Raw genomic sequence first — 56828 nt, forward strand, 5'->3', positions numbered from 1 at the left:
ATGGGGCCTTCGGCGGCGTCCACGAGGACCAGGGCGCCGTCGACCATGCCGAGGACGCGTTCGACTTCCCCGCCGAAGTCGGCGTGGCCGGGGGTGTCGACGATGTTGATCTTGACGCCCTTGTACTCGACGGCAGTGTTCTTCGCGAGGATGGTGATGCCACGCTCTTTTTCAAGGTCGTTGCTGTCCATGGCGCGTTCCACGATTTCCTCACCGTGGCCGAGTTTCAGGGTCTGGCGCAGCAGCGCGTCCACGAGGGTGGTCTTACCGTGGTCGACGTGTGCAATGATCGCGATGTTTCTGTATTCCATAACTGTCCGTCCTTTGTCCGCCCGGCCACGCCGTCCGGCCTGTGCGGGCCTGGGCGCGAGGGGCGGCAGTGTCCCTGCAGTGACGCATGAACCGCGTGGTGCATAAGCGCGTTGCATAAAACGCCCGCCGCACTGTCATCGTGGGCGGGACACCCAAAACAGGATTTTACCATAACTGGAGGGTGTTGTTCTCATGTCAGCTGCGGGGCCGGTTGGGGCGCGGCGGGCTGTCAGGGTCGGTCGGTGGGGGGCGGCGCGTCGAGCGCCTCCTCGAGGTTCAGTTCGCCCTGTTCGAGCTGGCGCTCCAGCTCGGCTTCCTGCACCTCGGCGCGGGCCCTGCGGACGGCCTCGCGGGCTTCCTCCTCACGTTCGAGCTGTTCCTCGACAACGCCGCTGATCAGGGCCATGGCGACCGCGTCGGGAATGTCCGGGGCCTCCCGCAGGTAGAAGTGCTGGTAGACCGCCTTGATGACGATCAGGAACGGAACGGTCAGGAACGCGCCCACCAGTCCGAACACCCCTCCGAACAGCACGACGCCCACGATGACGCTCAGGGGGTGCAGGTTCCCGGCGCCGCCCACCAGCAGGGGGCTGAGGGCGAAGCCGCTGACCTGCTGGAACACCAGCACGAATGCGGCGACCCACACAGCCTTCTGCGGATCGTCGGCCAGGGTGAACAGGATGGGCGGAACGGTCGCCACGATCGGGCCGATGGTGGGGACCAGTTCACCCAGCGCGGCCAGCAGTCCGAACACCAGCCAGTTCTGCACGCCCAGCAGGTAGAAGCCCAGCGCGGTGCAGCTGCCCGTGACGAGCATCACCAGCAGGGTGGCGCGGCCCCACGCGCCGGTCTGCTTGAGGATCTGCGCCAGGGCGTAGGTGGCGGCCAGCCGGTGCTGGGGTGGCACGGCGCCCAGCACGCCGTTCACGAGTGGGACGGGATTTCCCAGGACGTACACCACCATGACCAGTGTGACCAGGCCGGTGAACACGCCGCCCAGGATCAGGCTCAGGAGGCTGGGCAGCTGTTCGGCGGCGCGGCTGCTCAGGATGCCCAGCTGCTTTTGCACCCGGTCGAAGAGATCGTCGGGCAGCATGGCGTCCATCTGCGGGTGGGCGCGCAGCCAGGCGTTCAGTTTCGGTTCGATGCGGCTGAGGTCGAAGGTGCTGCCGCCGATGCTGCCCAGCTGCGCCGCGATGGGCGGCACGGCCAGGAACAGGGCCACCCCGATCACGGCGACCACCAGCAGCACGGTCAGGGTGCCTGCCGCGGCGCGGGGCATCCACTGTTCCAGGCGACGCGCGACCGGGTTCAGGGCGGTGGCGACGATGATGGCCAGCGTGATGGCCAGCAGGCTGGGCGCGACCTTGCTGAAAAACGACAGGGACAGCAGGATCAGGATGACGGCCGTCGCGACCGGCAGGAGGTTCAGCACGAAGATGCTGCTGGGAGGGCGGGCGTCGGGGGCGGTCACGGGCGTCCCCGGCAGTGCGCTGAGCGTGGCATGAGAAACGCAGTGTAGAAGCCCGGCAGTCCCGGCTGTAAGCCGCCCGCGCTCCTGGCGCTTGAGCGTCCCTTCACCCTTGCCCGGACGCCGCGCCCGCCGGCGTGCAGGGCCTCATACGGATTCCGATTGAATGAGTTGCCAACACCGTTCCATCCGAGCGAGGCGGCCCGGAGCAGATGGGGCAGCCGGGCGTGGGCGGGCAACCCGGTGCGTTGGCGGGTGGAGGGCGACACAGACGGCAGTCCGTATCACGGCAGCGGAATCCACCACCAGCCGCCCACGTCTTGCCGTCCGGCGCGCCGCGCGGCCTCCCGTGCGCCCTGGTTACGGCCGTGAACGGTGCCGCTGAGGACCTGGGCCGGGTCGGGCAGGTGGCGGGCGAGCAGGGTGCTCAGGGCCGCGCCCAGGCCATGGCCGCGTGCGTGCGGGGCCAGCAGGAGTTCCTGCACGACCTGCGCGTCCAGGCCCAGCTGCGGGTACGCGAGGGTTCCGGCGTACCCGGCCCACCCGCCGCGCCAGTGCACGTCGAACATGGTGCTGGCATCGATGCACTCCTGAAGGTCGTCGGCGCTCAGCAGGCGGGCCTCCTGCGGGTGGTGGGGGTGGGCGGCGTCCACGGCGTCGTAGGCGGCCTGCGCGTCGGCGTACCGGCCGGTGTCGGGGGTGGGGGTGAGGGTCAGGCCGTCCGGGACGGGGTGCCCGCGCAGGTCCCCCACGGGAGCGGCCAGCACGCGCCGGTCCGGGTTGAGGTCCGCCCAGTCGGTCATGGGGGCGGCACTCCAGAAACGCAGGCGGGGCGGGTGGAACGCGGCGTACACGCGGGCCGCGGCCGCCAGCGCAGGCAGGTCGGCGCGCGTGACGGGGCGGCTGGTGACGCTGACGTCCACGAAGGGTTTCGTGACGTCCAGGCCCTCGAAGCGGATGCTCAGCATGGCGTGCAGGTCGCCGCCCGCCGGCACCCAGCGGTTCAGGTAGGCGGGCGCGGCAGGTCCGGCATTCAGGAAGCCGGCCCGCTGCGCGGCGAGGTCGAGGTCGGTGGCGAGTTGCAGGTCGAACCCGTGTTCATCGGCCAGGGTGCCCAGGCGGGCAGCCGGGTCGGTCCACCCGTGCGTGGCGGGGTGCTGGGCGGCGAGGGTGAAGGCGGCCAGTTCGGTGGCGCCGGGCAGGTCGGCAGTGCCGGGCAGGGGGTCGGTGGTCGTCACTGCCGGACACGGTAGCGCCGGGCGGGCGGGCACGGTGCCGCATGTGGGCCGGCCGGGCGGCCGCCTGCTATCCTGGGCGCAACCTAACGAGCGTTTGTTCCAGCCTCTCCCCCGCCCCCCGGAGGTCCCACCATGAAAAGCAAGAACGAGTGGATGCAGAGCGTCTACGCCCCCGCCACGCAGAAATTCCCGGAACGCAAGTACAACTTCAAGAACCTCTCGGACATGGAACCCGAGCCGATCTACACCGCCGACGACCTGAAAGACTGGGACGCCGAACGGGACCTGGGCTACCCCGGCGAGTACCCGTACACGCGCGGCGTGCAGCCCAGCGTGTACCGCGGCAAACTCTGGACCATGCGCATGTTCGCGGGCTTCGGCAGCGCCGAGCAGACCAACGAACGCTTCCACGCGCTGCTGCGCGCCGGGCAGACCGGCCTGTCCACGGCCTTCGACCTGCCCACCCTGATGGGCTACGACAGCGACCACCCCTTCAGCAAGGGTGAGGTCGGCAAGTGCGGCGTGGCGGTCAGCAGCCTCGCGGACATGGAGATCCTGTTCCGCGGCATCGACCCCACGCAGGTCACGACGTCCATGACCATCAACTCCCCCGCGAACGCCATCTGGGCCATGTACATCGCCAACGCGCAGAAGCAGGGCAAGGACCTCGGGCAGGTGGGCGGCACCATCCAGAACGACATCCTGAAGGAATTCATCGCGCAGAAGGAATTCATCTACCCGCCCGCCCCCAGCGTGAAACTGGTCATCGACACCTTCGAGTGGGGCCCGCGGGTCGTCCCGAAATGGAACTTCATCAGCGTGTCCGGCTACCACATCCGCGAGGCCGGCGCGACCGGCGTGCAGGAACTCGCCTTCACCCTCGCCGACGGCTTCCACTACGTGGAGAAGGCACTGGAGCGCGGCCTGGACATCGATGAATTCGCGCCGCGCATCAGCTTCTTCTGGGACATCCACAACGACTTCTTCGAGGAGATCGCCAAACTCCGCGCCGCCCGGCGCATCTGGGCGCGGCAGATGCGTCACCACTACGGCGCTAAGAACCCCCGCTCCTGGATGCTGCGCACCCACTCCCAGACCGCCGGGGTGTCGCTGCCCGCGCAGCAGCCGCTGAACAACATCGCCCGCGTCGCCATTCAGGCGCTGGCCGCGGTGCTGGGCGGCACGCAGAGCCTCCACACCGACGCCTTCGACGAGGCGCTGGCGCTGCCCACCGAGGAAGCCGCGACCATCGCCCTGCGCACCCAGCAGATCATCGCGTACGAGACCGGCGTGGCCGGCGTGGTGGATCCCCTGGCCGGCAGCTACTACGTCGAGAAACTCACGAACGACATCGAGGCCGCCGCGATGGGCTACATCGAGCAGATCCGCGCCATGGGAGGCGTGGAGGCCGGCATCGACAGCGGCTTCTTCCAGCTGGAGATGGCCGAGGCCGCCTACCGCTACCAGCGCGAGGTCGAGAGCAAGGACCGCATCGTGGTCGGCGTGAACGACTTCGTGCAGGACGCCGTCGAGGTGCCCATCCAGCTGATCGACCCGCAGGTCGAGCGCGTTCAGGAAGCGCGGCTGGCGCAAGTGCGCCGCGAGCGCGACCCACAACGCGTCCAGGCGGCCATCGAAGCGCTGCGCGACACGGCCGTGACCGGCGCGAACTCCATGCCGGCCTTCCTGGAATGCGCGCACGCCTACGTCACGCTGGGCGAACAGATGGACGTCCTGAAGACCGTGTACGGCGAGTACGTGGAACCCGCCGTCGTCTGATACGGACTCGGATTGAATGGGCTGCTGAGCCCGTTCAATCCGAGCGGATGCGAGAAGGAAAAAAACGGGTTCCGGACGTGGAGTTGACAGATCGGTGGTGTTCCGATCTGTGAACGAAACAATCGGAGTCCGTCTGCTACGGCCTGCCGGGCGGGGCCGCCCCGCGAGTCGCCCCCGCTCAGATCCAGGGGCTTTGCGAGCCATTCCACCGGAGTCCGCATCAGACACGCTCGATTCAGCGGGATTGACCCTGCGCTCAGTGGTCCGGTCCGACCGGGCCACTGAGCGGGAACACGCTCAGGCTGTCCAGCCGGTCGAGGAGGCTGGCCCCGACGGTCAGTGCGCGGCTGTCGGCGGCCCAGGCGAGGAAGCTGGGCGGATCGGCCAGCGGCGGCGTGCGGGTTTCGAGCTGGCCGGTCGCGGCGTTCACGAGGTCCACGCGCCATCCGCGTTCATCGCGGGCCGGGAGGGCCAGCAGGGTGCTGTCGGGGCTGAACCGGGGCCCGCTGAGGGTCTCCCGGGGCGCGGCGGCCCGCAGCGTCGCGAAGGGGACCCGCACGCCGGGCCGGTACAGGTCGGTGGTGCCGTCGGCGGCAGTGACGGCCAGGACGCCCCGGCCGCTGATCTGCACGTCGCCGGCGCGCCGGCCGGGCGCCACGGGCAGCGGGAAGCGTTTGCCGCTGCCCAGCAGGGTCACGAAGGCGTCCCCCTGGGCGGGCACGACGAACGCGCGGGTCGCGTCGGGTGAGACGGTCACGCGCGCTCCGGCCAGCAGCCGGGGCGCATCGACCGTCCCGAGCCGCTGGCCGGCCGGGCCGATCACGGTCAGGCGGTCGTCGTTCCAGATGCCGGCCGCGTTGCCCCAGTGGTTGACGCTGAGGTGCGTGGCGGTCCCGGCCGGGGCGACGGTCCGCACGGCGCCGCCCGAGAACTGCCCGAGGTTCAGGCGGCCGCGGCTGTCGGCGCTGAGCGTCCAGGTGGCGCGGTTCATGGTCTGCACGGCCCGTACCTGCGGCGCGGTCGTCGGCCCGGCGAGCAGCGTGCCGTTCCCGAGCAGCGCGGCGGCGCGGCCCGTGACGGGATCCAGGCCGCCGCCGACCGGCCGTGCCGGCAGGGGCAGGCGGCGCGTGGCCGGCTGCTCGGCCGGGCCGATGGTCAGGCTGTCGGGCGCGATCCCCAGGACCTGCTGGTCGGCCGTCACCTGCACCGGCCGGATCGCCCCGCCGGGCACGCTGAGGGTCTTCTCGCGGCGGCCGGTCAGCAGGTCGCGGCGTTGCAGTTCGCCGTTGCCGGGAACGCCGTCCAGGGTGAGGACCGTGCCGTCCCGCAGGGGGAGTCCGGCGACGTGCGGGGTGTCGCGGGTGACGACGCTGCTGGGGTAGTTCTCGCGCAGCGCGATCAGTTGCCGTCCGGCCTGCACGGCGGCGCTGCGGCTGTCGGCACCGAAGCCCACCGTGCCGACCGGGCAGGCTTCGTCGCAGAGGTATCCGGACAGGACGGCGGCGCTGCGCGTGTCGAGCAGCTGCACGCGCCGGTCGCGGCCCACGACGGCGCGCGATCCGTCCGGGGAGGTCGTCAGGAACGTCACGCCGGGCTGCGTCAGTGGCGGCCGGGGGCTGCCGGTCAGGCTGAACTGCTCGGTGACGCGTGCGCTGCCGATCAGGACGGTATCGGGGCCGTTGAAGCCCGCGCCGGTCAGGTCCGCGACGGTCCACTGGGCGGCGCGCTGGCCGTCCGCGAGCCGCCAGACGCTGACGACGCCCGTTCCGTTCCCGGCTGCCGTGGTCGTGAGTGCCAGCTGGCCGTCCGGACTGACGGCGAGGCCCGCGCATTCGGCGCCCGTGGAAACGCTGCGTGACGCGGCACCGGTGGCGTCCAGAACGACCAGGCGGGCGCCCAGGCAGGTGGCGACGCGGTCGCCGGGCAGCAGGCGGGCGCCCGTCACGGTTACCGGGCCGTTCAGGAACACGCCGGCCGGGGCACCCAGGCCCAGGCCGGCGGCGGGCGCACCGAGCAGAAGGGAGATCAGGCCGGCGGCAGGAATGCGGAATTTCACACCGGGAAGTCTACCGCGCCCCCCGGCGGGGTCCGGGTCCGGTCAGAAGGTGTAGCCCTTGGGCACCACGACCACACCGTTTTCCGTGACGGTGAAGCCGCGCGCACGGTCCTCCTCCGGGTCGAGGCCGATCTTCGTGCCGGGCGGGATGATGACGTTCTTGTCCACGATGCAGCGGCGCAGGTGCGCGTGCCGGCCCACCTCGACATCGTCGAACAGCACGCAGCTCTCCACCAGGGAGTACGAGTGGGTGCGGACGCCGCGCGCCAGGATCGAGTCGCGGACGGTCCCGCCGCTGATGATCGCGCCCCCGGCCATGATGGTGTTGAACGCCTGCCCCTTGCGGCCGTCGCTCTCGTGCACGAACTTGGCGGGCGGGGAGAACTCGCTGCTGGTGCGCAGGGTCCATTCCGGGTTGTAGATGTCGAATTCCGGGTTGATGCTGACGAGGTCCATGTTCGCCTCGTAGTAGGCGTCCAGGGTGCCCACGTCACGCCAGTAGGTGTTCGGGCCGGCCTGACCGGGGATGGGGTTGCGGTGGAAGTCGTACGCCATGACGTTGTACCCGTCACTCAGGGCGCGCGGGATGACGTCCCCACCGAAATCGAAACCGCTCTCGCCGCCGCCCATGTTCGTCTCGAGCAGTTCTTCCAGCGCGCGGCGCGAGAAGATGTAGTTGCCCATGCTGGTCAGGCTGGTGCCGGGCTGGCCGGGAATGCTGGGCGGGTCCTTGGGTTTTTCCAGGAAGTCCGTGACGCGCCAGTTCGCGTCGACGTGCATCACGCCGAACTGGTGCGCCTGCTCCTGCGGCATGGGGTACGCGGCGATGCTGACGTCCGCGCGGGTCTCGATGTGTTTCTGCAGCATGTGTTCCACGTTCATCTTGTAGATGTGGTCACCGCTGAAGATCGCGACGTAATCCGCGTCGTAGTTGTCGATCAGGTGCATGTTCTGGTACACGGCGTCGGCGGTCCCGCGGTACCAGACCGGCCCGAGTTCCTCGATGCGGTACATCTGCGCGGGCACCAGCGTGATGAAGTAGTCGCTGAGGAACGTCCCGAAGCGCCAGCCGCGCTGGATGTGCTCGGTGAGGCTCTGCGCCTTGTACTGCGTGAGGACGTACACGGAGAACACGCCGGAGTTGATGAAGTTGTTGATGGCGAAATCGATGATGCGGTACTTGCTGCCGAAGGGAACGGCGGGCTTGCTGCGCTTCTGCGTCAGTGGCGCCAGACGGGACCCCTGCCCGCCCGCGAGAATCATGCCGAGAACCCGTGGTTTCATGCGATACCCCCTTCAATGGACCGGCGGTCAGGCAGTTGAACGTGACCGCTGAACCGCCGATCAGACCGGTAAACCGTGAGTCCCTGTGCTGTGCCGATACTGTAACGCGAAACGGCGCGCCGGCAGGCGGACCGATCTGCTCAGGGACAAGGTCCGGAGCGCCCGGGTCCGGAGCGCTCCGTTCCGGACGGTCCGGCGCCTTCAGACCGCGCCCACCTTAGCGGGACAGCAGGGTCCGCACGTGCCGCGCCGCTTCACCTGCACTTAATACCGGGCTTCCCAGCTGCGTGCGCGTGAACGTCAGCTGCCGCCGGGCGTACTGCCGGGTGGCGAGCGTGACCTGCGCCGCCGCCGCGTCCGGACTGAGGTGGCCGCGCGCCACGGCCAGCGCCTCGCGGTACCCGAGCGCCTGCCAGACGGTCGGTCGCGGCTCGGTGTCCGGCGCGACCCGCTGCGCGAGCCAGGCGGCCTCGTCGGCCCATCCGGCGCGGAACATGTCCTGCACCCGTGCCAGCATCCGGGCTTCCAGATCCGCCGGATCGCGCGTGAAGGCCGTCACGTCATAGCGGTAACGGGGCGGTCGGCGCCCGAACTCGCCGGGGAACCGTCCGGTCTGCCGGTACACTTCCAGCGCCCGGACAACCCGGCGCGGGTTACGTTCCAGCCGCGCCGCTTCCGCCGGGTTGATGGCCTGCACGTCGGCCAGCAGGGCGTCCAGGCCCCGAACGGCCAGTTCCGCCTCGACGTCGGCGCGCAGGGCCGCGTCGCTGGGCGGCGTGAGCGGCAGCCCGCGCGTCAGGGCCGCAAGGTAGAACCCGGTCCCTCCCACCACCAGCGGCACCTGTCCCCGCGCGAGAATGCCGGCGATGGCCGCCTCGGCCAGTTCCACGAAGCGGGCCACGTCGAACGGCTCGGTCACGTCCACCACGTCGAGCAGGTGATGGGGCGCGGCCGCGCGGTCCGGCGCGGCCGGTTTGGCCGTGCCGATATCCAGACCGCGGTACACGGTGAACGCGTCGGCCGAAACGATCTCCAGCGGGTACTCCCGCGCCAGCGCCAGTGCCAGCGCGGATTTACCGGCCGCGGTGGGCGCCGTCAGGATCGGAATGGAACTCAGCACGCGAGGGATTGTACGTGATGGCACGCGCCTCCCATGCCCCGCGGCGGACGGGTCCACAGTCACGCCGGACAGGCCAGTGATAGCGTATGAACATGAACGAGCCCGTGCTGGCGCGACTGCAACACCTGATGACCCTCCGCGAAGAGGTGGAAAGCCTGACCGGAACCGGCCCCTGGCTTCCGAGTGCCGACTGGGCCGATGCCGACAGTCACCTGATCCTGTACCTCGACGTGCCCGGCGTGAACCCCGATACCCTGGAACTGCTCGAGGAGGACGGTACGGTCACGGTTGCCGGTCAGCGCGACGAGACCCACCGGCTGCTGCGCGGCGAACGGCCTGCCGGCACCTTCCGCCGCACCCTGACCTTTCCCGAGGACGTCCTCCCGCAGACCGGCGAGGCCAGTCTCGCGAACGGCGTGCTGTGCGTCCGGTTCGAGAAGAAGCACCCGACCATCAACGTGCAGTCCAGCGAAACGCCCCTCTGACCGCCGGCCCCGGCGGGAACTGTTCAGTGCCCGTCGTGGTGCCCGTCGGTTGCCGCGCCGTGACCGTCTGCCGCGTGGTCAGCCGCAGGTGCGGCGGGAGCCGCTGCCGTTGCTGGGGCCGTTGCGGGGACCGTTGCGGGGGCCGTTGCTGGGGCCGTTGCTGGGGCCGTTGCTGGGGCCGCCGGGATGGGGTCCGCCGCCTGGACCGCCGGCACCGGACCATGCGCGTGCCCATCATGTCCCGGCACCGTGATGGACCGGGCCACCGTGAACAGGCCGCCGAACAGCAGCGCCGCCACCACCACGGTCCCGCCCAGCAGGACCGGGAGTTTGGGGCCCAGCTGCACCCCCTCGCGTGCCAGGAACGCCCCGAGCGACAGGATCAGACCGACAGGAATCAGCAGCGAAGAGTACGCGGGATTGTCCGGGAAGTGCTGAACGCCGCCGGTGATCATGCCGATCCCCACCGAGAGGACGAACGACACGAGCAGAAACCCCAGCAGGTTGTCGGGTCGCGCCCGGCGCCGCACCACGAATTCCTGCAGGTAATGACCCGCCGTGAAGCACACCACCCCCAGGGCGGCCAGCCCCAGGTAGTAGACCGTGTGCTCACCGAGTCCCAGGTGAACAATGCCCCCCGCAATGAAACTGGTGGACGCCAGCAGCAGGAAGTACGCCAGGAAAGGAAGCAGCAGCTGACGGCGGACGGACGGCCCGTCATGGGGCGCAGACTGTAAACGGTTCACAGGCAGCAACAGTACAGCCACACTGTCAAGCTCGTGTTAAGGTCCGCTCAAGACGGCACGGCCCGTCCCACCGCGCACCTCGCACCACGCCGCCAGGGCCAGTCGGGTTCCCGGCGCGCAGCTGGCCATCCGGTCCGATGCCAGCTGGTCGGCAAAGCAGCCACCGCGCCTGTCCTCGAGCAGCCAGGGGCGGCACCGGAGGGCCCGCACCAGCCTCTGCGCACCACATGAAACGGACGCCGGGCGAAGCGATCCGACGAGCCGCTCCGCAGGGTGGGAATAAAGAGGACCGCCGGGCGTGGAATCGGCAACCCGGTACGGTGGCGGAGTCCGTCTGAACGAAACAGACCGCAGTCCGTATGACCACCCCACGGCAAGACGAGAGAACCCCGTTTCGCACGGGGTTCTCTCTCCTGCTGGTGCCGGTGAGGGGACTCGAACCCCTACGGTTTCCCGCTCGATTTTGAGTCGAGTGCGTCTACCATTCCGCCACACCGGCGGCGTGGGGAATGGTAGCGCGTGGGGGGGCGGGGGTCAATGTCATACGGATTCCGTTTATTTCGTTGACAGATCGGAACACCACCGATCTGCCAACTCCACGTCCGGAATCCGTTTCTCTCCTACTCGCACCCGCTCGGATTGAATGGTCTTTGCAGCCCATTCAATCGGAGTCCGTATCAGGTGGGGTCGGGGTGCGCGCCGATGCGGCGGCCGATGTCGCGCCTCAGTTGCGCGCCGGGGAAGTCCGTCTGGTCGGCAAGGGCATACGCGCGGCCCAGGGCGGCGTTCAGGGTGGGGGCGGTGGCGGTGATGGCCAGGACACGGCCGCCGCTGCTGAGGAGTCGCCCGCCTTCGGTGCGGGTGCCGGCGTGGTGGATGATGCCGTGCGGGCCGGGGTCGGGGAGGGTGATGGGAATGTCTTTGTGGGGTTCGGCGGGGTAGCCGGGCGCGGCGAGGATGATGGTGGCGCTGGCGGCGTCGCTGAAGGTGACCTGTGCGGGGTCGAGCTGGCCGCGCGTGGCGTCCAGGGCGTGCTGGGCGAGGTCGCTGGTAAGAAGGGGGAGGACGGTTTCGGCTTCGGGGTCGCCGAAGCGGGCGTTGAATTCCACGACCTTGGGGCCGGTGGGGGTGAGCATCAGGCCGGCGTACAGGACGCCGGTGTAGGGCAGGCCCTCTGCGGTCATGCCGCGCAGGGTGGGTTCGATGATGTCGCGGCGGATCTCGCCCAGCACGCCGGGTTCGAGGGGGAAGGGGCAGATGACGCCCATGCCGCCGGTCATGGGGCCGGTGTCGCCCTCGAAGATGGTCTTGTGGTCCTGGCTGGGGGGGGTCAGGGCGTACTGGGTGCCGCTGCACAGGGCGAGGATGGTGACTTCCTGGCCGGTCATGAATTCCTCGGTGACGGCCTGCGCGCCGGGCTGGGTGAAGATGTCGCGCAGGGCGGCCTGGGCCTGCTCGGGGGTGTGGGCGATGGTGACGCCCTTCCCGGCTTTCAGGCCGGCGTCCTTCACGACGATGGGGGGCGTGAGGGTCGCGGCGTGGTCGAGGGCGGTCTGGAGGTCGCTGAAGGCGTGGTGGGCGGCGGTGGGGATGCCGTGGCGCTCCATGAAGGCCTTGCTCCAGGCCTTGTCACCTTCGAGGCGGCTGGCGGCGCGGGTGGGGCCGAAGGCGGGGATGCCCAGCGCGGCGCACTCGTCGACCAGTCCGGCGGCCAGGTACGCCTCGGGGCCGACGATGACGAGGTCGGCGCCTTCCTGCTGCGCGAGGCGGGCGAGGGTGGGGGCGTCCTGGGGGCTGTCGATGATACGGGCGTGCGCGGCGATGCCGGGGTTGCCGGGGGTGCACAGGACCTCGTGGCCGTGGCGGGCGCAGGCGTGCGCGATGGCGTGTTCGCGGCCGCCGCCGCCGATGACGAGCACGCGCATCAGCGGTCGCCTCCGGAGCGGGCGGCGCGGCGCTGCCAGTAGCGCACCAGACCCTGCACGCTCATCCAGGGGGGGCAGGCGAAGTCGAAGCGGGCGGGCAGGCCGGGGTGTTCGCGGCTCAGGTCGTTCATGAGGTCCCCTGTGAAGGTGTGGGTGATGGTGTCCAGGTCGTGCCCGGCCTGCAGTCCGGCGGCGACGCGCTGCGCGTCGGTGTCCATGTTGCGCAGCAGGTCGTCCCAGTGGGCGGGGGTGTTCGGGTGGCTGCCGTAGTGCGCGAGGTGCAGGGTGCGGGCGTCCAGGGTGCGTAGCGTCTGCACGGAGTCCCGCCACGCCTCGAGGTTGATGTCCGGGGGCGGGGTGGGCGCGCGGGGCGTCTGGGCGGCGTCGAGGCGGATGCCGCCCACGTCACCCACGAACAGGTGTTCGCCCGCATGGAAGCTCAGGTGGTGGACGGCGTGGCCGGGCGTATCGAGCGCCTGCACGTCCAGGCTGCCCAGGCGCAGGCGTTCGCCGCCCTGCAGGACAGTCAGGCGCGCGGGGTCGATGGGTTGCATCTCGCCCCACAGGCGCTCCATGTGATCCCCGTAGATCTGGGTGGCGCTGGCCACCAGCCGTTCCGGGTGGGACAGGTGCGCCGCGCCGCGTGCGTGGACGTAGGCGCGGGCCTGAGGGACGAGGTTCAGGACCGTGCCGGCCGCCCCGGCGTGATCGAAGTGAATGTGGGTCAGCAGGACGTGCCGCACGTCCGAGAGGGTCGCGCCGAGGCCGGTCAGGCCGCCGCGCAGCGCGCCGAGGGTGCTGGTCGGGCCGGTATCCACGACCGCGAGGCCGTCCCCGGTGTCGAACACGAACGCGGCGATGACGCCCGGCGTGTCCTGGAAGTTCAGGTCCAGCGCGTGGACGTGGGGCGTCATGCCTTCCCGCTGAGGCGCACGCCGAGCAGCAGCAGCGCGCAGGCGTACTGCACGTACGCGATGATGCGGATGGTCCGCACGTTCGTGGCCGCGCGCAGGGGGCCGAAGGTCAGGGCGAGAATGCCGGTGGCGCTGAGCAGAATCACGCCGAACAAAAGCCAGAGTGCCATGAGACGCAGAATACCCGCTGCCCCCGGGGGCCGGGCGGCCGTGGACTGGGCAGCGGGTCCGGGTCAGACGGGATTAAAGTGACTCCACGTCATTCTGATACGGACTCCGATTGAATGGGCTGCAAAGCCCATTCAATCCGAGCGAAGCGAGTGGGAGCAAAGCGGGTGCCGGACGTGGAGTCGGCAATCCGGTGAAGTGCCGGATTGTCGGCGAAACAAACGGAATCCGTATCAGAAGCACTCCGATTGAATGGCGGGCCGCCGGGTCCGAGCGGACGCGACTCGCAGAGCTGGCTCCGCAGCGGAGGAGCGAAACGGACGGAGTCCGGCTCAGTTCTCGCTGACCAGCGCTTCGAGGAGGCGCACGGCTTCCTCCAGGCGGTGGGCCTGCACGCGGGCGGCGGTGCGCACCTGCCGCCACTCGAGGCGGACGCGGGCGAGGCTCAGGGGGTCGCCGCCGAGTTGCGTGAGTTGCAGGGCGCGGCGTTCGAGCGTCTCGACCTGCGCGGCCAGCTGGCGCAGGCTGGCCTGGTGGGTGCGGGCGGCGTTCAGGGTGGCGTCCAGTTGCGCCTGCGCCTCGGCCTGCGCGAGGTGCAGGTTGTGGTGGGCCTGCATGACCTGCGGGCTGGCCTCGCCGGCCTCGCCGGCCTGCCACTGCGCGTAGTTCAGGGCGTGGCGGGCGCGCAGGACGTTGGGGTGTAGCGGCACGCCCAGCGAGAAGCGGGCGTTGCTCAGGTCGAGTTCCAGCATGGTCAGGGGCGTGTCGGCGTCCTCGAGTTCGATCAGCGGCGTGAATGCCTCCAGGAACGCGCGGGTCTGCGTGACCATCAGGCGCGAGTGCGCCAGTTGCGGACTGACGACCTGCCCGCTGCGGCTGGCTTCCTCGAGTTCCTGGACGGTCAGGCGCAGCAGGTCGCCCTGCGCGACGGCCGCCGCGACCTGGTCGGCCACCTCGATGCGGGCGTGGTCGGCGCGGAGTTTGCTGAGCATCTCCTCGGTCTCCCAGCGCCGCACCTCGGCCTGCGTGGCCTGCACGTCCCATTCGGCGGCGCGTTCCAGGCTCAGCAGGTCCGGGTTGCTGCGGATGGCGCCCAGGCTGCGGCTGGCGATCTCGGCGTGCGAGCGGGCCAGCAGCAGCGGCAGGTCGTGCGCGCGGCGTCCCCACTTGACCGGCGACGGGGCCGGGGCGATCGGGCCGGGCGCGGCCGGCTGGGCGGGGACCGGGACGGACTCGGCGAACTTGGCGAGGTCCAGGGTGGTGCCCTCGAGCCACTTGTCGGCGCGGGCGTCCCCGAAGTTCTCGCGCATCTGCGAGTACACGTCCTGCAGCACGGCGACCACGTCGCGCGGGCCGAGGGCGCGCACGGCGGTCCAGCCGCGGCGCTGCACCGCGCCCTGGATGGCGAGGTCTGCCTCGCGCACGCCCAGTTCGGCGCTGAGGCGCTGGCGCAGCCACTCGCGGTACGGGTCGGCCGAGACCGGGGTCACGCGCGGCTCCCGGTGCGGCGCTGGCGGGCGCATTCGAACAGCACCAGGGCGGCGGCGGTGGCGACGTTCAGGCTGTCCGCGCCGCGCGCGGCGTTCATGGGAATGCTGACCGAGTGGTCGGTGTCCCGCCAGTGGGCGGGCAGGCCCTCGTGCTCGGTGCCGAGCAGCAGCGCGACCCGGCCGGTCAGGGGAGCGTCCCAGTAGGTGCGGGGCGCGTCGGGGGTGCAGGCGACGGTGGTGAAGGCGCGGGCGGCCAGCCAGTCCTGCGCGGCCTGTTCGTCCATGACCGCGACCGGCAGGCTGAACACGCTGCCCTGGGACGCGCGGATCACGTTCGGGCCGTAGGGGTCCGCGCCGCGCCCGAGGACGATCACGGCGTCCGCGCCGGCGGCGTCGGCGGTGCGGAGGATCGCGCCGACGTTGCCGGGTTTCTCCAGGCCGTGCAGCACGACCGTCACGGCGTCCGGGCCGGGTTCGGGCAGCGCGGCGCGGGGGGTGGGGGCCAGGCCCAGCAGGCCGTCGGGGTTCTCGCGGCCGCTGACCTTCTCGAAGGCCGCGCGGGAGAGTTCCAGGACCGTGAGGTGCGGGTGGGTCAGTTCGGGGGCCAGCGCGTGCGCCTCGGGGCTGAACAGGGCCGGGCAGGTGTACAGGGTGTCCAGGTTCACGCCGGACGCGGCGGCGCGGTGCAGTTCGCGGGCGCCCTCGATCAGGATGACGCCTTCCTGTTCGCGTTCACGGCGGGTGCGGAGTCTCACGAGCCGTTTCACGTGGCTGTTCTGGAGGGAGGTGATCGGGGCGGGCGTGGTCATCGCCGGCCATTATGCCGCGCCGCGCCTGCCGGAACCGGTCGGCGGGAGGCGGGTGCGGCCGGCCGGCGTTCGCGCTAGCCTGTGCGCATGGCGCTCGCCTATCCTCCCTTCAAATCCTGCCCGTGCGGGTCCGGCCGCAGTTACGGGCACTGCTGCGGGCCGCTGCATGCCGGTGCGCCCGCCACGACGCCCGAGGCGCTGATGCGGTCGCGTTACGCCGCGTACGCGCTGGGAAACGCGGCGTACGTCCTGCAGACCTGGCATCCGGACACCCGGCCGGGCACGCTGGACCTGCGGGACGGCACCCGGTACCTGGGGTTGCGGGTGCGCCGCGCCGAGGGCCGCCGCGTGGAGTTCGCCGCGCAGTTGCGCCTGCCTGACGGTGAGCGGTACACGCTGCGGGAGAACAGCGAGTTCGTGCAGGTGGATGGCCGCTGGCTGTACCTGGATGGGCAGTCGCCGGCCGGCGGCGACAGCGACCCCGTCTGAAGCGGGGTGCGGCGGGAACGTCTGCCGGTCCGGCCGCGTATCATGAGACATGACTGAGCCAACAGTGAACGGCAGCCAGACCCGCAGCAGGCCCACGGTGCAGGTGCGCCCACCGGGCCGGCCGGCCGCGCTGCTGATCGGCGGTCTGCTGGCCGCGGCCGTGCTGGTCAGCCAGAGCGTGAAGGTCATTCCGGCCGGGTACGTGGGGGTGGTGTTCAGTTCCTTCAGTGGCGTGAAGGCGCAGCCGCTTCAGGAAGGCATTCATTTTCTGGTGCCGTTCGTGGACCGCGTGAACCTGTACGACGCCCGCCTTCAGGAGGTCACGCTGGCGCACACCACCCAGGACGGGGACGAGGGCGCCATCCGGGCGCGCAGCAAGGAAGGCCTGGACATCACGGCGGACGTGACCGTGCAGTTCCGGGTGGACCGCGCCAAGGCCGCGACGCTGCACAAGGAACTCGGGCGGGACTACGTGCGGACCGTGATCCGGCCGCAGGTGCGCAGCAAGGTCCGCGACGCCATCGGGCAGTTCGGCGCGGCCGACATCATCTCCTCGAAACGGCAGGAGGTCGAGGCGAGCATCACGGCGGAACTCCGCAAGATCTTCGAGCGGAACAATCTGGTTCTGGACAGCGTGCTGCTGCGTGAACTGCGCATTCCGGACAGCATTGCCAAGGCCATCGAGCAGAAGCAGGCGGCCGAGCAGCAGGTGGCGGTGGAACGCAACCGCCTGCAGCAGTCGACGATCAGCGCCCAGCGGGCCGTGGTCGAGGCGGAAGGGGCCGCCAAGGCGTCGGTGGCGCGGGCGCGCGGGGAGGCCGAGGCGCTGTCGCTGCGCGGACGGGCGCTGCGGGAGAACCCGCAACTGATCCAGCTGACGGTCGCCGAGAAACTCTCGCCCGGCATTCAGACCGTCATGCTGCCCAGCACCGGGAACTTCCTGCTGGACGTGGGCACACTCACGCAGCCCGCGAAGACGGCCGCGAAACCATGAGCGCCCGTGCGATAGCCTGCGCATGATGGTCGTTCTGATGCTGATGCTGATCTTCGCGGGGGTCGCGGCGGTCATGTACGTGGACAACACCACACGCGCCGGGCGCCGCGCCCTGAAGTCTGCCGAGGTCCCCGCGCTGCCCCGACTGACCGGGCAGGAGGCAGAGGCCGGTACGGCCGCTGGTCTGACGCTGCCGCTGCTGCTGTCGCTGCCGGAACCCGCCCGGACGCGTGCCTGGGCGCTGCTGTCGGGCGTGACGGACGCCCTGAAGGCGGGTGGCGGTGATACGCGCACGGCGTTCCTGCTGGCGCAGACGCGCGACTCGTACCTGCCGGACACGCTGCGCGCCTACGCGCACCTGACGCCGGCCGCGCGGCAGACGCTGGAACGCCAGGGGCAAGCGCCGGAGGTGCTGCTGGACGAGCAACTGGCGCTGCTGGAGGACGGGGTGCGCGAGGCGTTGCGGCACGATCACGCGGCGGCCGACCGGCTGCTGACGCAGGGGCGGTTCCTGCGCGAACGCTTCGGGGCCGAGAGTGCCGGGAGCGGGCTGCGTCAGAAACCGTGACGGTCACGCGGCGCGGATTCCGGTGGCGCAGGTGTTGGGGGCGCGCGTTCCGGGCTGCATGAGGATCAGCGCAAGATTGAACCGGGTTCAGAATGACGGCCCGCAGCGGCGCGGGGTCGTAGCCTGCGTGTATGACGACACTGGCTTTCCTGGGTCTCGGGGCGATGGGCGACCCGATGGCCGCCCACCTCGCCCGGTACGCGGCGGCCAGCGGCCTGACCGCGCACGTCTGGAACCGTACCGATTCGAAAGCGCAGGCGCACGCACGGGCGCACGGCAGCAGCGCCGTGACGCTGGAGGAAGCGGCGGGCGCGGACGTGATCTTCACCTGCCTGCCCACCAGCGCCGAGGTCAGCGAGGTCCTGAGCGTCATGGAGCCGCACCTGAATCGCGGCGCGGTGTGGGTGGACTGCACGAGCGGGCACCCGCAGGCCGCGCCCGCCCAGCGTGAGCGGCTGGCCGCGCGGGGCGTGACGCTGCTGGACGCGCCCGTGAGTGGCGGCACGGCCGGCGCGCAGGCCGGGACCCTGACCGTGATGGTCGGTGGCCCCGCCGACGCGCTGGAGGCGGTGCGGCCGCACCTGGCATTCGCCGGGAAGGTCGTGCATGTCGGCCAGAGCGGCGCGGGTTTCGCGGTGAAGGCCGTGAACAACGCGCTGCTGGGCGTGACGCTGTGGGCGACCGGCGAGGGCCTGGCGGTCCTGGCCCGCGCGGGCGTGGACCTGGGCGCGGCGCTGGACGTCATCAACGCCAGCAGCGGGCGCAGCAACGCCAGCCAGAACCTGATCGGGCAGCGGGTCCTGACGCGAGAGTTCCCGGCGACGTTCGCGCTGGGCCTGCTCGCCAAGGACGCCGGGATTGCCGCCGACCTGACCGGCGAGGTGCGGGGCAGCGCGCCGCTGCTGGCCCAGACGGCGGCCCTGCTGCGCGCCGCAGAACGCGTGGTGGGCGCGGACGAGGATCACACGGCCGCCCTGAAACTGATTGAGCAGATGAACGACGTGGAGTTGAAATGACACAGGAACGCATGACCCCCGGCACCGCCCAGACCACCTCTCCCCGCTTCGGGATCGTCACGGACGGCGGCCTGGACGCCTACCCTTCCCTGCTGAACGACGTGCCGGTCGCGCCGTTCTCGGTGACGTTCGGGGACGCCAGTTACCGCACGAACGAGATCAGCCGCGCGGACCTGTTCCGCATGCTGGAAAGCAACCCCAACCACCCGACCAGCAGCCAGCCCACCCCGCAGGACTGGATGGACGCCGTGCGCCGCGCCGGGGTGCGGGACGTGCTGGGCGTGACCATCAGCGCCGGCCTGAGCGGCAGCATGAACGCCGCCGAGCAGGCCCGTCAGGCGCTGGGCGACGAGTTCAACCTGACCCTGCATGACAGCGGCACCCTCAGCGCCGCGCAGGCCTTCCAGCTGCACGCGGCGGGCACGGCGGCCGCGCGCGGCGAGAGCCTGGAGACCGCCCGCGAGTGGATGCGCGCCGTGCACGAGGAAACCGAGCTGTACTTCACCATCGAGACGCTGGAGTACCTGCGCCGGGGCGGGCGGATCGGGCGGGTGCAGGCCACGCTGGGCGGCCTGCTGAACCTCAAACCCGTGGTGACGGTGGACAAGCAGGGCGGCACGTACACGAACGTGGGCCGCGCCCGCTCGTACCGGGGCGGCATGGAGGCGGTCGCCACGCAGGTCACGCGCCGCTTCGGGGAGGGCACGCCGCTGCGCGTGGGCCTGCTGTACGGCAGCGTGCGCGAGGACGCCGACGAGGTGCTGGGCCACCTGAAGGGCCGCCACCCGATCGTGTGGTCGGACGTGACGGGCGTGAACCCGGTCCTGAACGTGCACACCGGCCCGCGCACCGTCGGGATCGCCGCCGCGCCCGGCGCGTGGCCCTGGGAACGCTGAAAGCCCACAGTGACCAATGACAGGAGGGACGCCGCTCATGCCGGGCGTCCCTCCTCTCCTCTATCAACCATCAACTCTCGACCATCACCGTCTTTACTGGGTGCTGCGGGGGTCCAGCACGTCGCGCAGGCCGTCGCCGAGCAGGTTGAAGCCCAGCACGGTCAGCAGGATGGCCAAGCCGGGGAAGATCATGGTCCACGGGGCGTCGACGTAGTACTGGCGGCCGTCGCTGATCATGGTGCCCCACTCCGGCAGGGGCGGCTGCGCGCCGATGCCCAGGAAGCCCAGCGCGGCGACCTCGATGGTGGCGGTGGCGATGCTCAGGGCGCCCTGCACGATCAGCGGCGAGAGGCTGTTCGGCAGGACGTGACGGAAGATCATGCGGCCCTGCGAGGCGCCCAGCGCCCCGGCGGCCTGCACGAACTCGCGTTCGCGGATGGACAGGACCACGCTGCGTGCCAGTCGCATGTACACCGGCACCTGCACCAGCGACACGGCCAGCATGGCGGTCACGAGCTGCGGACTGTTCAGCGCGAACAGGCGGTCCATGCCCGCGATCAGCAGGGGCGGGTCGCTGGCGCTGAAGATGCTGGCGAAGCCGATGGCGAGCAGGATGCTCGGGAAGGCCAGCATCACGTCGGTCAGGTAACCCAGGACGCTGTCCAGCCACCCGCCGAAGTACCCGGCGAGCAGGCCCAGCAGCGTGCCCAGCGCCAGGGCCAGGACGGTGCTGACCACGCCGACTTTCAGGCTGATGCGGGTGCCGTGCAGGGTGCGGGTCATGATGTCGCGGCCCAGGTTGTCGGTCCCGAAGGGGGCGCGCCAGATGTTCACCTTGCCGGTGACGGGATCGGTGTACGCCTCGGCCACGTCCTTGTTCCACAGGGCGCTGAGGCTGGGGGGTTTCAGGATCAGGCTGTAGTTGCGGTCCACGGTGGGGTCGTAGGGTTTCAGGACGCTGGCGAACACGGCCAGCAGCACGAACACGGCCACGATGACCGCGCCGACCTTGCCGGGCGCGCTGCGGCGGAAGCGGCGCCAGAAGATGCTGTCCTGGCGGGGTTTGGAGGCGGGAGCGGTCGCGGTTGTCATGAGGTCACCAGGTCCCTTCAGCTGTACTGGATGCGTGGGTCGAGGGCGGCGTAACTGAGGTCCACGATCAGGTTGGCGACGCTGACGACCAGCGCGGCGAAGATCACGCCCCCCTGGATGATCGGGTAGTCACGCTGGCTGATCGCGTCGTATACCCACGAGCCGATGCCGGGCCACGAGAAGATCGTCTCGGTCAGCACGGCCCCGCCCAGCAGCGCGCCCGCCTGCAGGCCGATGACGGTCACGACCGGCAGCAGCGCGTTGCGCAGCGTGTGCTTCAGGACCACCGAGCGGCCGCTGAGGCCCTTGGCGCGCGCGGTCCGCACGTAATCCTGGCCCAGCACGTCCAGCATGGAGGAACGGGTGATGCGGGCGATGATCGCCAGGGGAATGGTGCCCAGCGCGATGGCGGGCAGCACGAGGTGCCGCGCGGCGTCCCAGGCGGCGTCCATCTGGCCGCGCAACAGGGCGTCCAGGACATTGAATCCGGTGATGGGCCGGATGGTGAATTCGGTGCCGAGCGGACCGCTGGGTGGCAGCCAGCCGAGCTTGACGCCAAAGAAGTACGACAGCAGCAGGCCCAGCCAGAAGACCGGCATGCTCACCCCGATCAGCGAGATGGTCGTGGCGAGGTTGTCCCAGACGCTGTTGCGGCGCAGGGCCGCCAGGATCCCGGCGGGCATGCCGATCACCAGCGCGAACAGCAGCGCCGCGATGCTCAGCTCGGCAGTGGCGGGGAAACGGGTTTTCAGGTCGTCCCGGACGGGGATGTTGCTCTTGATACCGGTGCCCAGGTCACCCTGCAGCAGGGCGCTCATGTACTTGGGGTACTGGGCGTCCAGGGGATTGGCCGGGTTGAAGAACCAGGGTTTGTTCAGGCCGAGCTGCTCGCGCAGCGCGGCGGCCGCTTCCGGCGTGGCGCGCTCGCCGAGCATGGCGATGGCCGGGTCGCCGGGAATCGAGCGGACGAACACGAAGACCACGAGGCTGATGCCCAGCATGACCAGCACGGTCCGCAGCAGGCGGCGAATCAGGTAACTGCCCAAAGCAGACCTCCCTTGGGTGAAATGAATGGAACGGAAGCGGGTGCCGACAGGCCCGGTCGGGTCGGTTTCGGCGGACGGTCAGACAGTGTGTCGGCGCACAGTGTACCTGCCGGGCCGCCCGCGGGGTGACCGGGCAGTCCGGGTGGATCAGACAATCCACGGTGGTGCGCCGCGGCGGGGAAACGCCCGGGGGCGCAGCGGCACACAACGGGAAGCGGCAGGTCCCCGGTACTGGAGACCTGCCGCCCCCCCTGGCGGGGCTTACTTCTTGCCGGTGACGGTGATGGTGTTGAAGGGTTCGCTGCCCAGCGGGCTGGGCACCCAGCCCTTGACGTAGCTGCGCGCGGCGGCCAGCGGGTTGCTGTGCACCATGGGAATGCGGTACGCGGCGTTGTAGGTGATCTCGTGCAGCTGCGCGTAGACCTTGGCCTTGGCGTCCTGGGTGGCGGCGGCGCGGCCCTGCTGCAGCAGCGTCTCGACGTTCGCGGGGTTCCAGTTGATGTCGTCCGAGGCGTTGGCACCGTAGTACGCGCCGTAGAAGTTGTCGGGGTCGCCGTAGTCGCCGGTCCAGCCGATCATGTACATGTCGAAGCCGGGTTCCTTGTTGCGGTCCTCGAGGTACTTGGCCCAGTCCTCGGTTTTCAGGTTGACCTTCACGCCGATGGCGCTCAGGTCGGCGGCGATGGCCTCCGCGATGGGCTTGGGCGTGGGGAAGTACGGGCGGCTGACGGGCATGTACCACAGGTCGATGGAGAAACCGTTGGGGTAGCCGGCGTCGGCCAGCATCTTCTTCGCGGCGGCCGGGTCGAACTTGTAGTCGGCCGGGACCTTGGGGCTGTTGGCCCAGTTCATGACCGGGGGCACGAAGCTGGCGTTGCTGACGCCCAGGCCGTTCCAGAAGGCGTCCACGATGGCCTTCTTGTTGATGGCCATGGCGATCGCCTGACGCACCTTCTCGTTTTTCAGGTACTGGTTGCGGTTGTTCATGCTGACGAAGCCCACGTTGAAGCTGGGGCGCTTGACAGCCACGAGGTTCTTGTCGCCCTGCACGCTCTTGAGGCTGTCGGGCGTCAGGTCGTTGGCGAAGTCGATGGTGCCGGCCTTCAGTTCGTTCAGGCGCTGGCTGGCGTCCTTGATGTTGCGGATGACCAGCTGGTCGACCTTGGCCTTGTCACCCCAGTACAGCTTGTTGGGCAGCAGGGTCACGCGGTCGCCGGTGCGCCAGCTCTGGAAGATGAAGGGGCCGGTGCCGACGGGTTTGCTGGCAGGCGTGCCGTACTTGGCGCCTTCCTTCTTGATCGCGGCGGGGCTGGCGATGCCGAAGTACCCGGCGGCCAGCACGTTGGGCAGCACGCTGGAGGGTTTGTTCAGGTCGATGCGGACGGTGGTGTCGTTGACCTTGACGATGTTCTTGATGACGGCGGTGGCGTCGCCCTTGTAGCCGCCGAGCAGTTCGCCCATGATCTCGAAGGTGCGGCCCTGGTCGCGGAAGCCGTAGGGGTGGCTCTTGTCCCACCAGCGGCCCAGGTTGAACACGATGGCGTCGGCGTTCATGGGGGTGCCGTCATGGAAGCGCACGCCCTTGCGCAGCGTGAAGGTCCAGGCGGTGTTGTTGGCGTTCGCTTTCCAGGAGGTGGCGAGGCCGGGCGCCAGGTCAGTGCTGCCGGGCTTGAAGTCCACCAGGGTGTCGTAGATCTGACGCTGCACCAGGATGCTGATGCCGTCGGTGATGTTTCCGGATTCCAGGCTGACGGGTTCGCCGTTCCCGCCGAAGACCAGCGTGGCGGCCGAGGCGGCGCTGAGGGTGGAGAGCAGGGCGGTCAGGAGCAGTTTCTTCATGGAACCTCCGGGTCCGGCATGCGGGGCGACACCGGGAGAACCGGCGGGTCTGCGCATGTGGACGGTAAAAAGGTGAATCGTGCGTTAAGGGTAGGGGCCGGCCGGGGGGGTGTCAAGCGACGGACACCCCTGGACGGGACGCGGCCCGCCGGACGGAACCCCCTCAGGGAACCGTGGCGGGCGCCGGATCGAGGACCGTGAGGCCCAGCAGCGCGAGGTTGGCGTTCCCGCCGCCGCTCACGGCCCGCACGGAGCGGATGGCGACGCCGGGCCTGGGGTTCACCCACTCGAGGGCGGTGAGGTTCACGTCCAGGCCGTCGCCGGTGCGGCCGGCCCAGACGGGCGCGGGAATCATGGAGCTGGGCAGCAGGTCCGTCCAGGCGCGCAGGTGCCGGCCGTACTCGAGGGGCTGCGTGACCCGGCTGCCGTCGGCGTACTCGATCTCGTAGCGGCCGATGACCTCGCGGGCGCTCGCGGCGGGCCAGCCCGTGGCGTGCAGGAACACCAGTCCGGCGGCGGGGCGGTTGAGGTCCAAAGTCACCTCGGCCGGAAGGTCGCGGACGCTGGCGCGGCTGCCGCGCAGCATCACGGCCCCGCTGACGTCGAAGGTGTACCGGCCCAGACGGGTCACGCCGCGTGGCAGGTTGCGCAGGTCGATGTCGGCCCCCTTGCCGATCCAGCCGCGGCCTTCGTCGTCGGTCAGGGCGCGCGTGACGAGCGGCGCGAGGTTCACGGTCGCGCCGCCCGTCGCGCGGTACGGTTCCGGCCGGTACAGGTCGCGGTAGCGCGGCGCGGCGTCCGCGACGGGCGGCGCCGACGGGTTCCAGAAGGCGCCGGCGGCACGCACGAAGGCGACGCCCTGCTCGGCATTTCCGTCCCAGATGCTGGGATTCCCGAAGTACCCGGTCCAGCGGGTCTGGATCATGCCGCCGGCCCCGCCTTCCTGGGCGGCCCGCGCGAAGCCCTCGGCGTTGCCGGCGTCTGCCCAGCTGGCGCCCAGCACCGCGAAGCCCTGGTCGCGGATGGTCTTCAGGGCGGGAAACGACGTGCCGGGCGAGTACGCCCAGTACGCCACCTGCAGGTCTTTCGGCAGGCGCGGGGGGACGCTGCCCAGCACGGCGTCCGCGAAGGCCGTGTCGTGCCAGATCATGCTGCTCACGTTCATGGATTTCAGGTACCCGTGGAGTTTCAGCAGGTCGTCCACGAACAGCTGCTCGAACCCCACCGCCTTCCCGTTCTCGCGGGCGGGGAAGCGGTCGCGGCTGCGGACCTCGTCGTGCCCGAGGTGCAACCGGGTGGGCCGGAAGACCTCCACCGCCTCTTTCAGGACCGGCAGGATCACCCGGTCGTAGGTCGCGGGGTTCAGGGTGTCGTAGGCGTACGGGCTCTGGCTGCCCTCGTCCTGGCGCAGGTCGAGGTTCTTGCCGCCGTAGAACATCCAGCCGACGTGCCCGAGCGTCTCGATCAGCGGAATGACCTCCAGGCCGTGGTTGCGGGCCAGGTCGGCCACGCGCCGCGCCTCGGCCTTCGTCGCGCCGCCCGGGTGCGCGAAGCCCCCGGCGCGGGCCGCATCCCACTGCACGTAGTCGGCCATGATCAGCACCGCGTTGAATTTCAGGGCGGCCAGCATGGGAATCAGGCGGTCGTTGACGGCCTGGCTGTTGCTGTCGAGGTAGATCATGGCGATCCGCTGTTTCAGGGCGGGGGCGTCCGAGATCCGCGCGAAGCGCAGGCCCTCCGGCGTGAGCAGCTGACGCAGCGTCTGCACGCCCAGGTACGCGCCGCGGTCGTCCGCGCCGACCACGAAGGCGCCGCCCGCGTCCACCCACAGCGCGTAGCCTTCCGGGTCGCGGGTCAGGAGACCGGCCTGCTGCGCGCGGGCCGCGAGGGCCGGGTCGGCCAGCGTGCCCACCGTGATGGCGGGGCCGGCCGCGCCCGCGTCGGGCAGCGTGGCCCCCAGGCGGGCCTTCCATTCGCCGCGCAGGTCACGGGCCGCCCAGCCCAGTTCCGGGGCGCTCCCGACCGCGCGCAGGCCCAGACCGTTCAGGGAAAGCGTGCCGGTCGGAAACTGGGCCGACCGGGGTTGCGGGACCAGGCCGGGGGCCGGGCTGACGAGCCGCGCGGCGGTCGAGGGTGTGACGGTCACGGGGGCGGCCGCAGCCAGTGGCGTGCACAGGAGGGACAGCAGCGCCACAGCGGAAGAAATCGGTTTCATATCGCACCTCATCCGGACGGCCGGACTGAACGGTGGTTGCACCCCCTCCGGGCGGAATCCGTCTCATACGGACTCCGATTGAACGGCTTACAGAGCCGTTCAATCCGAGCGGATGCGACTCGGAGAGCTGCGCCGCAGAGGAGGAGCAAATCGGGTTCCGGGCGTGCCGTCGGGCAGCGCCCGGAAGAACAGGCCGGGAGGCGGCGCACGGGCCAGACGCGCCGCCTCCCGCCACCCACGCCCGGATTACAGGCTGGCGTTCCAGGCCTTGACGATGTCGTCGAGCGCCTGCTTGGCGGTCTTCTGGCCGGCCATGGCCGCCTCGACGTTGTCCTTGAAGACCTTGTTCAGTTTGCTGGCGTCCGGGTAGATCAGGGTCAGGTCCTTGGCCTTCTTCAGTTCGGTGGAGGCCACCAGGCGGCCCTGGCTGACGGCGTCCGAGCCGCCCTGCTTGAAGAACTTGTCGGTGCTGGCCTTCACGGTGCTGGGGAAGGTGGTCTTCGTGACCTTGCTGAACTGCAGCTGGTTGACGTCGTTCGTGAGGAACAGCGCGAGCTTCTGCGCCAGCGCCTTGTCCTTGACGCCCTTGGGCACCATGAAGCCCATCAGACCGGTGTGGATGACGTTCCCGGCGAGGTTGATCGGGTACGGCGCGACGCGCGTCTGGTCGAAGATGGTCTTGTTGTCGTTCTGCACGCGCAGGATGAACTGCGGGCCCGTGATCAGCATGCCCAGCTTGCCCGCCGAGTACAGTTCGGTGGCGGCCGTGAAGCCGCGGCGCATGGTGTCTTCCGGGATGTAACCCTTCTTGTACAGGTCCACGTAGGTCTGCAGCAGTTTCACGTGCTCGGGGCTGTTGAACACGGCCTTGCCGCCGCTCTTGTCCAGCACGGGCAGCCCGGCCTCCTGGAAGACGTACAGCATGCTGATCCCGTTGATGTTCGGCATGAATCCGTACAGGCCGGTGCGGTCCTTGATCTGTTTGGCGGCGGCGATCAGGGTCTGGATGGTGCGGGGCGGGTTGGAGGGGTCCAGGCCGGCCTTGCGGAAGATCTCGGTGTTGTACGCCACGACCTTCGGCGCCCAGTACCACGGCACGCCCATGACCTTCCCGTCGAAGGTGAAGGTGTTCAGCGGGCTGGCGAAGTACAGTTTGCGCTGCGCGTCGCTGAGGTCCAGCGTCTCGAGCGCGCCCTGCTGCACGAGTTTGACGGTCATGTCGCTGCTGAGGTTCACGGCGGCGGGGGGACGTCCGGCGGCGACGGACGCCAGCAGTTTCTGCTCCATGGCGGTGGCGGGCACGTCCACCCACTTGAGTTCCACGCTGGGGTTTTCCTTCTCGAACTGCGCGACCAGGCGGTTCATCTCGTCGTTGAACAGGGGCGCGAGGCTGATGGTCCAGAATTCCAGCTGGGTCTTCTGGGCGCCGGCCGTGGCGGCAGTGAACAGGGCGGCAGTCAGGATGAGTTTCTTCATGGTGTCTCCAGAATGTGGTGGGCAGGACGGTGAGCAGGGACGGAGCGGGCCGCGCACGCAGGGTGCCGGTCCGGTTGAAAGGGGATGTGCGCCGAATGTAGCGGTTTCTGGCCGCCTCTGCCTGAGAATCTGCGTGCGTCCGCCCCGGGCGCGGCAACCGGGGGTCAGCTGGTCTCCCCTGCCCGCGCGGCCTGCGCCGGGTCGGGGCGCAGCGCGGCGGCGAACCAGCGGGTCACGTGGTCCGGGCGGGTGATGGCGCTGCCCACCACCACGGCCAGCGCTCCCGTCGCCAGCGCCTGCGCGGCCAGTGCCGGCGTGTTCAGGCGTCCCTCCGCGATGAACGGCAGGCCCGCCGCGTGCAGGGCCCGCATCAGCGCGAAGTCCGGCCCCGGCTGCTGCGGGCTGTGCGGCGTGTAGCCGCTCATGGTGGTGCCCACGATGTCCGCGCCCGCCGCGTACGCCGCCCGCGCCTCCCCGAGCGTGCTGATGTCGGCCATGGCGAGCGCCCCGGCCCCGTGCGCCGCGCGGACCAGGTCGGCCACCGGGAACGGGCGCGGCAGGTCCGTGCCGTCGAAGGCGACGATGTCCGCGCCGGCCCGCGCGACCTCCTGCACCTCGCCGGGCGTGGCCGTGATGTACACCGGCGACCCCGGCTGCGCCCGTTTGGTCAGCCCGATGACCGGCACGTCGGTCACGGCGCGCACCGCGCGGATGTCCTCGCCGGAGCGCAGGCGCAGGCCGGCCGCGCCGCCCAGCAGCGCCGCGCGGCTCAGGGCGACGATGTGCGTCACGTCGCGCAGGGGGCTACCGTCATCGGCCTGCACGCTCACGATCAGGGTGCCGCGCAGTGCGTTCAGGCGGGACGGCCGCGGGGCATCCGGGAAGGGGGAACGGGTCATGCCGCGAAGTGTACCCAGCCGGCCGGGGCCCTGGTCGAAACCACCCGCGCGTCAGGCGGTCGCGTCCCTGCCGTACCCTGGGCGCGTGACCTTCGAAGCTGACGAGCCGCACGCCGCCGCCCTGAGCCCCGACGCCCTGAACGCCGCCGCGCTGAGCCCCGATGCGCTGAGGGCCGATGCGCTGAGGGCCGGGCGACTGGTGATGGTGGACATCCCCGGCCCCACCCTGGACGGCGACACCGCCGCCTCCCTGCGCCGGCACGGGATCCGCAGCGTGTGCCTGTTCGGGAAGAACGTGGTGGACGCCGACCAGCTGCGGGCGCTGTGCGCGGACCTGCGCGCCGTGATGGGTGAGGACGCCCTGATCGCGCTCGATCACGAGGGCGGCGCGATCCTGCGGCCCACGTTCTGGCCGTTCGCTCCGTCCGCGATGGCGCTCGGCGCGGCGGACGACCCGGACCTGACCCGCCGGGTGAACGAGGCCCTGGCGCGGCAGTTGCGGGCGGTGGGAATCAACTGGAATTTCGCGCCGGTGCTGGACGTGAACGTGAACCCCGCCAACCCGGTGATCGGGGAGCGGGCCTTCGGGTCGCAGGTGGCGCTCGTCACGCGGCACGGCGGGGCCGCGCTCGCCGGGCACGACGCGGCGGGCGTGGCCGCCTGCGTGAAGCATTTCCCCGGGCATGGGGACACGTCGCTCGACAGTCACCACGCGCTGCCGAGCGTGACCCGCTCGCGGGAAGAACTCGACCGGACCGAATTCGCGCCGTTCCGGGCGCTGCTGCCCGGCACGCCGGCCGTGATGACGGCGCACATCGTGTACCCGGCGCTGGACCCGCACGCGCCGGCCACGCTGTCGCGCCCCGTCCTGACGGGTCTGCTGCGCGGCGAGTGGGGATTTGAAGGGGTGATCGTGACGGACTCGATGGGCATGAAGGCCATCGACGACCACTACGGGCGGGGCGAGGCCGGCGTGCTGGCCCTGCAGGCCGGCGCGGACCTCGTGATGGCGCTGGGCCGGCGCGAGGCGCAGGAGGCCACGCTGGACGCCATTGCCCGCGCGCTGGCCGACGGCCGGCTGGACCCGGCGCAGGGACAGGCGAGCGCCGCGCGGCTCTCGGCGCTGGCCCGCCGCTACCCGGCGCAGGCCGACACCACCCTGGACCCGGGTGCCGACGCGCCGCTGTTCGCGCGGGCCTGGGCGCAGGGGCTCACCGCGTACCGGGACCCGGTGGCGCCCACGCCGGGCTCGCGGATCAGGCTGGTCGCGCAGCGGCGCGTGACCCGCGAGAACGTCAGCGAGGCCAGCGTGGACGCCGCCACGCTGGCCGCGGAACTCGCCGGGGTGTACCGGGTGGAGCTGACGGCCTTCGACGATCCGGCCGACCTGGACTGGGCGGCGCTGCAGGCGGAGGGCGTGCCGGTGCTGCTCGCCACGACCGCCCGTCACCGCCAGCCGGCGCTGCGCGGGGTGCGCCCGGACCTGCACCTGGCGCTGTACAACCCCTACGCGGCGCTGGATGTGGACGCCCCGGCCGTCCTGACCTTCGGGTTCCGGCCGGAGGCGCGCGCCGCCCTGCTGGCCTGGCTGCGCGGCGAGGCGCGCGCGCCGGGACGCCTGCCCTTCGGGCACTGACGCGGCGGGTGCTCAGCGCCTCGCCGCGGGGGCGCCGCCCTCCGCCCCCGCAGCGAGGCGCCAGGGGTCGCCTGCACCCGGTCCGGGTGACGAGGCGGGGCGTGGCGTCGGTCGCAGTCGGTCCATGAACCGCCGGGCGGCGGCGGCGGCAGCGTGACCGGCCGGGTCCGGCCGGAACGACAGGCTGAGGCTGCCGTCGGCCAGCACCTTGAAGCTCAGCAGACCCGCGTGACCCGGCACGCTGGCCAGGGTGACGGGCGCGCGCAGCAGGCGGCCCAGCGCGTCCCCCAGGGACGGCAGGCGGCCCTGCCGGTCCGGTGGGGCGCGCAGGGTGATCAGGCCGGCCTGCCGGGCGATCAGACGGACGGGCCGGCAGGCGTCCGGGGCGGGTGACGCGGCGAACTGCACGGGCAGCCACGCCTCGAAGGCCGGGTCCGGCCGGCCGTGCGGGCCGGGCCGGACGGGGCCGCGCAGGTGGAAGGTCAGGACGCGGTTGCCGCTGCGGCGGAGGTCGAAGCGGGTGTCGCTGACGCCGGCGAGGGTCACGCTGTCCAGCAGGCCGGCGGGCAGGTGGCGGCGCAGCGCGGCGTCCACGGCGGCCAGCAGGGCCCCGCGGGTCAGGGTGGCGGTGACGGGCGGGGTGGGGCGGCCGGCCAGGAGGACCAGCACGCCGTTCTGGAAGTCGTTGAAGCTGCCATCCGGCGCGAGGGGCAGCGTGTCGCTGGTCGGGTAGCCGAGCGGGCCGCGTTCCCAGCCGGCGCTGGCCCAGGCGGCGCGCAGGTCGCCGTGGACGGCCATCGGCCCGGTGCGTGGGTGAAGGAACAGGCTGCCCCCCTGGAAGTGACTGAACTGCCCGGCCCGGTCGGCGGTGGGGGTGGGATCACTGACCGGCAGGCCCAGGAGACTGTCCGGGCCGCCGAGGGCGTCGTAGCGCCGGCGGAGGTCGCCGCGGATCTCGTGGACGCCGGTGGCGGGCGAGGCGTACAGGTCCGCGTGCCGGTAGCTGCGGCGGTGGCCCCCCCGCACGGCCTCGCACGGACCGGCGGGCGGGCCGGTGTGGGCGGCGCCGAGGGCCTGCGCGCAGGCGTGCAGGGTGCCGGCGGGATCGGCCGGGTGCAGGGCGGTGTGCTGCACGGTCAGGGTGATGCGGGCGTACTCGTCGCCGCTCTCGTGGCAGCACAGGCGGGTGCGCAGGGTGCGGGTCTCACCGGGGGCCACCTGTCCGCTGAAGGCGGCGCACCCCAGTTCCCGGGCGGGCAGGTCGGGAGGCCGGGCGAGCAGCCGCGCCTCGCCGCTGATCTGGACGGGGCCGGCGGGGGTGAGGGTGAAGGTCACGCTCAGCGTCACCTGCCGGTCGCGGCCACCCAGGCCCCTGAGGTGGTAGGCCGCGTCGGGGCAGGCCGGACCGAGAAGGGTCAGGTCATGCTGGCAGCCGAGCGCGTGGTCCCGGCCGAAGGTCTCGTCGTCCGTGACCTGCAGGTGGGTGGTGTGGGTCAGTTGGGCCTGTGGGTGGTCGGGGGTGTGCGTCGGGCTGGGGGTGTGCATGGTGCCTCCCGGTGGGTGGGTGCATTGAACACGGGCGGGCATGATCGGGCCGTGATCGGTGTCCAGTGTGGGTGGCCGGGTCGGTGGGGGTTCCGCGGGGACGGGCGAGACAGACGGGCTCACCGGCTGATAGATTGAACTGAGTACAAGCCCCATCAACGGCCGTTCCCTCACCCTGCCTTCAGGTTCCGCGCGCCGGCACGGACCCGTGAAGCCCCCCACCCGGAGGACCCCAGTCATGGATTTCACCCTGAACGACGAACAACGCCAGCTGCAGCAACTCGCCCGTGACTTCGCCCGCCGCGAGATCATCCCCATCGCCGCCGAGTACGACCAGAAGGAAGAACTGCCCTGGCAGGTCGTCGAGAAGGCCTTCGAGGTCGGTCTGCTCAACCCCAGCATCCCCGAGCACGCCGGCGGGCTGGGCCTGGGCATGTTCGACGAGTGCCTGATCGGCGAGGAACTCGCGTACGGCTGCATGGGCATCTACACCGTCCTGATGGCCAGCGAACTGGGCATCGCGCCCGTCCTGATCGGCGGAACCGAGGAGCAGCAGCAGCGCTTCCTGACGCCCCTGACCGAGAAGGCCGGCCTGGCCGCCTTCGCGCTGAGCGAACCGAACAACGGCTCGGACGCGGCCAGCATGCACACCACCGCCACCCTCGACGGCGACGAGTGGGTCATCAACGGCACCAAGATGTGGATCAGCAACGGCGGCCTCGCCGAGTTCACGGTCGTGTTCGCCACCACCGACCGCCAGGGCGGCCACCGCGCCACCGTCGCGCTGGTCGTGCCCAAGGACGCGCCGGGCTTCAGCTACAACAAGATCAAGCACAAGATGGGCCAGCGCGCCAGCCTAACCAGCGAACTGGTGTTCGAGAACGTCCGCGTGCCGCGCGCCAACCAGCTCGGCGGGCTGGGCGACGGCTTCAAGATCGCCATGAAGACCCTCGACAAGACCCGCATTCCGGTCGCGGCCGGCTCGGTCGGCATCGCCCGGCGCGCCATGGAAGAAAGCATCAAGTACGCCAAGGACCGCACCGCCTTCGGGAAGCCCATCGCGGAACTGCAGGCCATCCAGTTCAAGCTGGCCGAGATGGCCATGGGCATCGAGACCGGCCGCCTGATGTACCAGAAGGCCGCGTGGCTGGTCGACCAGGGCCTGCCGCACGGCTTCGAGAGTGCCATTGCCAAGGCCTACTGCAGCGAGATGGCCTTCAACGCCGCGAACGAGGGCATTCAGGTGCACGGCGGGTACGGCTACGTCGGCGAGTACCCGGTCGAGAAACTGCTGCGCGACGTGAAACTGAACATGATCTACGAGGGCACCAACGAGATCCAGCGCGTCGTGATCAGCCGCAACCTGCTGAAGTAAAACGGCGGGCACCACGGGGGCGGCCGGGACACACTTCCGGCCGCCCTCCCGCATTCCAGCGCTGCCCGGACGGACTCCGGCAGGAGGGCTCGCAACGCCGCCCAAGGGGAGGCGGTCCGCCGGTCCGTGTCGTGCGGCCTGCCGTCTGTTTCCCTGGAGCAGTTGCCATAAAGAGGCAGCCTGTCTGGCCGAACGGACCTGTAAAGCTCCGCAGGAGAGCGGGTGACTCTTGAAGGGCAGGGCCGACTGAAACAGCTGAGACGGACTCGGATTGAATAGCTTACAAAGCCGTTCAATCCGAGCGAAGTGAGGAGCAGTTGGGCGGATTCCGGACGTGGAGCTGGCAATCCGGTGAACTTCCGGATGGTTGGCGAAACAAACGGAATCCGTATGAGAACCAGAGAATGACGGCATCGGAAGTCTGCTGTTCCGATGCCGTCATTCGGAGAACGGCTCCAACGCCACGCCCGGCACGGCAGTCCTCCGGGCTTCCACGCTGCGGCGCTGCTCTCCGGGTCGCTTCGCTCGGACGGAACGGTTTTCGCCCGTTCCACCGGAATCCGTGTCAGCCGATGTGCGTGACGAGCGTGCCGATCCCCTCGACCTCCACCTCGACCGTGTCACCGCTCTGCAGCGGCCCGACCCCCTCGGGCGTGCCGGTCAGCACCACGTCACCGGGTTCCAGGGTCACAAAGCGGGTCACGTAGGTGAGGATGGAGGGCACGTCGAAGATCATGTGACGTGTGCGGCTGTCCTGCTTGACCTCCCCGTTCACGCGGGTCTGCACGCGCAGGTCGCGGACGTCCAGCTCGGTTTCCAGCCACGGACCGAGCGGGCAGAAGCGGTCGGCGGCCTTGGCGCGGAACCACTGCAGGTCGGTCTTCTGCAGGTCGCGGGCCGTCAGGTCCAGCCCGCAGGTGTACCCGGCGACGTGCGAGAGCGCCGTCTCGGGCGTCAGGTTCCGGGCGCGCTGGCCGATCACCAGCGCCAGCTCGCCCTCGAAATGGAAGTTCTGGGTCCAGTCGGGGCGGGTGACGGTCCCGCCGGGTTCGGCCAGCGCGTTGGCGCCCTTCAGGAAGATGCCGGGTTCCTTCGGCAGGTCGCCCGTGTCGTTCCCGAGTTCGCGGATGTGGTCCAGGTAATTGCGGCCCACGCAGACGATCTTGCCGGCCTCGGCGGGGGCCAGCAGCGCCGCCGGGTCGAGCGGCAGGCTCTGCCCCGTGCGGGGGCCGCCCAGCGAGCGGGTCAGGTGCAGGGTGTCACCGTCGAGTTCGGCCCAGTGGGCCTCGCCGGCGTGCCGGATGCGCGCGAGTTTCATGCGCGCAGGATAGTGCATCTGTCCGGTCGTCCCGGACCGGTGCCCGGCATCCGGGTCAGTCGGCGCTGCTGTCGGCCTCGTCCAGCGTGACGTGTTCCAGCGCGGCCGGGTCGATCAGGGTGACCTGCGCGCTCGTATAGGTGAGGAGGCGGGCCGCGTCGAGTTTGCGCATCACGCGCGACACGGTCTCACGGCTGGACGAGATGCGGGCCATGATGTCCTGGGTGGACAGGGGCAGCACCTCGGGGTTGACGACCCCGGCGGCCAGACGCTGCCGGTAGAGACTGAGGAACACGTGGCTGAGGGCCGCCTCGGTGTTCAGGCCGAAGGCGATCAGTTCGTCGTTCAGGAAGGTCACGCGGCGCACCAGCATCGCGCTGAGGTTCCACAGGACCTGTGGGTGCCGGCGCAGGATCTGCTGGAAGTGCGTGCGGTACAGCATCAGGGTCGTGACGTCCGTCTGGGCGCGGACGGTGGCGCTGCGCTCCCCGCCGCCCAGGACGGCCGTTTCTCCGATCACGCCGGGAGAGTACACGTCACCCATCACGCGCTCCCGGCTGCCCAGGCTGATGCGGGAGACGCGCACGACGCCGCTCGTGATCAGGTGCAGCGCCTCGCCCTCGGCGTCCTGTTCGAGGATCACCTGACCGGGGAGGTAGCGGCGCTCGGTGATCACGCGCAGGGCTTCCTGCAGGGCCTCGTCCGGGACGTCATGAAAAAGTGGGGAGTTCTTGAGATCGTCCAACCGGGCCATAGTCCGCTCATCCTAGCTTGACAAGGCAACATTGAACAGTCTGGCCGGAACCGCCGGCCGCTCCGGAACTGCCGGGAACACGCCCGCAGAAACCACCCTTTCCGCGCCCGCTCTGCCCGGACGCTAGCATGCAGCCGTGACTGCCGCTCCCGCCGCCCTCGAAGCCCGTTCCCTGACGCAGCGTTACGGTTCCCTGACCGCCCTGCGTGACGTGTCGCTGCGGGTCATGCCCGGCGAGGTGGTCGCCGTGACCGGCCCGTCAGGCAGCGGCAAGAGCACGCTGCTGCACCTGCTGGGCGGCCTGGACGTGCCGCAGCAGGGCGAGGTCTGGTGGGCCGGCGCGCGCGTGGACAGCCTGGACACGCAGGTGCGCGCCACGCGCCGCGCCGGGCAGATCGGCCTCGTCTTCCAGCATCACTACCTGCTCGACGACCTGAGCGTGATCGACAACGTCCTGATTCCCTCCCGGCTGGCCGGACAGCGGGACGAGGCCCGCGCCCGGGACCTGCTGGCCCGCGTGGGCCTGAACGGACGCGCCGACGCGCTGCCGGGCGTCCTGAGCGGGGGGGAACGGCAGCGGGTGGCGGTGGCGCGTGCGCTCGTGGCCCGGCCGGCCGCGGTGCTGGCCGACGAACCCACCGGCAGCCTGGACCGCGCCAACGCGCACGCCGTCGCGCAGCTGCTCGTGGGTCTGGCCCGCGAGGAGCAGGCGGGGGTGCTGTTCGTCACGCACGACGACCGCCTCGCCGCGTTCGCCGACCGCACGCTGCACCTGCTGGACGGTCAGTTCACGGACTCGGTGCCGGCGCTGCTGTGACCACCGGACCCGGGAGGGTGAGCCGGGGTGGCGACGCCACGCCCGACCGTCCTCTGGGCTCCCACGCTGCGGAGCCGCCCTCCGGGTCGCCTCGCTCGGATTGAACGGCTTTGTCAGCCGTTCAACCGGAGTCCGTCTCATACGGATTCCGTTTGTTTCGTTAACAGATCGGAACACCGCCGATCTGTTAACTCCACGTCCGGAACCCGCCCAGCTCCTCCTCGCTTCGCTCGGATTGAATGGTCTTTGCAGCCCATTCAACCGGAGTCCGTCTCAGGTGGTGCGGGCGCCGCGGGCGTACTGGGGCGCGACGGGCGGCGTGACGCCCAGGCGCTGCGCGGCCGCCTGCGTCCAGTGCGGATCACCCAGCAGCGGGCGGCCCAGGGCGATCAGGTCGGCGTCTCCGTTCTGCAGGTATCCCTCGGCCCGTTCGGGCGTGTCGATCATGCCGACGGTCATGACGGTCAGCTCCGGCACGGCGGCCCGGACCTGCCGCGCGAAGGGCACCTGGTAGCCGGGCTGCACGGGAATCTGCTGCTGGGCGCTCAGGCCGCCGCTGCTGAGATCCACGGCCGTGACGCCCTCGCGGGCCAGCAGGCCGCACAGGACGACGGTCTGTGATTCGTCCCAGCCGCCCTCGACCCAGTCGGTGGCGCTGAGACGCACGAACAGCGGCTTGTGCATGGGCCAGGCGTCGCGGACGGCGCGCGTGACTTCCAGCAGCAGCCGGACGCGGTTCTCGAAGGTGCCGCCGTAGGCGTCGGTGCGGGTGTTCGACAGTGGCGACAGGAACTGGTGCAGCAGGTAGCCGTGCGCGGCGTGGATCTCGACGGTGTCGAAGCCGGCCATCTCGGCGCGGCGGGCGGCCTGCGCGAAGTCGGCGGTGACGCGGGCGATGTCGTCGGCGGTCATGGCGCGCGGGGTGGGCAGCGCGTCGCTGTACGGCTGGTCGCTGGGGCCGATGACGGGCCAGCCGCCGCGTTCCTCGGGGACGGCGCCGCGTCCGCGCCAGGGGGCGTAGGTGCTGGCCTTGCGTCCGGCGTGCGCGAGTTGCGTGCCGATCAGGCCGCCGTGCGCGTGAACGAAGTCCGTGATGCGGCCCAGCGGGACGATGTGCTCGTCGTCCCACAGGCCCAGGTCCTCGGGGCTGATGCGGCCCTCGGGAGACACCGAGACGGCCTCGGTAAAGATCAGGCCCGCGCCGGCCAGCGCGTACTGCCCGAGGTGCACGAGGTGGAAGTCGTTCGCCACGCCGCCCCGCGCGGAGTACATGCACATGGGCGAGACGACCATGCGGTTGGGGAGGGTCAACTGCGCGAGTTTCAGGGGCTGGAACAGCAGGGGGGTGGTGTCGTTGGAACCGGGTGTCATACGCGCGAATCTAGCCCCGGTCCCCGGGCGTCAGTACGGAACAGGCGACATTCGGCCCGCTCCATGAACGTCACCTTAAGGGTTCCGGCGGGCCTGCCACGCGGCCCGCTGCCGCTCGGCCTGCTCGGCCGCGAGGGACCAGAACGTCCGTTCCAGGTCCGCCAGGGAGAACGGCCCGGGGGCGCAGCGGGGCGGGCGGCGGTAGGGGGTGGCTTCCAGCCGCACGAGCAGGGTGTGGTGCGCGGCGTCCGCGAGTCCCTGTCGGGCCGCGGCCAGCGCGACCGCCTCCGGGGCGGCCTGCGCGGCCCGCACCAGCGCGGCGTAGGCCCCGGAGAGCACCTGCAGGGCGCGCACGTCGGCGGCGTACACCCAGGGGCCGTACTCGCCCAGCAGGGCCAGGAACCCGGTCCATTCGGCCCGCAGGACCGCGCCCGGCACCTCGCGGGGGGATGTGTCCGGCGGCAGCCAGGGGCGCACGCCCAGCAGGTCCGGCGCCAGCCAGCGTTCCCCGGCGTACTCGGCCCCGGCACGGGCAGCCGCGGCGGGCGAATCGATGTCGCGCAGTTCGGCCATGTGCGCCAGCCGCTCGCGGGCCGCGCCGGTCAGGGGCAGGGCGCGCGGGCGGCTCAAGCCCAGTGCCTTCCAGGTGGGGGCCTCCCAGGTGGGGGGATCTCCGGTGCCCGGCCCCGTGGGCATCAGCTGCTCGCGCTGGTGTAACTGCCCACCGCACGCAGCCAGAACAGGCGGGCTCCCACGAACAGCGCGGCCGCCACGACCGGCGACGCCAGCGCTGCGCTCCAGGCCAGTTCGCCGGTCAGGGCCTGCGCCGGCACGGTCGTGATGAACGCCACCGGCACCACGAAGGTCAGGAACGCCCGCACGGGCAGCGGAAAGGCCGACACCGGGAAGCGGGCCGCGCCGAACACACCGTTGAACAGTTCCGCGACGTTCTGCGTCTTCACGAACCAGAACGCCGTGGTGCTCAGCGCCAGCCAGATGCAGTACACGATCACGACCGCCGAGGAGTACAGCAGCGCCGCGCCCAGCACCCCCAGCGGCGTGACGGTCAGGCCCGACGCGGCGGAGACGATCAGGCCCAGCCCGATCAGCAGGTCCGGTGCGCGCAGCACGTTCAGGTGCCGGGTACTCACCCCGAACTGCGCGTCGATGGGTTTGAGCAGCGTGAAGTCCATGCTGCCGGTGCGGATGGCGTCCGCGATCTTGCTCATGTTCGGCTGGATGAACACGCTGATCACGCCCTCGGTCAGCATGAAGAACCCCGTGACCAGCAGCGCCTCCCGGAACGACCAGCCGCCCACGCTGGTGATGCCGGGCTGCCCGAACACGATCCCCAGGCCCAGCAGCGCCACACCCACCTCGCCCAGGCTGGCCAGCAGCGCCCCCACGAAATTCGCGCGGTACTCCAGCTGCGCCGACAGGGTCGCGCCCGTGAAGATCCGCAGCAGGCGCAGGTAGCGCGTCACGCGACCCTCCAGAAGGCGGATGGTCGATGGTCGATGGTTGATGGAAGGGCGCACCAGCCTCTTTCAACCATCGACTGTTCACCATTGACCCTCATGCTCCCACCGCGCCGTACTTTTTCAGGCCGGCCCGCCAGACGGCCAGCCGCAGGAACCAGAACACGACCAGCCAGCCCAGCATGACGAGCGCGCCGCGCAGGGCGTCCTCGGGGCCGGCCTTCCCGGCCAGCAGTTGCGCGGGCAGGCCCAGCATGTACGGGAACGGCGTCCAGACCGCCACGCCCTGCACCCAGGCGGGGTAGAAGTCCAGCGGGGCGAACATGCCGCCCAGCGCCGCGTACACCAGCCACGCGAGTTCCTGGAAACTGTTGCTGCTCTCGGTCCAGAAGGCCAGCAGTCCGATGGCGTACTCGTACAGGAACCGCGCCGTGAAGCCCAGCGCGGCGAGGCCCAGCGCGGCCGGGTACGCCCACCACTCGGTCGTGAAGCGGGCGCCGGACAGCAGCGCGAACACGGTCACGAGGCCCAGCATGGGCACCAGCCGCACCAGCCGTTCGGCGACGTGCGAGGCGTAATGGCCCCACATGGGGTCCATCGGGCGCAGCAGTTGCGGGGACAGGGTGCCCTGCCGGATCTCGAAGTCCAGTTCCCACGCGACCCACACGACCAGCAGTTGCGACACCAGCCAGGTGCTCAGGAAGTACGTGGCGAACCCGGCGGCGTCGTAGCCACGGATCTGCCCGCCGGGTGCGGCCTGCGCCTGCGCCATCCAGACCAGCATCATGACCAGTGACAGCGTGCCGGACAGCATCCAGATGACGACCTCGGCGCGGTACTCGGCCATCTCCGCGAAGCGCGTGGCGAACAGCACCCGCGCGGTGTTCAGGGGGCCGGGGCGGCTCACACGCTCTCCAGTGCGGGCGTGGGCTGGGTGCGGTGCCCGAACAGGTCGGCCATGACCGCCTCGATGCTGGGGTCCTCGACGGTCAGGTCGGCCACGTCCAGGTCGGCCAGCAGCCGCGCGGCGCGTTCGCTGACCTGGGCGCGCGGCACGCTCAGCTGGGCGCTCAGGCCGTCCACGCTCACGTCCTGCCCGTACGCGGCGAGGGCCTGCGCGGTCACGGGGGAGCGCAGTTGCAGCCGGATGGTCTTCCCCGCCCCGGCCTGCCCGGCCAGGCTGCCCAGGTCACCGTCGAACACCAGCGCCCCCTGGTCGATCACCAGGATGCGGCGGGCCAGGGCGGTCACATCCGCCATGTAGTGACTCGTGAGGATCACGGTTGCGCCGTGGCGTTCGTTGTAGTCGCGCACGAAGGCCCGCACGCTCTGCTGCATGTTCACGTCCAGTCCGATGGTCGGTTCGTCCAGGAACAGCACCCTGGGTCGGTGCAGTAGCGCGGCGGCCAGTTCGCACTTCATGCGTTCGCCCAGCGACAGCTTGCGCACCTGCTTCTTCAGGATGCCGTCCAGGCCCAGCACGTCCGTGAATTCACGCATGGTCGCGCGGTACTGGTCGTCGGGGATCTCGTAGATCGCCTGGTTGACCAGGAAGGAGTCGAGCGCCGGGAGGTCCCAGATCAGCTGCTGCTTCTGCCCCATGACCAGCGTGATCTGCCGCAGGAACGCCGCCTCGCGCCGCCGGGGTTCGAAGCCTGCCACGCGCGCCTCGCCGCCCGAGGGGTGCAGCAGGCCCGAGAGCATCTTGAGGGTGGTGGTCTTCCCCGCCCCGTTCGGCCCGAGGAACCCCACGACCTCGCCCGGGTGCAGGTCGAAGCTCACGCCGCGCACCGCCTCGACCTGCCGGGTCCTGCGGTTCACGAAGGACCGCAGGCTGCCCATGAAGCCGGGTTCCTTCTCGTGGACGGCGTAGGCCTTGCGCAGGTCGCGAACGTGCACGGCGGCGTCCGGGGGTGAGGTGGTCATCGTGCCTCCCAGGATACGCCACGGGCGAATTCAGGCGCACGGAATCAGCCAGTTGGCGTAGTGGGGCGGCCAGGGTGGGATTCCGTGCGTTCCGTGCACGGGTGTTCCCCCGCCAGTCACGCCCGCGCGGCGGGGCCGGGAGTAGCCTCGGGCCATGAGCGCCCCCGCCCCCCCGCCCGCCCCGCCGGAGGACGCACCCCACCCCCCACCGGCGCCGCTTCCGGTCACGCCCACGCACGCGGACCTGCTGCGGGTGTTCGCGGGCGTGGCGATGGTCGGGATCGGCGGCGGCCTGCCCGCCCACATGCGCCGCGCCGCACTGGGCCGCGCCTGGATGACCGAACTGGACTTCGCGGAATCGTACACGCTGGCGCAACTGACGCCCGGCCCGAACGCCGTGAATCTGGCCGCCATGATCGGCGCGCGCCTGCGCGGCTGGACCGGCGCGCTCTGGGCGGTCGTGGGCGTGCTGACGCCCGGACTGATCGCCATGCTGGCCGTCACGGTCGTCACGCTGGGCCTGCCCGGCGGGCTGCCCGCACCGCTGCAGAGCGGGCTGCGCGGCGCGGCCTGCGCGGCCCTGGCGGTCATGCTCACGGCGGCCCTGCCGGTTCTGCGGGTCGTGGGTGGCCTGCGCGGCGGGTGGGTGCTGGCCCTGGCGACCTTCGCCGGGATCGGCCTGCTGCGCCTGGACCTGCTGCCGGTCCTGGCGGTCGTGGTGGGCGCGGGCCTGATCCTGCACCGCCCCCGCCCGGAACAGCCGGAGCGCCCATGACGGACGCCGGAGCGGACTGGCTGGATATCCTGCTGACCTTCACGCGGCTGGGCCTGATCAGTTTCGGCGGGGCGAACCTCGCCGAGATCGAACGGGTGCTGGTCGGGCAGCGGCACTGGATCACGCCAGGGACGCTGGCCAGCGGCTTCGCGCTCGGGCAGATCATGCCCGGACCGAACATGCTGGCCATGACCCACTACGGCTTCGCGGCCGGCGGGTGGGCCGGAGCGGCCGCCGCCACGCTGGGCTTCTACGGCCCCACCGCCCTGCTGAGCGCCGCCGCCGCCCTCGCCTGGAGGCGGCTGCTGGGCTGGAAGTGGCTGCCCACCATCCGCAGCGCCCTGCTGCCGTTCGGGGGGGGCGTGCTGCTGGCCGGGGTGCTGGTCCTGACGCGCGGCAGCGTGCAGAACGTGGCGGGGGCCGTCATTGCCGCCGCCGCGTTCGCGCTGCTGACCCGCACGCGCGTGAACGCCGCGCTGGTCGTGATCGGCGCGGCCGTCCTGGGCGCCCTGATCGGGTTGTAGGCGGGGCAGGCGGGTACACTGGCCGGATGCCGTTCGTCTGCCCCCGCCTCCCCCTTCCTTCCCTCCGCCCGGTGCGCGCTTGAAAGCCTGGGTGCCGCTGGGTTCCGCGCCCATTCCCGGCAGTCCCGATCAGCTGGAACTGTGGCAGCGGGAGAACGAGTTCAGCATCCGCATCAGCGGGTACGTGAGCGAACTCATGAACAGCCGCCAGCACGCCAGCGAGGAGGCCCTGGCCGAGTACGCCGTGCCGCAGGTGGCGGGCCGCGCCGCCGCGCACGTCCTGGTGGGCGGGCTGGGCATGGGCTTCACGCTGGCCGCCGCGCTGCGCAGCGCCGGGCCGGACGCGACCGTCACCGTCGCGGAACTCGTGGGGGCCGTCGTGGACTGGAACCGGGGGCCGCTCGGGCAGGCCGCCGGGTATCCCCTGACCGACCCGCGCACCCGCGTGCACGTGGGTGACGTGGCCGACCTGATCCGCGCCTCGCGGCAGACCTTCGACGCGATCCTGCTGGACGTGGACAACGGCCCGGAGGGCATGACCCAGCACGGCAACGACTGGCTGTACTCGCCGCGCGGTCTGGCCGCCATCCGCGCCGCCCTGACGCCCGGCGGACTGCTGGCCGTCTGGAGTGTGGAGGCCGTGCCGCGCTTCACCGCCGCGCTGGAAAGGGCCGGGTATCACACCGAGGTGCGCCGCGCCCGCGCCCGTGAGGGCCGGGGCGCGTGGCATACCATCTGGGTTGCCCGCTCCGGTCCGCCGACATCCTGAGAGATGATTCTGTAAGACTCATGTGATTACCATCTGGGGGCCGGGGGCAGCTACCGACGCGGCTTAATGTGGTAAACATGAAGGGTCCCTCAGCCCCGCAGTGTGTCTCACCATATGACCGGATCGGGTAGCGTACCCGTATCTGATGGCGTGCCGGGCCTTCTGGACCGACACTCGAGGCCGACTGCCGGGCTCCCGTCCTCATCCACCATTCATTCTGTCCGCCACGCCATGGAGGCCCCCCTAATGTCCTCAACCCCGATGTCAAAGGTTGCCGCTCTGCTGACCGTGTCCGTCCTGCTTGCCAGCTGCGGCCGCGTGCCCAGCACCGAGCTCCCCCACACAGACCACGCCTTCACGACCGTGGTCGACGTCCCAGCCGACGCCAGTCAGGCAGATGTGGAACGCCGCACCGGCGGTCAGGTGGTCGTGTGGCGACCCGACAGCGGCTTCGCGGTCGTGGGGCTCAGCCGCCGCCCCGCCGGCTCCCTGGGCGCCCTCGGGGTCAGCTCCGGTGACGAGGTCGAGGACAACAACGGCGCGCTGACCGCCGGCGGCTCCACCAGCGCCTGGAATCCCAACGGCGTGGACGGGGCCGGGCGCGCCCGCATCTGGAGTGGCGGGCGCGCCCGCATCTGGAGCGGCGGCCGCGCCCGCATCTGGAGCGGCGGCAACGGCACCGTGGGCGGCCTCGTGGAAAACCAGGCGGCGTGGCAGCAGATCGGCCTGAGCCAGGCCTGGAACCTCGCCCCCACCCTGGGGGAAGGCGTGAAGGTCGCCGTGATCGACACGGGCCTCGACCTGCAGCACCAGATCTTCGAGGGCGCCCTGGCACCGGCCAGCGAGACCTGGGATTTCGTCGACAACGACGCCGACCCGCAGGAGACCGGCGACTTCAACGACGGCGCCTACGGTCACGGGACGAACGTGGCGGGCATCGTCCTGCAGCTGGCCCCCCGGGCGACCATCATGCCCCTGCGCGTGTTGAATCCCGATGGCAGCGGCAGCATCACCGACGTGGCCCAGGCGATCAACTGGGCGGTCGATCACGGCGCCCAGGTCATCAACCTGTCCCTCGGGAGCGTCAAGAAGACCGGGGTCATCAAGCACATGATCGAGTACGCCAGCGGGCGGGGCGTGATCGTGGTGGCCTCCTCCGGCAACACCGGCGACCACCAGATCACCTACCCCGCCCGCTACAGCCAGGAGAAAGGGTCGCTCGGCGAGCTGCTGCTGAGCGTGGGCAGCGTGAACCACGCGGACCAGAAATCCGACTTCTCCACCTACGGCAAGGAACTGGAACTGGTCGCGCCCGGCGAAGAGGTCTACGGACCGGTGCCCGGCAACCTGATGTCATACTGGAGCGGCACGTCCATGGCCGCCCCCATGGTGTCCGGCGCCCTGGCACTCGGACTGGCGCAGGACGCCTCCGGGAAGGCCGCGCTCCGCGTGCAGTCGCTGCAACAGAACGCCGTGAACATCGACGCACTGAACAGCAAGGACTACGCCAAGCAGCTGGGCCGCAGGCTTGACGTGGGGGCCTTCATCAAGGCCGCCGTCCAGAAGTAAGCGACTTGCAGGAGCGGCCCGCACCCTTCCCGGGCCTGCGGGCCGCTCCTCGCGCCCAGCGGTCACCGATTCAGGTCCGTCGCAGTCGGACAGAGCCTTCACGCACGGCCAGGGACAACGCTCTATGTTAACTGCGACGGATTTGAACAAACGCGCCGATTCACTGCTCACCTCCCTGCCCGAACAGGCCCTGACGCTGGCCCGGCAGGCCCTGCAACAGGCCCGAGACACCGCAGACCGCGCCGCCGAGGCGCGCGCCCTGCTGCTGGCCGGGCAGGCCGCCTACCGCCTGGCGAACCTCCCGGAGGCCCAGGAGGCCCTGCAACAGGCCACGGCCCTGTTCACGGAGCTGGGGGACCGGGCGGCCGCCACCGACGGCCTGATCACCCTGAGCCGCACCTACCGCGACCAGGGCAAGTACCGCCGCGGCCTGAGCGCACTGGATCAGGCGCAGGCCCTGAACGACAGCCGCCTGGACCCTGGACCGGACTCCGGCCTGAACGCCATGATCCTGAACCTGCGCGCCTCCATCGCCCAGATGACGGGCGACTCGGAGGCCGCGGCGCTGCACCTGCAGGCCGCGCTGGCCCTGCAGCGGCAGCTCGGGGACACCCTGGGAGAGGCCCAGTGCCTGAACAACCTGGGGCAGATCCACCTGATGATGGGCCGCCACCCGGAAGCGCTGGAGGTGCTGTTCCAGGCACACGCACTCCTGAAAGCGACCGGGGACGTGCCGACCACCGCCCACTGCTTCATGAATCTGGCCAGCGTGTACAACGAACTCGGCGAGGCCCAGCAGGCCTACGAGTACGACCTGCAGGCCCTGCAGCTGGGTCAGGCGATCGGGGACCGTCACATCGAGCTGCACTGCCTGGTCAACCTGGGCGACGAGACCCTGCACCTGAACCGGTTCGAGGAAGCCGAGCGTCTCTTCCTGCAGGCCCTGAGTCTGGCCGACACCACCGGTTCGCCCTACCTGAAGCTGTGCGCGCACCACGGCCTCGGGCAGGCACGCGCCGCGCTGGGCCGCGTGGCGGAGGCCCGCGAGCACTTCGGGGCCTCGCTGACCCTGGCGCTGGACCTGGGTGAACACGAGGGCCAGCTGCGCGCCCTGCTGGGACTGAGCAGCGCCCTGCTGACACTGAACCGCACCGACGACGCGGAGGAGAGGGCGCGGCAGGCCCTGGTGCTGGCCCAGCAGGAATCGCACGCCCGCTTCGAGGCGCAGGCGCACGCCCTGCTTGCCGATTGCGGCGAACGCCACGGCCGGTTTGCCGACGCGGTCCGACACCTGCGTCAGCAGCACGCGCTCGAACGGCAGCTGACGCAGGAGGAGAACGAACGCAAGACCCGGCAGTTCACGGTGCAGTTTGCCGCGGAGATCGCCCGCCACGACGCGGAGATGTACCGCCTGCAGACCGAGACGGCGCAGCGGGCGCGGCAGGAGGCCGAGGCGCGCGTGCACCAGCGGACCCTGGCGCTGGCGCAGGCGCAGCTGGAAGTCGTCACGCGGCTGGCCAACGCCGCGGAATTCCGGGACCAGATCACCGCCGACCACACGCTGCGGGTCGGGTACGTCGCCGAGCTGCTGGCGCTGGAACTGGGCGTCTCCGAGCAGGACGCCACCCTGCTGCGGGTCGCTGCCCGCCTGCATGACGTCGGGAAGATCGGCGTTCCGGACACCATCCTGCTGAAACCCGGCCTTCTGGACGCAGCGGAATACGAACAGATGAAGGCGCACACCGTCATGGGCAGCCAGATCCTGGCCGGCGGTGCCTCCCGGCTGCTGCAGCTGGCCGAACAGATCGCGCTGTACCACCACGAGCGGTGGAACGGCAGCGGTTACCCCTACGGACTGAGCGGCCCCTCCATTCCCACCTGCGCCCGGATCGTGGCTGCCGCCGACGTGTACGACGCCCTCACGCACAACCGGCAGTACAAGCAGGCCTGGCCCATCTCCGAGGTCATGGCGGAATTTCAACGTCAGCGCGGCCGGCATTTCGAGCCGGCCGTGGTCGACGCACTGGTGCGGCTGCACGCCCGGGGCGTGTTACCGGTCGACGTGCCGCCCAAGGACGATCAGAAGATCCTGGACATCCTGTCGGTCGTGTACTACCCGCCGGAAGACGACTCCCCTTCCGGGTGAGGCCGCTCCGGCCAGCCGCGGCCGCTCATACGGATTCCGTTTGTTTCGCCTACAATCCGGAACTTCACCGGATTGCCGACTCCACGTCCGGAACCCGCCCAGCTCCCACTCGCTTCGCTCGGATTGAATGGCTTTATAAGCCATTCAATCGGAGTCCGTATCAATCCCCGGTCAGGAAGCGGGCCGTTTCGCGGTAGAGCATGTCCACCTGTTCAAGCGAGTCGAAGGTGTGGCCCGCGCCGGGAATGGCGACCGCGTCGCAGCGCAGCGCCTGGGCGTAGCGCACGCCGAATTCGGGGGGGCAGGTCTGGTCGGCGTCCCCGTGGAAGACGCGGGCCTCGCCCTGCCACGCGGCGGCGGCTTCGAGGGGGCGCAGGCGGGTCATTTCCTGCAGGAAGTCACGGCCCAGCGGCCAGCCGTTGTAATCGGTGATGGTGGCCGGCAGGAACCCGCCGCGCAGGAACGGCAGCCACAGTTCCGGCAGGGCGGGGGCCCACAGGGCCAGGCGGTGCGGGCGCACCAGGGGCGCACTGAGCGCGGCGACCAGGCCGCCCATGCTGAAGCCCAGCAGCATGGTGCGTTCCGGGTCGATGCCGCTCTGACGGCGCAGGTACTCGAAGGCGGCCTGGGTGTCCTGCACCTCGCGGGTGACGGTCATCTCGCTGAAATCGCCGTGGCTCTCGCCGCTGCCCCGGAAGTCGAAGCGCAGGCTGGCGACGCCCCTGGCCGCAAGGAAACGGGACAGCAGCGGCAGCAGGCGGTGGTCGCCGCCGCGGTTGCCGGTGAAGCCGTGCAGGATGACCACGCTGGGCCAGCCCTGCGCGGGCGCGTCGCCGGTGGGGCGGTGCAGCAGGCCGTACAGGCGCTGCCCGTCCACGCTGAACTGCGCGAATTCCTCGTTCAGGGCCTGTTCGTTGCTGCCTCGGGTGGGGTCGGTCATGCCGGGAATGGTAGCCCAGGTGGCCGCTGCGGCGGGTGGGTCAGCGGGTGTACTTCGTGAGGAGCAGGCTGAACTTCATGGACGGAATGGTCTGCTTGACCAGACCGACGCCGCGCACGTACCACGCGGTGCTGCGGGTCTCGCCGCCCATCATGTTGTTCAGGTCCATGCCGGGCGGCAGGTCCGTCCCGGCAGGTGGGGTCATGGTGGTGGTCGTGGTCGTCTCGACGCGCAGCGCGGTGAACGTCCCGGCGGGCGTGGTGACCTTCTCCTGCGCGGCGACGCGGCTGCGGGTGCGGCTCTGCATGGTCATGCCGCCGCTGGCCTGCATCTTCCCGTCGCTGGTCCAGGCGTACCCGACCTTCCAGGCGGAGGTGGGCGGGTAGAACCCGGCGTCCAGCCGCAGGTCGCCCCGGCCGGCGCCGATGGTGGCGGTCATGCCCCTGGCCGTGCAGGTCCAGGTGCTGCTGGTCGTCTGGCCGCCCGTGGTCGTCTGGACCGTCACGGTGTTGCCCTTCACCTGGGCGCGGGACGTGAAGGTGCTGTTCTGGCCCTGGGTGGTCAGGCGGTACGTGCGGGTGCCGGGCGGCATGAACCCGGCGGGGTCGCAGGCGGCCAGGGCGTGCGTGCCGGCGCAGCCCAGCAGCGCGGCGCTCAGGATCAGGGCGGGTCGGACGGCAGGTGCGCGCATGGGGGTTCCTCCGGGGCCGGGGGGGCTGGATGGGTACGGTTCCAGCGTACACCCGCCCGGAAGGTGAGAACAGGCCCACCCGTCACGGGGCGAGCCTGCCTATCAGCCATCGGCCCTCAGGGCGTCAGGCGGTGGCGGTCGCGGGGGAAGGCGCGGGCGTAGCGGACGTTGCTGATGCCCAGCAGTTTGGCGGTGAGGCGTTCGGCACCGATGGCGAAGCCGCCGTGGGGGGGCATGCCGTACTTGAAGACCTCGGTGTAGCCTTCGAGCGTCTCGGGTTTCAGTTTGTACGCGGCGATGGAGTCCATCAGCATGGCGTGGTCGTGGATGCGCTGGCCGCCCGAGGTGATCTCGATGCCGCGGAACAGCAGGTCGAAGCCGCGCGTGATCTCGCTGCTGAGGCTGCCGTCGGCGTTGCTGTCCGGGTGCGCGTAGAACGGCCGGGCCGCGCGGGGGTACTTGGTGACGAACACGAAGTCGCTGCCCTGGGTTTCCGCGTAGTGCTGGCACAGCAGGCGCTCGGCTTCCGGGTCGAGGTCCTTGCCGCCGACCACGTGCCCGTACTTCTCCTGCACGAGCGCGCGGGCGTCCAGCAGGGTGACGCGCGGAATGTGGGCGGGCACGTCGGGGATGGTGGCGCCCAGCAGGTCGAACTCGGCCTGCGCGGTGGCTTTCAGGCGGGTCATGATGCTGGCCAGCAGGCGGTTCTCCAGGCCCATGACGTCCTCCTCGTCCTCGATGAAGCCCATCTCGACGTCCAGGCTCAGGTACTCGTTCAGGTGACGGCTGGTGGCGTGCTCCTCGGCGCGGTACACGGGCGCGACCTCGAATACCCGTTCGAACACGCCGACCATGATCTGCTTGTACAGCTGCGGGCTCTGCGCGAGGTACGCGGGGTGCCCGAAGTAGTCGATGGGGAACAGGTTCGCGCCGCCCTCCGCGCCGGCCGAGACGATCTTGGGCGTGCTGATCTCGGTGAAGCCCTCGGTCATCAGGTGATCCCGGAACGCGGCGACCAGTTCGGCCTGCACCTTCAGCGCCGCGCGTTCCTTCAGGCCGCGCACGGTCACCACGCGGTAGTCGAGCATGGTTTCCGGGTTGACGTTCCATTCCATCTTGGGAATCTCGACCGGGCTGGCCTCCACGGCGGCGCTGATCACGCGGAATTCCTTGATCTGCACCTCGAACCCGCCGGGCGCCTTGGGGTGCGCCTTGACGGTCCCCGTGACCTCCACGCTGCTCTCCGCGAGCGGCAGGGTCAGGCCGCTGCCCACGCACTGCGTGACGCCGCTCACGTCGCGCAGCACCACGAACTGCACGCCGCCCAGGTCGCGGCGGGCGTGCACGAAGCCCTGCAGGCGGACGGTCTGCCCGTCGTGGTTGCTCAGGTCGCGGGTGAGGGTGCGGGGCAGGCGTTGCTGGGTGGGCTGTTCCGGGGTGGCTGGGGTGGTCATGGGCTCTCGTCTCCTTGTTCATGGAAAAGCCCCCGACTCCGTGGTGGGGTCGGGGGCGCGGTATGCGGCGTGACGTCCCCTAGCAGGGATCATCATTCACGTTGTTGTTCGCCGCGGTCATGCCGGGAAGTGTACGCGCCGCGCCCTCACCGGGTCAATGCCGGAAACTAGGCAGGCCGCAGGAACTCCCGGGGCCGCTGGCTGCCCGGCAGCCAAGCCGCTATCCTCGGGCCATGTCAACGAACGTTCGTTTGTCTGCCCGCGCCGGGAGGTCCGCGTGAGCGGCGCCCGACTGGCCCGCCCGCGCAGCCTGCTGTTCGCGCCGGGCAACCGCGCCGACCTGATCGCCAAACTGCCCCGAGCGCAGCCGGACGCCGTGGTGATCGACCTGGAAGACGCCATTCCGGGCAGCCCGGAAGCGAAGGCCGCCGCCCGCCCGGTCGCGCGGGACGCCGCGCGGGACCTGACGGCCGCCGCGCCGCACCTGCCGGTGTTCCTGCGCGTGAACGCCCCGCACTCGCCGTACTTCGCGGACGACCTGAACGTACTGACCCCGGAACTGGCCGGGGTGGTCATCCCGAAACTGGAGAGCGCCGCCGACGTGCGTCTCGTCGTGAACGCCCTGGCCACGCACGGCCTGAACCTGCCCCTGCTGGCGGGCCTGGAAACGGGGGCCGGCGTGTGGAACGCCCACGAGATCCTGCGGGAGGACGCCGTGCGCTGGGCGTACTTCGGCGCGGAGGACTACACGACCGACCTGGGGGGGCGGCGCACGCCCGGCGGCCTGGAGGTGCTGTACGCCCGCTCGCAGGTGGCCCTCGCCGCCCGCCTGACCGGCGTGCCCGCCCTGGACATCGTCGTGACCGCCCTGAACGACCCGGAACGCTTCCGCGAGGACGGGGCGCTGGGCCGCGCCCTCGGGTACGCCGGGAAGCTCTGCATTCACCCGGCGCAGGTCGCGCTGGCCCACGACCTCTTCGGCGCGACCGACGCCGAGAGGGCCCGCGCCCACGCCCTCCTGAATGCCGCGCACGACGCCGCCGCGCAGGGCCACGGAGCCTTCAGCTTCGAGGGCCAGATGGTCGACGAACCCATGCTGGCCGCCGCACGCGCCATCCTCGCGCAGGAGATCGGTGGATGAGTCGGCAGTGCAAACACCACGACCCACTCCCCACTTCCTGCTCCCCACTGACCGCCGGAGGCACCCCATGAATGAAGACCTGAACCGCCCGCAGGGGCGTTACCTGGAGGAACTGACCCCCGGCACCCTCATCCGGCACCGCGTGACCCGCACCGTCACGGAAGCCGACAACGTGTTCTTCACGACCATGACCATGAACCCGCAGCCACTGCACCTGGATCACGAGTACGCGGCCGGAACCGAGTTCGGGCGGCCACTCGTGAACAGCCTGCTCACCCTGAGCCTGCTGGTGGGCCTCAGCGTGCACGAACTCACGCTGGGCACGCTGGTCGCGAACCTGGGCCTGACCGACGTGACCTTCCCGAAACCCGTGTTCCACGGCGACACCATCCACGCCGAGTCCGAGGTGCTGGACGTCCGCGAGAGCCGCAGCCGCCCCGACGCGGGCATCGTGACCGTGGAACACCGCGCGATCAACCAGCGGGGCGAGATCGTGGCGAGGTGCAAACGCACCGCGCTGATGCAGCGCAGGCCCGCCGGGACGGGGTGAGGGTCCGGCGGGCGCGTTGCAGCCGAAGTGAAAGGGATTCCGTCTGTTTCGTTGACAATCCGAAAAAACGCCAGCCTGCCCACTCCACACCCGGAATCCTCTTCGCTGCCACTCGCTTCGCTCGTCTTGCAGGGTGGCGGCCACCCTTCAAGCCGGGTCCGTATTACTCGGCGGGGAGGTACCAGTTGCGGTCCCAGCGGTGCGCGTGAAGTTTCTGCACCTGTTCGGCCGGGAGGCCCTGACCGTCCGCGAGGGCGAGGTTGCGTTCCACGTTCCGGACCGAGCGCATGCCGACGATCACGGTCGACACGGCGGGGTGGCTGAGGACGAAGCGCAGGCTGGTCTCGGCCAGCCCGTCGGTGCGGATGCCGAGGTCCTGTTCGATGGCGCGCAGGCGGGGTTGCAGTTCGGTCAGGCGGTTGCCGCCGAAGTACCCGTTGCGCCAGTCACCTTCGGGGAAGGTGGTGTGTTCGGTGAGGGTGCCGGTCAGGCTGCCTTCATCCAGGGCGACGCGGACGATCACGCCGACGCCGTGGGCGTGGCAGGCGTCGAGCAGGCGGTCCTGGGGGGACTGGTCGAACACGTTGTAGATGACCTGCACGCTGTCGACCGCTCCGGCCTCGACGGCGGCCACGGCGTTGTGCGGCTGGTGGTCGTTGATGCTGATGCCGAAGGCGCGGACCTTCCCGTCGCGTTTGAGCTGGGTGACGGCGTCCTGCCAGTCGCCCTGGCCCAGCCAGGAGTCGTTCCAGACGTGGAGTTGCTGCACGTCGATGGTGTCGAGGCCCAGGCGGGCGAGGCTCTCGTCGGTCATGCGGATCACGTACTCGCCGGGGTAGGCCTGGTCGGCGGTGGTGGTGGGCGCGGCGGGCCACTGCATGTTCAGGGGGCTGATCTTGGTGGCGACGAGGGTGCCGGGGTGTTCGCGGGCGACCTGTCCGACGAGGCGTTCGCTGTGGCCGTTGCCGTAGCCCATGGCCGTATCGATGAAGTTGCCGCCCAGGGTGACGTAGCGGCGCAGGGCGGTGAGGCTCTCGTCGTCCTGCGCGCCTTTCCACATGTCGGCGCCGATGCCCCAGGCGCCGTAGCCGATCTCGGTGACGCTCAGGCCACTGCGGCCCAGGGGACGTTGGTGGGGTGGGGTGGTGTTGGTGGTCATGACCAAACTGTAACGATTCAGACTCCATGAATCCAGTCCCGCAGTCTTCATGCCCGCGCCGGGAGTACCCTGCGCGGGTGAGTGCTCCCCCCACCCCCGCCGCTGCCCCCGCCATCTCGCCGCAGGTACGGCAGCTCGCCACGGTGGGACTGGTGGTGGGCGTGTTCCTGGCGGCGCTGGAGGCCAGCGTGGTCGCCACCGCCATGCCCAGCGTGATCACGGACCTGGGCGGCGAACGCCTGTACGCCCTGCCGTTCGCGGTGTACCTGCTGACCAGCACCGTCTCCAGCCCGCTGTGGGGCCGCGCGAGCGATATCGTCGGGCGGCGCCGCCTCTACCTGTGGGGGGTCGCCATCTTCCTGATCGGGTCGGCCCTGTGCGGCCTGAGTTCCTCCATGACCGCCCTGATCCTCGCGCGGGCCGTGCAGGGCCTCGGTGCCGGCGCACTGCTGCCCCTGACCCTCACCATGATCGGCGAACTGTACACCCTGGCCGAACGGACGCGCGTGCAGTCGTTCATCTCGGGCGTGTGGGGCGTCTCGGGGCTGCTCGGGCCGCTGCTGGGCGGCTGGCTGACCGAGAGCCTCTCGTGGCGCTGGACCTTCTACGCCAGCCTCCCGTTCGGCGTGGCGGCCCTGCTGCTGGCCCTGCGCTTCCTGCCGGAAACCGGGCGGCCCCGCCCCGCGCGGCTCGACTGGCCCGGCGCGCTGCTGTTCACGGCGGGCAGCGGCCTGCTGGTCTGGGGCCTCGAACAGAAGCAGTGGCCCATGGTGGCCGCCGGCCTGCTGATCCTGCTGGCCGCCGTGCTGGTCGAGCGGCGGCACCCGGAGCCGCTGCTGCCCATGCGCGCCCTGCGCGAGCGGCTGCCGCGCGTGGCGTTCGCCGGGAACCTGCTGGGCGGCGCGGCGTACTTCGGCGTGATCGCGTACCTGCCGCTGTACGCGCAGGGCGTCAGTGGGGGCGGCGCGACCTCGGCCGGGGCGATCCTGACCCCCATGCTGGTCGGCTGGACGCTGACCGCCATCCTGACCGCCAGACTGGTCAGGACCGTGCCGCTGCCCCGCATCGCGCAGGCGGGCTTCGCGGTACTGGTCGTCATGTTCGCCGCGCTGACCTTCGCGGTGCACGCGCCGCTGTGGGTGACCAGCGTCCTGGGGTTCGCGGTCGGCACCGGCATGGGACTGGCGATGCTGAGCCTGCTGCTGGCCGCGCAGGAGAGCAGCGCCCGCGAGGACCTGGGGGCCGTCACCAGCGGCGTCCTGTTCGCCCGGCAGATGGGCGGCGCACTCGGCGTGGCCCTGATGGCCCTGCTGATCGGGTCCGGCGCCATCGAGAGCGGCGGGTTCCAGCTCGCCGAGGGACTGCGCCGCGCGTACCTGCTGGCGCTGGGACTGGTCGCCACGGCGTTCACGCTGAGCCTGCTGCTGCGCGCCGCGCCGGCCACACCGGCACGGAAACCGGCAGCCGGGTCCGTCACGCCCGAATGACGGTTCCCCTCACGGACGCCGCCGCGCGCCTCTGCTAGCCTGAGCGCGCATGGCGACTGTGGCGGAACTGCGGGAGAAATTGCGGCGGCCCCTGAGCGCCGAACTGGCCGGCGGTTGCCAGAACCGCGTGGTGGCGGGCGGCGTGGAGCGGCTGCTGGCCTCGCCGCTGGGCAATCCCTTCCCGAAGGTGCGCGAGGCCCTGCGCGGGTACGCCGAACTGGACGGCCCGGAGCGGGAGGCGGCCCTGCGGGGAGCGCTGGCGCTGCTGGCCGACCCGGACGCCCCGAAAGCAGCCCCGAAACGCGCCGCGACCCGCACGGCCCCCCCGACCGCCGCGCCCGGCGAGCGCCTGCCGCTGGACGCCGAGATCGCCCGGCTGGACACCGGCCCCGGCGGGGCGCGCAAACTGCAATCCCTGGGCCTGCACACCGTCCGGGACGTGCTGCACGCCTACCCGCACCGCCACGAGGACCGCCGCGCCCTGCCGGACCTGTCGGAAGTCGAGGACGGCCAGAAGGTCACGGTGGAGGGCCGCGTGGTCGCCAAGTCCCGCCGCAGCCCGAAACCCGGCATGCAGATTCTGGACGTGACGCTGGAAACCCCGTCGGGCGGGCGGGTGAAGGCCACGTGGTTCAACCAGCCGTGGGTGGAAAAGCAGCTGCGGGAGGGCGCGCGGCTGGTCCTGACGGGCCGCGTGAAACGCTTCGGGCGCAGCGTGCAGCTGGGGGTCGAGCACCTGGAAACGGTGGACGGCGCGCAGGACAGCCTCAGTACCGGGCGGATCGTGGGCGTGTACGACAGCAAGGACGGCGTCTCGCAGGAATTCCTGCGCCGCGCCGCGCACCGCGCCCTGCTGGCCGCGCCGCTGGACGATTACCTGCCCGCCCACTGGCGGCAGAAGTACGCCCTGACCGACCTGGGAGACGCCCTGTGGGGCATGCACTACCCCGCCGACGAGGCGCAACTGGCCCGCGCGACCCACCGCCTGCGCTTCGACGAGTACCTGTTCCTGGAACTGCGCATGCTGCTGCAGGGTGAGGACGCCGTGCTGGAAGGCAAACGCTTCGGCGCGAAAAGTGAGGACATCCACACCTTCGAGGGTGCGCTGCCGTTCCGCTTCACGAACGCCCAGCGGCGCGTGCTGCTGGAAATCACGGACGACATGCGCAGCGACCGCCAGATGGCCCGCCTCGTGCAGGGGGACGTGGGCAGCGGGAAGACGGCCGTGGCCGCCTGCGCCCTGTACCTCGCCGTGCGCGACGGCTACCAGGGCGCGCTGATGGCCCCCACCGAGATTCTCGCCCGGCAGCACTACGCGAACCTCGTCGGGTACCTGGGCAAACTGGACGTGCGCGTGGGCCTGCTGATCGGCGCGATGACCCCCAAAACGAAACTGGAGATGCAGACCCGCATTGCCGAGGGCGACGTGGACGTCGTGGTCGGCACGCAGGCCCTGATTCAGGAGAACGTGCGCTTCGACAACCTCGGGCTGGCCGTCGTGGACGAGGAACACCGCTTCGGCGTGCAGCAGCGGCGCAGGCTCCTCGCGGGCCGCCCCGACGTGCTCGTCATGAGCGCCACGCCCATCCCCCGCTCGCTGGCACTCACCGCGTACGGCGACCTGGAACTCTCGATCATCGACGAACTGCCGCCCGGCCGCACGCCCATCGAGACGAAACTCGTGCAGGACACCGCCCGGCAGCAGGCGTACGGGTTCGTCATGCGCCAGATCCGCGAGGGACGGCAGGCGTTCGTCGTCACGGCCCTCATCGAGGAGAACGACACGCTGGAACTCCTGGCCGCCACGCAACTCGCCGACGACCTCAAGACCATCCTCCCCGAGGCGCGCACCGAGGTCCTGCACGGCAAGATGAGCGCCGCCGAGAAGGACTTCGTCATGGACCGCTTCCGCGCGCACGACTTCGACCTGCTCGTCTCCACCACCGTCATCGAGGTCGGCGTGGACGTCCCCAACGCCACCGTCATGGTCATCGAGAACGCCGAACGCTTCGGCCTCGCCCAGCTGCACCAGCTGCGCGGCCGCGTCGGCCGAGGCAGCGCCCAGAGTTACTGCGTCCTGATCGCCGGGGAGCACAGCAAGAAAACCCGCCAGCGACTCAAGATCATCGAGGGCAGCACCGACGGCTTCGTGATCGCGGAAGCCGACCTGAAACTGCGCGGCCCCGGCGAGATCCGCGGCACCCGCCAGAGCGGCATCCCGGACCTGCGCCTCGCGGACCTCGCCAACGACACCCAGATCATCGAACAGGCCCGCGAACTCGCCAAGCACATCCTCGCGCACGACCCCAGGCTGGAACACCCCCGCCTCCAGTACCTGCGCAGCGAGTTGCAGAACCGCAGCCAGAGCGTCGCCTACCGCGAAGTGATCTGATCAATGGTGCGCATTCATCACTTCAGGGCAGACCAGCAATGAACACGCCGTGTTGACCCCTCCCCCTTGAGGGGAGAGGCTGGGAGGGGGTGAGCAGGAATGGCGTCACAGAAGACGTTTCCCATGCTTGTCCCCTCTGCCGCTTGAACAGTGTCCGCACCATTGCTGATGCGGGCTCGGACTGCCCCCCGTCTACTTCGTGACGGTGAAGGGGAGGCTGTGCAGGGTGGGGTTGGGGCTGGCGGCCTCGGTGGAGTAGCGCAGTTCGTACTCGCCGGGCTGGGCGGGCAGGGTGAGTGCGCCGGGGTTGCCGTCCCTGGTGTAGAAGTAGTCGAGGTACGCGCCGACGGGGGCGCCCCTGGGAACGATGGTGACGTAGTCGCCGGGGTTGTTCGGGCCGGTCCAGTTCACCTGGATGGTGGTGCCGGCCTTGCCCTGGCGGGGGGCGCTGAGGCCGTACGCGGCGGCGGTCAGGCGGATGGGGGTGCTGGCGAGGGTGGGGTTGGGGCTGGCGGCCTCGGTGGAGTAGCGGATCTCGTACTCGCCGGGGGCGGGGGGCGTGGTGAGCGGGCCGGGGTTGCCGTCTTTCGTGTAGAAGTACGCGAGGTACGCGCCGACCGGGGCGCCCCTGGGGACGATGGTGACGTAGTCGCCGGGGTTGTTCGGGCCGGTCCAGCCGACCTG

50 protein-coding genes and 1 tRNA gene (2 of these 51 only partly in view) are annotated in these 56828 nt (G+C 70.6%); 19 read left to right on the plus strand and 32 right to left on the minus strand.

Annotated elements, in window-relative coordinates; all coding sequences use genetic code 11:
- The 3 genes from typA to ABDZ66_RS15660 form a co-directional block, all read right to left on the minus strand.
- Positions 1–311 carry the 5' portion of a translational GTPase TypA gene (gene typA, locus ABDZ66_RS15650; protein ID WP_343760870.1) on the minus strand. The gene continues 1471 nt to the left of window position 1, outside the view, so only the first 311 of its 1782 coding nucleotides appear in the window; it begins with the start codon at positions 309–311; the stop codon falls past the left edge of the window.
- Between the two features lie 230 nt (positions 312–541).
- Positions 542–1786: an AI-2E family transporter gene (locus tag ABDZ66_RS15655; RefSeq protein ID WP_343760872.1), complete on the minus strand. Its 1245-nt coding sequence runs from the start codon at positions 1784–1786 to the stop codon at positions 542–544.
- Between the two features lie 281 nt (positions 1787–2067).
- Positions 2068–3021: a hypothetical protein gene (locus ABDZ66_RS15660; RefSeq protein WP_343760874.1), complete on the minus strand. Its 954-nt coding sequence runs from the start codon at positions 3019–3021 to the stop codon at positions 2068–2070.
- 132 nt (positions 3022–3153) lie between these two features.
- On the opposite strand from ABDZ66_RS15660, the gene ABDZ66_RS15665 reads away from it, so the two are divergent.
- Positions 3154–4800: a methylmalonyl-CoA mutase family protein gene (locus tag ABDZ66_RS15665; RefSeq protein ID WP_343760877.1), complete on the plus strand. Its 1647-nt coding sequence runs from the start codon at positions 3154–3156 to the stop codon at positions 4798–4800.
- 256 nt (positions 4801–5056) lie between these two features.
- Here ABDZ66_RS15665 and ABDZ66_RS15670 read toward each other — a convergent pair whose 3' ends face one another.
- From ABDZ66_RS15670 to miaA, 3 genes are all read right to left on the minus strand, one after another.
- A complete protein-coding gene (locus ABDZ66_RS15670) occupies positions 5057–6856 on the minus strand; it encodes a hypothetical protein (protein WP_343760880.1) in 1800 nt (599 codons plus the stop codon).
- 42 nt (positions 6857–6898) lie between these two features.
- On the minus strand, positions 6899–8140 hold the full coding sequence (gene glgC / locus ABDZ66_RS15675) for a glucose-1-phosphate adenylyltransferase (RefSeq protein WP_343760883.1): 1242 nt from the start codon (positions 8138–8140) through the stop codon (positions 6899–6901).
- A gap of 217 nt (positions 8141–8357) precedes the next feature.
- On the minus strand, positions 8358–9257 hold the full coding sequence (gene miaA, locus ABDZ66_RS15680) for a tRNA (adenosine(37)-N6)-dimethylallyltransferase MiaA (protein ID WP_343761070.1): 900 nt from the start codon (positions 9255–9257) through the stop codon (positions 8358–8360).
- Between the two features lie 95 nt (positions 9258–9352).
- Here miaA and ABDZ66_RS15685 point away from each other — a divergent pair, with 95 nt between their 5' ends.
- Positions 9353–9745, plus strand: a complete 393-nt coding sequence (locus ABDZ66_RS15685; protein WP_343760886.1) for an Hsp20/alpha crystallin family protein — start codon at positions 9353–9355, stop codon at positions 9743–9745.
- Positions 9746–9768: 23 nt separating this feature from the next.
- Here the strand turns inward: ABDZ66_RS15685 and ABDZ66_RS15690 are convergent, their stop codons facing one another.
- From ABDZ66_RS15690 to ABDZ66_RS15720, 7 genes are all read right to left on the minus strand, one after another.
- Complete coding sequence (locus ABDZ66_RS15690; RefSeq protein WP_343760888.1) at positions 9769–10491, minus strand: hypothetical protein; 723 nt, start codon at positions 10489–10491, stop codon at positions 9769–9771.
- Positions 10492–10908: 417 nt separating this feature from the next.
- Positions 10909–10990 (minus strand) — tRNA-Leu (locus ABDZ66_RS15695).
- Between the two features lie 178 nt (positions 10991–11168).
- Positions 11169–12416 carry a phosphoribosylamine--glycine ligase gene (gene purD / locus ABDZ66_RS15700; protein WP_343760892.1) on the minus strand — a complete coding sequence of 416 codons (1248 nt, stop codon included), beginning with the start codon at positions 12414–12416 and terminating at the stop codon, positions 11169–11171.
- A complete protein-coding gene (locus ABDZ66_RS15705) occupies positions 12416–13330 on the minus strand; it encodes an MBL fold metallo-hydrolase (protein ID WP_343760894.1) in 915 nt (304 codons plus the stop codon). Before ABDZ66_RS15705 ends, purD begins: the two co-directional genes overlap by 1 nt.
- Positions 13327–13500 (minus strand): hypothetical protein, encoded by a 174-nt coding sequence (locus tag ABDZ66_RS15710; protein ID WP_343760898.1) that lies wholly within the window; start codon positions 13498–13500, stop codon positions 13327–13329. Before ABDZ66_RS15710 ends, ABDZ66_RS15705 begins: the two co-directional genes overlap by 4 nt.
- A 330-nt stretch (positions 13501–13830) precedes the next feature.
- Complete coding sequence (locus tag ABDZ66_RS15715; protein ID WP_343760902.1) at positions 13831–14988, minus strand: hypothetical protein; 1158 nt, start codon at positions 14986–14988, stop codon at positions 13831–13833.
- The gene (locus ABDZ66_RS15720) at positions 14985–15797 is read right to left on the minus strand and encodes a TrmH family RNA methyltransferase (RefSeq protein ID WP_343760905.1); all 813 of its coding nucleotides are present in this window, start codon (positions 15795–15797) and stop codon (positions 14985–14987) included. Before ABDZ66_RS15720 ends, ABDZ66_RS15715 begins: the two co-directional genes overlap by 4 nt.
- A gap of 87 nt (positions 15798–15884) precedes the next feature.
- Here ABDZ66_RS15720 and ABDZ66_RS15725 point away from each other — a divergent pair, with 87 nt between their 5' ends.
- The 5 genes from ABDZ66_RS15725 to ABDZ66_RS15745 all read left to right on the plus strand — a co-directional run bounded on the left by ABDZ66_RS15725 (position 15885) and on the right by ABDZ66_RS15745 (position 19760).
- Positions 15885–16286 carry a YchJ family protein gene (locus ABDZ66_RS15725; RefSeq protein ID WP_343760907.1) on the plus strand — a complete coding sequence of 134 codons (402 nt, stop codon included), beginning with the start codon at positions 15885–15887 and terminating at the stop codon, positions 16284–16286.
- A gap of 49 nt (positions 16287–16335) precedes the next feature.
- Positions 16336–17280 (plus strand): prohibitin family protein, encoded by a 945-nt coding sequence (locus ABDZ66_RS15730; RefSeq protein WP_343760909.1) that lies wholly within the window; start codon positions 16336–16338, stop codon positions 17278–17280.
- Positions 17281–17305: 25 nt separating this feature from the next.
- Positions 17306–17848, plus strand: a complete 543-nt coding sequence (locus ABDZ66_RS15735) for a hypothetical protein (RefSeq protein WP_343760911.1) — start codon at positions 17306–17308, stop codon at positions 17846–17848.
- A gap of 131 nt (positions 17849–17979) precedes the next feature.
- Entirely contained in the window at positions 17980–18864 is an 885-nt protein-coding gene (locus ABDZ66_RS15740; RefSeq protein ID WP_343760913.1) for an NAD(P)-dependent oxidoreductase, read from the plus strand.
- Complete coding sequence (locus tag ABDZ66_RS15745; RefSeq protein ID WP_343760916.1) at positions 18861–19760, plus strand: DegV family protein; 900 nt, start codon at positions 18861–18863, stop codon at positions 19758–19760. The genes ABDZ66_RS15740 and ABDZ66_RS15745 overlap by 4 nt, the downstream gene beginning before the upstream one ends.
- Positions 19761–19853: 93 nt before the next feature.
- Here the strand turns inward: ABDZ66_RS15745 and ABDZ66_RS15750 are convergent, their stop codons facing one another.
- From ABDZ66_RS15750 to ABDZ66_RS15775, 6 genes are all read right to left on the minus strand, one after another.
- Positions 19854–20852, minus strand: a complete 999-nt coding sequence (locus ABDZ66_RS15750) for an ABC transporter permease (RefSeq protein WP_343760918.1) — start codon at positions 20850–20852, stop codon at positions 19854–19856.
- Between the two features lie 17 nt (positions 20853–20869).
- A complete protein-coding gene (locus tag ABDZ66_RS15755) occupies positions 20870–21898 on the minus strand; it encodes an ABC transporter permease (protein WP_343760920.1) in 1029 nt (342 codons plus the stop codon).
- 261 nt (positions 21899–22159) lie between these two features.
- Positions 22160–23737 (minus strand): ABC transporter substrate-binding protein, encoded by a 1578-nt coding sequence (locus ABDZ66_RS15760; protein WP_343760923.1) that lies wholly within the window; start codon positions 23735–23737, stop codon positions 22160–22162.
- Positions 23738–23900: 163 nt separating this feature from the next.
- Positions 23901–25952 (minus strand): glycoside hydrolase family 20 zincin-like fold domain-containing protein, encoded by a 2052-nt coding sequence (locus tag ABDZ66_RS15765; protein WP_343760925.1) that lies wholly within the window; start codon positions 25950–25952, stop codon positions 23901–23903.
- A gap of 246 nt (positions 25953–26198) precedes the next feature.
- Complete coding sequence (locus tag ABDZ66_RS15770; RefSeq protein WP_343760927.1) at positions 26199–27428, minus strand: ABC transporter substrate-binding protein; 1230 nt, start codon at positions 27426–27428, stop codon at positions 26199–26201.
- A gap of 164 nt (positions 27429–27592) precedes the next feature.
- The gene (locus ABDZ66_RS15775; RefSeq protein WP_343760929.1) at positions 27593–28327 is read right to left on the minus strand and encodes an N-acetylmannosamine-6-phosphate 2-epimerase; all 735 of its coding nucleotides are present in this window, start codon (positions 28325–28327) and stop codon (positions 27593–27595) included.
- Positions 28328–28412: 85 nt separating this feature from the next.
- Here ABDZ66_RS15775 and nagZ point away from each other — a divergent pair, with 85 nt between their 5' ends.
- Complete coding sequence (gene nagZ, locus ABDZ66_RS15780) at positions 28413–29963, plus strand: beta-N-acetylhexosaminidase (RefSeq protein WP_343760931.1); 1551 nt, start codon at positions 28413–28415, stop codon at positions 29961–29963.
- A 12-nt stretch (positions 29964–29975) separates the two neighbouring features.
- On the opposite strand, the gene ABDZ66_RS15785 is transcribed toward nagZ, so the two are convergent.
- Positions 29976–31508 carry an LGFP repeat-containing protein gene (locus tag ABDZ66_RS15785; RefSeq protein ID WP_343760933.1) on the minus strand — a complete coding sequence of 511 codons (1533 nt, stop codon included), beginning with the start codon at positions 31506–31508 and terminating at the stop codon, positions 29976–29978.
- 238 nt (positions 31509–31746) lie between these two features.
- Between ABDZ66_RS15785 and ABDZ66_RS15790 the strand changes: the two genes are divergently transcribed.
- Positions 31747–32883 (plus strand): acyl-CoA dehydrogenase family protein, encoded by a 1137-nt coding sequence (locus ABDZ66_RS15790; protein ID WP_343760935.1) that lies wholly within the window; start codon positions 31747–31749, stop codon positions 32881–32883.
- Between the two features lie 565 nt (positions 32884–33448).
- On the opposite strand, the gene ABDZ66_RS15795 is transcribed toward ABDZ66_RS15790, so the two are convergent.
- Together ABDZ66_RS15795 and ABDZ66_RS15800 are read right to left on the minus strand one after the other, a co-directional pair.
- Positions 33449–34201, minus strand: a complete 753-nt coding sequence (locus tag ABDZ66_RS15795; protein ID WP_343760937.1) for a fumarylacetoacetate hydrolase family protein — start codon at positions 34199–34201, stop codon at positions 33449–33451.
- Between the two features lie 55 nt (positions 34202–34256).
- Complete coding sequence (locus ABDZ66_RS15800; protein ID WP_343760939.1) at positions 34257–34955, minus strand: Crp/Fnr family transcriptional regulator; 699 nt, start codon at positions 34953–34955, stop codon at positions 34257–34259.
- Positions 34956–35091: 136 nt separating this feature from the next.
- Here ABDZ66_RS15800 and ABDZ66_RS15805 point away from each other — a divergent pair, with 136 nt between their 5' ends.
- The gene (locus tag ABDZ66_RS15805) at positions 35092–35772 is read left to right on the plus strand and encodes an ABC transporter ATP-binding protein (protein WP_425544441.1); all 681 of its coding nucleotides are present in this window, start codon (positions 35092–35094) and stop codon (positions 35770–35772) included.
- Positions 35773–36045: 273 nt separating this feature from the next.
- Here ABDZ66_RS15805 and ABDZ66_RS15810 read toward each other — a convergent pair whose 3' ends face one another.
- The 5 genes from ABDZ66_RS15810 to ABDZ66_RS15830 form a co-directional block, all read right to left on the minus strand.
- On the minus strand, positions 36046–37143 hold the full coding sequence (locus ABDZ66_RS15810; protein ID WP_343760941.1) for an NADH:flavin oxidoreductase/NADH oxidase: 1098 nt from the start codon (positions 37141–37143) through the stop codon (positions 36046–36048).
- A 75-nt stretch (positions 37144–37218) separates the two neighbouring features.
- Complete coding sequence (locus ABDZ66_RS15815; protein WP_343760943.1) at positions 37219–37773, minus strand: hypothetical protein; 555 nt, start codon at positions 37771–37773, stop codon at positions 37219–37221.
- 65 nt (positions 37774–37838) lie between these two features.
- The gene (locus ABDZ66_RS15820) at positions 37839–38627 is read right to left on the minus strand and encodes an ABC transporter permease (protein ID WP_343760945.1); all 789 of its coding nucleotides are present in this window, start codon (positions 38625–38627) and stop codon (positions 37839–37841) included.
- A 91-nt stretch (positions 38628–38718) separates the two neighbouring features.
- Complete coding sequence (locus ABDZ66_RS15825) at positions 38719–39468, minus strand: ABC transporter permease (protein ID WP_343761076.1); 750 nt, start codon at positions 39466–39468, stop codon at positions 38719–38721.
- Positions 39469–39524: 56 nt separating this feature from the next.
- On the minus strand, positions 39525–40547 hold the full coding sequence (locus ABDZ66_RS15830; RefSeq protein WP_343760947.1) for an ABC transporter ATP-binding protein: 1023 nt from the start codon (positions 40545–40547) through the stop codon (positions 39525–39527).
- Positions 40548–40701: 154 nt separating this feature from the next.
- On the opposite strand from ABDZ66_RS15830, the gene ABDZ66_RS15835 reads away from it, so the two are divergent.
- From ABDZ66_RS15835 to ABDZ66_RS15855, 5 genes are all read left to right on the plus strand, one after another.
- Complete coding sequence (locus tag ABDZ66_RS15835; RefSeq protein WP_343760949.1) at positions 40702–41322, plus strand: chromate transporter; 621 nt, start codon at positions 40702–40704, stop codon at positions 41320–41322.
- Complete coding sequence (locus ABDZ66_RS15840) at positions 41319–41846, plus strand: chromate transporter (RefSeq protein ID WP_343760951.1); 528 nt, start codon at positions 41319–41321, stop codon at positions 41844–41846. The genes ABDZ66_RS15835 and ABDZ66_RS15840 overlap by 4 nt, the downstream gene beginning before the upstream one ends.
- A 79-nt stretch (positions 41847–41925) precedes the next feature.
- Positions 41926–42615, plus strand: coding sequence for a spermidine synthase (locus ABDZ66_RS15845; protein WP_343760953.1), 690 nt, complete (start codon positions 41926–41928; stop codon positions 42613–42615).
- A gap of 261 nt (positions 42616–42876) precedes the next feature.
- Positions 42877–44184 carry a S8 family serine peptidase gene (locus ABDZ66_RS15850; protein ID WP_343760955.1) on the plus strand — a complete coding sequence of 436 codons (1308 nt, stop codon included), beginning with the start codon at positions 42877–42879 and terminating at the stop codon, positions 44182–44184.
- A gap of 124 nt (positions 44185–44308) precedes the next feature.
- Positions 44309–46330: a tetratricopeptide repeat protein gene (locus tag ABDZ66_RS15855; RefSeq protein ID WP_343760956.1), complete on the plus strand. Its 2022-nt coding sequence runs from the start codon at positions 44309–44311 to the stop codon at positions 46328–46330.
- A 160-nt stretch (positions 46331–46490) separates the two neighbouring features.
- Here ABDZ66_RS15855 and ABDZ66_RS15860 read toward each other — a convergent pair whose 3' ends face one another.
- From ABDZ66_RS15860 to aspS, 3 genes are all read right to left on the minus strand, one after another.
- On the minus strand, positions 46491–47270 hold the full coding sequence (locus ABDZ66_RS15860) for an alpha/beta hydrolase family protein (protein WP_343760958.1): 780 nt from the start codon (positions 47268–47270) through the stop codon (positions 46491–46493).
- A 40-nt stretch (positions 47271–47310) separates the two neighbouring features.
- Positions 47311–47961 (minus strand): hypothetical protein, encoded by a 651-nt coding sequence (locus ABDZ66_RS15865; RefSeq protein WP_343760960.1) that lies wholly within the window; start codon positions 47959–47961, stop codon positions 47311–47313.
- Between the two features lie 116 nt (positions 47962–48077).
- Positions 48078–49415, minus strand: coding sequence for an aspartate--tRNA(Asn) ligase (gene aspS / locus ABDZ66_RS15870; protein ID WP_343760964.1), 1338 nt, complete (start codon positions 49413–49415; stop codon positions 48078–48080).
- Positions 49416–49692: 277 nt separating this feature from the next.
- On the opposite strand from aspS, the gene ABDZ66_RS15875 reads away from it, so the two are divergent.
- The gene (locus ABDZ66_RS15875; protein WP_343760967.1) at positions 49693–50556 is read left to right on the plus strand and encodes an HpcH/HpaI aldolase/citrate lyase family protein; all 864 of its coding nucleotides are present in this window, start codon (positions 49693–49695) and stop codon (positions 50554–50556) included.
- Positions 50557–50623: 67 nt separating this feature from the next.
- Complete coding sequence (locus ABDZ66_RS15880; RefSeq protein WP_189103723.1) at positions 50624–51106, plus strand: MaoC family dehydratase; 483 nt, start codon at positions 50624–50626, stop codon at positions 51104–51106.
- A 163-nt stretch (positions 51107–51269) separates the two neighbouring features.
- On the opposite strand, the gene ABDZ66_RS15885 is transcribed toward ABDZ66_RS15880, so the two are convergent.
- Positions 51270–52265, minus strand: coding sequence for an aldo/keto reductase (locus ABDZ66_RS15885; protein ID WP_343760973.1), 996 nt, complete (start codon positions 52263–52265; stop codon positions 51270–51272).
- A gap of 77 nt (positions 52266–52342) precedes the next feature.
- On the opposite strand from ABDZ66_RS15885, the gene ABDZ66_RS15890 reads away from it, so the two are divergent.
- Positions 52343–53752, plus strand: a complete 1410-nt coding sequence (locus ABDZ66_RS15890) for an MFS transporter (RefSeq protein WP_343760975.1) — start codon at positions 52343–52345, stop codon at positions 53750–53752.
- Between the two features lie 49 nt (positions 53753–53801).
- Positions 53802–56144: an ATP-dependent DNA helicase RecG gene (gene recG / locus ABDZ66_RS15895; RefSeq protein WP_343760977.1), complete on the plus strand. Its 2343-nt coding sequence runs from the start codon at positions 53802–53804 to the stop codon at positions 56142–56144.
- Between the two features lie 192 nt (positions 56145–56336).
- Here the strand turns inward: recG and ABDZ66_RS15900 are convergent, their stop codons facing one another.
- Positions 56337–56828: the 3' portion of a VWA domain-containing protein gene (locus tag ABDZ66_RS15900; RefSeq protein ID WP_343760979.1), read on the minus strand. Its footprint extends 1548 nt past the window's final position; 492 of the gene's 2040 nt are visible here — the last part of the coding sequence; the start codon falls outside the window, past its right edge; its stop codon occupies positions 56337–56339.

This window comes from Deinococcus depolymerans (assembly GCF_039522025.1).
Taxonomy (GTDB): Bacteria; Deinococcota; Deinococci; order Deinococcales; family Deinococcaceae; genus Deinococcus; species Deinococcus depolymerans.

What these genes read in the sequence shown, in the direction of transcription:
- ABDZ66_RS15665 (WP_343760877.1), top strand. Translation starts at nt 3,154, where the DNA reads ATGAAAAGCAAGAACGAGTGGATGCAGAGCGTCTACGCCCCCGCCACG.
- ABDZ66_RS15705 (WP_343760894.1), bottom strand. Translation starts at nt 13,330, where the DNA reads ATGACGCCCCACGTCCACGCGCTGGACCTGAACTTCCAGGACACGCCG.
- ABDZ66_RS15855 (WP_343760956.1), top strand. Translation starts at nt 44,309, where the DNA reads ATGTTAACTGCGACGGATTTGAACAAACGCGCCGATTCACTGCTCACC.
- ABDZ66_RS15750 (WP_343760918.1), bottom strand. Translation starts at nt 20,852, where the DNA reads ATGACAACCGCGACCGCTCCCGCCTCCAAACCCCGCCAGGACAGCATC.
- ABDZ66_RS15835 (WP_343760949.1), top strand. Translation starts at nt 40,702, where the DNA reads ATGAGCGCCCCCGCCCCCCCGCCCGCCCCGCCGGAGGACGCACCCCAC.
- ABDZ66_RS15685 (WP_343760886.1), top strand. Translation starts at nt 9,353, where the DNA reads ATGAACGAGCCCGTGCTGGCGCGACTGCAACACCTGATGACCCTCCGC.
- ABDZ66_RS15850 (WP_343760955.1), top strand. Translation starts at nt 42,877, where the DNA reads ATGTCAAAGGTTGCCGCTCTGCTGACCGTGTCCGTCCTGCTTGCCAGC.
- ABDZ66_RS15720 (WP_343760905.1), bottom strand. Translation starts at nt 15,797, where the DNA reads ATGACCACGCCCGCCCCGATCACCTCCCTCCAGAACAGCCACGTGAAA.
- aspS (WP_343760964.1), bottom strand. Translation starts at nt 49,415, where the DNA reads ATGACCACCCCAGCCACCCCGGAACAGCCCACCCAGCAACGCCTGCCC.
- purD (WP_343760892.1), bottom strand. Translation starts at nt 12,416, where the DNA reads ATGCGCGTGCTCGTCATCGGCGGCGGCGGCCGCGAACACGCCATCGCG.
- ABDZ66_RS15865 (WP_343760960.1), bottom strand. Translation starts at nt 47,961, where the DNA reads ATGCGCGCACCTGCCGTCCGACCCGCCCTGATCCTGAGCGCCGCGCTG.
- ABDZ66_RS15760 (WP_343760923.1), bottom strand. Translation starts at nt 23,737, where the DNA reads ATGAAGAAACTGCTCCTGACCGCCCTGCTCTCCACCCTCAGCGCCGCC.
- ABDZ66_RS15710 (WP_343760898.1), bottom strand. Translation starts at nt 13,500, where the DNA reads ATGGCACTCTGGCTTTTGTTCGGCGTGATTCTGCTCAGCGCCACCGGC.
- recG (WP_343760977.1), top strand. Translation starts at nt 53,802, where the DNA reads ATGGCGACTGTGGCGGAACTGCGGGAGAAATTGCGGCGGCCCCTGAGC.
- ABDZ66_RS15885 (WP_343760973.1), bottom strand. Translation starts at nt 52,265, where the DNA reads ATGACCACCAACACCACCCCACCCCACCAACGTCCCCTGGGCCGCAGT.
- ABDZ66_RS15880 (WP_189103723.1), top strand. Translation starts at nt 50,624, where the DNA reads ATGAATGAAGACCTGAACCGCCCGCAGGGGCGTTACCTGGAGGAACTG.
- ABDZ66_RS15775 (WP_343760929.1), bottom strand. Translation starts at nt 28,327, where the DNA reads ATGACCCGTTCCCCCTTCCCGGATGCCCCGCGGCCGTCCCGCCTGAAC.
- ABDZ66_RS15825 (WP_343761076.1), bottom strand. Translation starts at nt 39,468, where the DNA reads ATGGCCGAGTACCGCGCCGAGGTCGTCATCTGGATGCTGTCCGGCACG.
- ABDZ66_RS15785 (WP_343760933.1), bottom strand. Translation starts at nt 31,508, where the DNA reads ATGCACACCCCCAGCCCGACGCACACCCCCGACCACCCACAGGCCCAA.
- ABDZ66_RS15800 (WP_343760939.1), bottom strand. Translation starts at nt 34,955, where the DNA reads ATGGCCCGGTTGGACGATCTCAAGAACTCCCCACTTTTTCATGACGTC.
- ABDZ66_RS15725 (WP_343760907.1), top strand. Translation starts at nt 15,885, where the DNA reads ATGGCGCTCGCCTATCCTCCCTTCAAATCCTGCCCGTGCGGGTCCGGC.
- ABDZ66_RS15735 (WP_343760911.1), top strand. Translation starts at nt 17,306, where the DNA reads ATGGTCGTTCTGATGCTGATGCTGATCTTCGCGGGGGTCGCGGCGGTC.
- ABDZ66_RS15860 (WP_343760958.1), bottom strand. Translation starts at nt 47,270, where the DNA reads ATGACCGACCCCACCCGAGGCAGCAACGAACAGGCCCTGAACGAGGAA.
- ABDZ66_RS15730 (WP_343760909.1), top strand. Translation starts at nt 16,336, where the DNA reads ATGACTGAGCCAACAGTGAACGGCAGCCAGACCCGCAGCAGGCCCACG.
- ABDZ66_RS15740 (WP_343760913.1), top strand. Translation starts at nt 17,980, where the DNA reads ATGACGACACTGGCTTTCCTGGGTCTCGGGGCGATGGGCGACCCGATG.
- ABDZ66_RS15745 (WP_343760916.1), top strand. Translation starts at nt 18,861, where the DNA reads ATGACACAGGAACGCATGACCCCCGGCACCGCCCAGACCACCTCTCCC.
- ABDZ66_RS15790 (WP_343760935.1), top strand. Translation starts at nt 31,747, where the DNA reads ATGGATTTCACCCTGAACGACGAACAACGCCAGCTGCAGCAACTCGCC.
- ABDZ66_RS15840 (WP_343760951.1), top strand. Translation starts at nt 41,319, where the DNA reads ATGACGGACGCCGGAGCGGACTGGCTGGATATCCTGCTGACCTTCACG.
- ABDZ66_RS15765 (WP_343760925.1), bottom strand. Translation starts at nt 25,952, where the DNA reads ATGAAACCGATTTCTTCCGCTGTGGCGCTGCTGTCCCTCCTGTGCACG.
- ABDZ66_RS15795 (WP_343760937.1), bottom strand. Translation starts at nt 34,201, where the DNA reads ATGAAACTCGCGCGCATCCGGCACGCCGGCGAGGCCCACTGGGCCGAA.
- ABDZ66_RS15830 (WP_343760947.1), bottom strand. Translation starts at nt 40,547, where the DNA reads ATGACCACCTCACCCCCGGACGCCGCCGTGCACGTTCGCGACCTGCGC.
- glgC (WP_343760883.1), bottom strand. Translation starts at nt 8,140, where the DNA reads ATGAAACCACGGGTTCTCGGCATGATTCTCGCGGGCGGGCAGGGGTCC.
- ABDZ66_RS15810 (WP_343760941.1), bottom strand. Translation starts at nt 37,143, where the DNA reads ATGACACCCGGTTCCAACGACACCACCCCCCTGCTGTTCCAGCCCCTG.
- ABDZ66_RS15770 (WP_343760927.1), bottom strand. Translation starts at nt 27,428, where the DNA reads ATGAAGAAACTCATCCTGACTGCCGCCCTGTTCACTGCCGCCACGGCC.